Origin of the sequence: Falsirhodobacter sp. 1013, from assembly GCF_051195255.1 — a bacterium.
Taxonomy (GTDB): domain Bacteria; phylum Pseudomonadota; class Alphaproteobacteria; order Rhodobacterales; family Rhodobacteraceae; genus Falsirhodobacter.
Window position 1 is genome coordinate 1 of sequence record NZ_JBNJLK010000014.1, and the last position, 54,357, is coordinate 54,357.

General features: G+C 65.8%; 50 protein-coding genes, 1 tRNA gene and 2 pseudogenes. 16 read left to right on the forward strand and 37 right to left on the reverse strand.

All coding sequences use genetic code 11. The annotated features are described in order from the left end of the window. Positions 1-58: 58 nt before the first annotated feature. Positions 59-369: pseudogene (locus ACSHZY_RS15175) on the reverse strand (hypothetical protein); the annotation flags it as partial. Between the two features lie 195 nt (positions 370-564). Here ACSHZY_RS15175 and ACSHZY_RS15180 point away from each other — a divergent pair. Next, positions 565-1,755 carry an MFS transporter gene (locus ACSHZY_RS15180; protein WP_435170535.1) on the forward strand — a complete coding sequence of 397 codons (1,191 nt, stop codon included), beginning with the start codon at positions 565-567 and terminating at the stop codon, positions 1,753-1,755. A gap of 3 nt (positions 1,756-1,758) precedes the next feature. On the opposite strand, the gene ACSHZY_RS15185 is transcribed toward ACSHZY_RS15180, so the two are convergent. Genes ACSHZY_RS15185 through ACSHZY_RS15220 form a run of 8 tightly spaced genes read right to left on the reverse strand, consistent with a single transcriptional unit; the run spans position 1,759 to position 9,833 of the window. Next, entirely contained in the window at positions 1,759-2,907 is a 1,149-nt protein-coding gene (locus ACSHZY_RS15185) for an alpha-hydroxy acid oxidase (protein WP_435170537.1), read from the reverse strand. Further along, the gene (locus ACSHZY_RS15190) at positions 2,898-4,202 is read right to left on the reverse strand and encodes an FGGY-family carbohydrate kinase (protein ID WP_435170539.1); all 1,305 of its coding nucleotides are present in this window, start codon (positions 4,200-4,202) and stop codon (positions 2,898-2,900) included. Before ACSHZY_RS15190 ends, ACSHZY_RS15185 begins: the two co-directional genes overlap by 10 nt. After that, positions 4,199-4,510, reverse strand: coding sequence for an L-rhamnose mutarotase (locus ACSHZY_RS15195; RefSeq protein ID WP_435170541.1), 312 nt, complete (start codon positions 4,508-4,510; stop codon positions 4,199-4,201). Before ACSHZY_RS15195 ends, ACSHZY_RS15190 begins: the two co-directional genes overlap by 4 nt. Next, on the reverse strand, positions 4,498-5,484 hold the full coding sequence (locus tag ACSHZY_RS15200; RefSeq protein ID WP_435170543.1) for an ABC transporter permease: 987 nt from the start codon (positions 5,482-5,484) through the stop codon (positions 4,498-4,500). Before ACSHZY_RS15200 ends, ACSHZY_RS15195 begins: the two co-directional genes overlap by 13 nt. Then, positions 5,481-6,458, reverse strand: coding sequence for an ABC transporter permease (locus ACSHZY_RS15205; protein ID WP_435170545.1), 978 nt, complete (start codon positions 6,456-6,458; stop codon positions 5,481-5,483). Before ACSHZY_RS15205 ends, ACSHZY_RS15200 begins: the two co-directional genes overlap by 4 nt. After that, positions 6,455-7,966 carry a sugar ABC transporter ATP-binding protein gene (locus ACSHZY_RS15210; RefSeq protein ID WP_435170547.1) on the reverse strand — a complete coding sequence of 504 codons (1,512 nt, stop codon included), beginning with the start codon at positions 7,964-7,966 and terminating at the stop codon, positions 6,455-6,457. Before ACSHZY_RS15210 ends, ACSHZY_RS15205 begins: the two co-directional genes overlap by 4 nt. Before the next feature lie 45 nt (positions 7,967-8,011). Further along, complete coding sequence (gene rhaS, locus ACSHZY_RS15215) at positions 8,012-8,992, reverse strand: rhamnose ABC transporter substrate-binding protein (protein WP_435170549.1); 981 nt, start codon at positions 8,990-8,992, stop codon at positions 8,012-8,014. A gap of 40 nt (positions 8,993-9,032) precedes the next feature. Then, positions 9,033-9,833 (reverse strand): DeoR/GlpR family DNA-binding transcription regulator, encoded by an 801-nt coding sequence (locus ACSHZY_RS15220; protein WP_435170551.1) that lies wholly within the window; start codon positions 9,831-9,833, stop codon positions 9,033-9,035. A 157-nt stretch (positions 9,834-9,990) separates the two neighbouring features. Here ACSHZY_RS15220 and ACSHZY_RS15225 point away from each other — a divergent pair, with 157 nt between their 5' ends. Both ACSHZY_RS15225 and rhaI read left to right on the forward strand, forming a co-directional pair. Further along, a complete protein-coding gene (locus ACSHZY_RS15225) occupies positions 9,991-12,078 on the forward strand; it encodes a bifunctional rhamnulose-1-phosphate aldolase/short-chain dehydrogenase (RefSeq protein WP_435170553.1) in 2,088 nt (695 codons plus the stop codon). Between the two features lie 5 nt (positions 12,079-12,083). Then, complete coding sequence (gene rhaI / locus ACSHZY_RS15230) at positions 12,084-13,343, forward strand: L-rhamnose catabolism isomerase (protein WP_435170625.1); 1,260 nt, start codon at positions 12,084-12,086, stop codon at positions 13,341-13,343. Positions 13,344-13,348: 5 nt separating this feature from the next. Here rhaI and ligD read toward each other — a convergent pair whose 3' ends face one another. The 3 genes from ligD to carB are packed head-to-tail and all read right to left on the reverse strand — an operon-like array spanning position 13,349 to position 20,001. Next, positions 13,349-15,769: a DNA ligase D gene (gene ligD / locus ACSHZY_RS15235; protein ID WP_435170555.1), complete on the reverse strand. Its 2,421-nt coding sequence runs from the start codon at positions 15,767-15,769 to the stop codon at positions 13,349-13,351. Continuing rightward, positions 15,769-16,620, reverse strand: coding sequence for a Ku protein (locus ACSHZY_RS15240; RefSeq protein WP_435170557.1), 852 nt, complete (start codon positions 16,618-16,620; stop codon positions 15,769-15,771). The genes ligD and ACSHZY_RS15240 overlap by 1 nt, the downstream gene beginning before the upstream one ends. 51 nt (positions 16,621-16,671) lie before the next feature. Then, positions 16,672-20,001 (reverse strand): carbamoyl-phosphate synthase large subunit, encoded by a 3,330-nt coding sequence (carB, locus tag ACSHZY_RS15245; protein WP_435170559.1) that lies wholly within the window; start codon positions 19,999-20,001, stop codon positions 16,672-16,674. A gap of 191 nt (positions 20,002-20,192) precedes the next feature. Between carB and ACSHZY_RS15250 the strand changes: the two genes are divergently transcribed. Further along, entirely contained in the window at positions 20,193-20,852 is a 660-nt protein-coding gene (locus tag ACSHZY_RS15250; RefSeq protein WP_435170561.1) for a CPBP family intramembrane glutamic endopeptidase, read from the forward strand. A 12-nt stretch (positions 20,853-20,864) separates the two neighbouring features. Here ACSHZY_RS15250 and ppk2 read toward each other — a convergent pair whose 3' ends face one another. Continuing rightward, positions 20,865-21,773 carry a polyphosphate kinase 2 gene (gene ppk2 / locus ACSHZY_RS15255; RefSeq protein ID WP_435170563.1) on the reverse strand — a complete coding sequence of 303 codons (909 nt, stop codon included), beginning with the start codon at positions 21,771-21,773 and terminating at the stop codon, positions 20,865-20,867. 126 nt (positions 21,774-21,899) lie between these two features. Between ppk2 and aspS the strand changes: the two genes are divergently transcribed. After that, complete coding sequence (aspS, locus tag ACSHZY_RS15260; protein ID WP_435170565.1) at positions 21,900-23,675, forward strand: aspartate--tRNA ligase; 1,776 nt, start codon at positions 21,900-21,902, stop codon at positions 23,673-23,675. A 36-nt stretch (positions 23,676-23,711) separates the two neighbouring features. On the opposite strand, the gene ACSHZY_RS15265 is transcribed toward aspS, so the two are convergent. From ACSHZY_RS15265 to ACSHZY_RS15280, 4 genes are read right to left on the reverse strand one after another with little or no spacing between them, the layout of a single operon-like run. Next, positions 23,712-24,395, reverse strand: a complete 684-nt coding sequence (locus ACSHZY_RS15265; protein WP_435170627.1) for an EI24 domain-containing protein — start codon at positions 24,393-24,395, stop codon at positions 23,712-23,714. Then, on the reverse strand, positions 24,395-24,970 hold the full coding sequence (locus ACSHZY_RS15270) for a nitroreductase family protein (protein WP_435170567.1): 576 nt from the start codon (positions 24,968-24,970) through the stop codon (positions 24,395-24,397). The genes ACSHZY_RS15265 and ACSHZY_RS15270 overlap by 1 nt, the downstream gene beginning before the upstream one ends. Positions 24,971-25,024: 54 nt before the next feature. Next, a complete protein-coding gene (locus tag ACSHZY_RS15275) occupies positions 25,025-25,642 on the reverse strand; it encodes a hypothetical protein (protein WP_435170569.1) in 618 nt (205 codons plus the stop codon). A 37-nt stretch (positions 25,643-25,679) separates the two neighbouring features. Next, positions 25,680-25,916 carry a hypothetical protein gene (locus ACSHZY_RS15280; RefSeq protein ID WP_435170571.1) on the reverse strand — a complete coding sequence of 79 codons (237 nt, stop codon included), beginning with the start codon at positions 25,914-25,916 and terminating at the stop codon, positions 25,680-25,682. Between the two features lie 113 nt (positions 25,917-26,029). Between ACSHZY_RS15280 and ACSHZY_RS15285 the strand changes: the two genes are divergently transcribed. Then, positions 26,030-26,755, forward strand: a complete 726-nt coding sequence (locus tag ACSHZY_RS15285) for a M48 family metallopeptidase (RefSeq protein WP_435170573.1) — start codon at positions 26,030-26,032, stop codon at positions 26,753-26,755. Here ACSHZY_RS15285 and ACSHZY_RS15290 read toward each other — a convergent pair. Genes ACSHZY_RS15290 through ACSHZY_RS15330 form a run of 9 tightly spaced genes read right to left on the reverse strand, consistent with a single transcriptional unit; the run spans position 26,752 to position 35,121 of the window. Then, complete coding sequence (locus ACSHZY_RS15290) at positions 26,752-28,443, reverse strand: ABC transporter permease (protein ID WP_435170575.1); 1,692 nt, start codon at positions 28,441-28,443, stop codon at positions 26,752-26,754. The genes ACSHZY_RS15285 and ACSHZY_RS15290 overlap by 4 nt on opposite strands. After that, positions 28,433-29,416, reverse strand: coding sequence for an ABC transporter substrate-binding protein (locus ACSHZY_RS15295; RefSeq protein ID WP_435170577.1), 984 nt, complete (start codon positions 29,414-29,416; stop codon positions 28,433-28,435). Before ACSHZY_RS15295 ends, ACSHZY_RS15290 begins: the two co-directional genes overlap by 11 nt. 12 nt (positions 29,417-29,428) lie before the next feature. After that, positions 29,429-30,010: a histidine phosphatase family protein gene (locus tag ACSHZY_RS15300; RefSeq protein WP_435170579.1), complete on the reverse strand. Its 582-nt coding sequence runs from the start codon at positions 30,008-30,010 to the stop codon at positions 29,429-29,431. Beyond that, positions 30,007-31,077, reverse strand: coding sequence for an ABC transporter ATP-binding protein (locus ACSHZY_RS15305; RefSeq protein ID WP_435170581.1), 1,071 nt, complete (start codon positions 31,075-31,077; stop codon positions 30,007-30,009). The genes ACSHZY_RS15300 and ACSHZY_RS15305 overlap by 4 nt, the downstream gene beginning before the upstream one ends. A gap of 40 nt (positions 31,078-31,117) precedes the next feature. After that, on the reverse strand, positions 31,118-32,278 hold the full coding sequence (locus ACSHZY_RS15310) for a molybdopterin molybdotransferase MoeA (protein WP_435170582.1): 1,161 nt from the start codon (positions 32,276-32,278) through the stop codon (positions 31,118-31,120). Beyond that, the gene (moaC, locus tag ACSHZY_RS15315) at positions 32,275-32,745 is read right to left on the reverse strand and encodes a cyclic pyranopterin monophosphate synthase MoaC (protein WP_435170584.1); all 471 of its coding nucleotides are present in this window, start codon (positions 32,743-32,745) and stop codon (positions 32,275-32,277) included. Before moaC ends, ACSHZY_RS15310 begins: the two co-directional genes overlap by 4 nt. Further along, the gene (gene trpC / locus ACSHZY_RS15320; RefSeq protein WP_435170586.1) at positions 32,742-33,521 is read right to left on the reverse strand and encodes an indole-3-glycerol phosphate synthase TrpC; all 780 of its coding nucleotides are present in this window, start codon (positions 33,519-33,521) and stop codon (positions 32,742-32,744) included. The genes moaC and trpC overlap by 4 nt, the downstream gene beginning before the upstream one ends. Next, complete coding sequence (gene trpD / locus ACSHZY_RS15325) at positions 33,518-34,537, reverse strand: anthranilate phosphoribosyltransferase (RefSeq protein ID WP_435170588.1); 1,020 nt, start codon at positions 34,535-34,537, stop codon at positions 33,518-33,520. Before trpD ends, trpC begins: the two co-directional genes overlap by 4 nt. Continuing rightward, positions 34,534-35,121 (reverse strand): anthranilate synthase component II, encoded by a 588-nt coding sequence (locus tag ACSHZY_RS15330; protein ID WP_435170590.1) that lies wholly within the window; start codon positions 35,119-35,121, stop codon positions 34,534-34,536. The genes trpD and ACSHZY_RS15330 overlap by 4 nt, the downstream gene beginning before the upstream one ends. 95 nt (positions 35,122-35,216) lie before the next feature. Here ACSHZY_RS15330 and ACSHZY_RS15335 point away from each other — a divergent pair, with 95 nt between their 5' ends. Further along, positions 35,217-35,408 carry a hypothetical protein gene (locus tag ACSHZY_RS15335; protein ID WP_435170592.1) on the forward strand — a complete coding sequence of 64 codons (192 nt, stop codon included), beginning with the start codon at positions 35,217-35,219 and terminating at the stop codon, positions 35,406-35,408. Here ACSHZY_RS15335 and trpE read toward each other — a convergent pair. The 6 genes from trpE to fabI all read right to left on the reverse strand — a co-directional run bounded on the left by trpE (position 35,405) and on the right by fabI (position 41,954). After that, on the reverse strand, positions 35,405-36,910 hold the full coding sequence (gene trpE, locus ACSHZY_RS15340; protein ID WP_435170629.1) for an anthranilate synthase component I: 1,506 nt from the start codon (positions 36,908-36,910) through the stop codon (positions 35,405-35,407). The two genes, ACSHZY_RS15335 and trpE, sit on opposite strands and share 4 nt — an antisense overlap. After that, entirely contained in the window at positions 36,910-38,760 is a 1,851-nt protein-coding gene (locus ACSHZY_RS15345; protein ID WP_435170593.1) for a peptidyl-prolyl cis-trans isomerase, read from the reverse strand. The genes trpE and ACSHZY_RS15345 overlap by 1 nt, the downstream gene beginning before the upstream one ends. A gap of 62 nt (positions 38,761-38,822) precedes the next feature. Beyond that, positions 38,823-39,989 (reverse strand): aminotransferase, encoded by a 1,167-nt coding sequence (locus ACSHZY_RS15350; RefSeq protein WP_435170595.1) that lies wholly within the window; start codon positions 39,987-39,989, stop codon positions 38,823-38,825. Next, a complete protein-coding gene (gene gpt, locus ACSHZY_RS15355; protein WP_435170597.1) occupies positions 39,989-40,498 on the reverse strand; it encodes a xanthine phosphoribosyltransferase in 510 nt (169 codons plus the stop codon). The genes ACSHZY_RS15350 and gpt overlap by 1 nt, the downstream gene beginning before the upstream one ends. A gap of 10 nt (positions 40,499-40,508) precedes the next feature. Continuing rightward, positions 40,509-41,114: a LysE family translocator gene (locus tag ACSHZY_RS15360; RefSeq protein ID WP_435170599.1), complete on the reverse strand. Its 606-nt coding sequence runs from the start codon at positions 41,112-41,114 to the stop codon at positions 40,509-40,511. Between the two features lie 27 nt (positions 41,115-41,141). After that, positions 41,142-41,954 (reverse strand): enoyl-ACP reductase FabI, encoded by an 813-nt coding sequence (fabI, locus tag ACSHZY_RS15365; protein WP_435170601.1) that lies wholly within the window; start codon positions 41,952-41,954, stop codon positions 41,142-41,144. A 129-nt stretch (positions 41,955-42,083) separates the two neighbouring features. Between fabI and pdxH the strand changes: the two genes are divergently transcribed. The 6 genes from pdxH to ACSHZY_RS15395 all read left to right on the forward strand — a co-directional run bounded on the left by pdxH (position 42,084) and on the right by ACSHZY_RS15395 (position 46,668). Beyond that, the gene (pdxH, locus tag ACSHZY_RS15370) at positions 42,084-42,692 is read left to right on the forward strand and encodes a pyridoxamine 5'-phosphate oxidase (RefSeq protein WP_435170603.1); all 609 of its coding nucleotides are present in this window, start codon (positions 42,084-42,086) and stop codon (positions 42,690-42,692) included. A 135-nt stretch (positions 42,693-42,827) separates the two neighbouring features. Beyond that, positions 42,828-43,334: a cold-shock protein gene (locus ACSHZY_RS15375; RefSeq protein WP_435170631.1), complete on the forward strand. Its 507-nt coding sequence runs from the start codon at positions 42,828-42,830 to the stop codon at positions 43,332-43,334. Then, positions 43,331-43,792: a DUF192 domain-containing protein gene (locus ACSHZY_RS15380; protein ID WP_435170605.1), complete on the forward strand. Its 462-nt coding sequence runs from the start codon at positions 43,331-43,333 to the stop codon at positions 43,790-43,792. Before ACSHZY_RS15375 ends, ACSHZY_RS15380 begins: the two co-directional genes overlap by 4 nt. Before the next feature lie 44 nt (positions 43,793-43,836). After that, positions 43,837-43,913 (forward strand) — tRNA-Pro (locus ACSHZY_RS15385). 933 nt (positions 43,914-44,846) lie between these two features. After that, positions 44,847-46,055 carry a sensor histidine kinase gene (locus ACSHZY_RS15390; RefSeq protein WP_435170607.1) on the forward strand — a complete coding sequence of 403 codons (1,209 nt, stop codon included), beginning with the start codon at positions 44,847-44,849 and terminating at the stop codon, positions 46,053-46,055. Positions 46,056-46,413: 358 nt separating this feature from the next. Then, entirely contained in the window at positions 46,414-46,668 is a 255-nt protein-coding gene (locus tag ACSHZY_RS15395) for a DUF982 domain-containing protein (protein WP_435170609.1), read from the forward strand. 328 nt (positions 46,669-46,996) lie between these two features. Here the strand turns inward: ACSHZY_RS15395 and ACSHZY_RS15400 are convergent, their stop codons facing one another. Then, positions 46,997-47,416, reverse strand: coding sequence for a PACE efflux transporter (locus ACSHZY_RS15400; protein WP_435170611.1), 420 nt, complete (start codon positions 47,414-47,416; stop codon positions 46,997-46,999). A 139-nt stretch (positions 47,417-47,555) separates the two neighbouring features. Next, positions 47,556-49,520, reverse strand: coding sequence for a BCCT family transporter (locus ACSHZY_RS15405; RefSeq protein ID WP_435170613.1), 1,965 nt, complete (start codon positions 49,518-49,520; stop codon positions 47,556-47,558). A gap of 181 nt (positions 49,521-49,701) precedes the next feature. Between ACSHZY_RS15405 and ACSHZY_RS15410 the strand changes: the two genes are divergently transcribed. Both ACSHZY_RS15410 and ACSHZY_RS15415 read left to right on the forward strand, forming a co-directional pair. Continuing rightward, positions 49,702-49,887: a twin-arginine translocase TatA/TatE family subunit gene (locus ACSHZY_RS15410; RefSeq protein WP_435170615.1), complete on the forward strand. Its 186-nt coding sequence runs from the start codon at positions 49,702-49,704 to the stop codon at positions 49,885-49,887. A 738-nt stretch (positions 49,888-50,625) separates the two neighbouring features. Further along, positions 50,626-50,841: a hypothetical protein gene (locus ACSHZY_RS15415; protein WP_435170617.1), complete on the forward strand. Its 216-nt coding sequence runs from the start codon at positions 50,626-50,628 to the stop codon at positions 50,839-50,841. A gap of 151 nt (positions 50,842-50,992) precedes the next feature. Here ACSHZY_RS15415 and ACSHZY_RS15420 read toward each other — a convergent pair whose 3' ends face one another. Continuing rightward, the gene (locus ACSHZY_RS15420) at positions 50,993-51,466 is read right to left on the reverse strand and encodes a PRC-barrel domain-containing protein (protein WP_435170619.1); all 474 of its coding nucleotides are present in this window, start codon (positions 51,464-51,466) and stop codon (positions 50,993-50,995) included. A 258-nt stretch (positions 51,467-51,724) separates the two neighbouring features. Between ACSHZY_RS15420 and ACSHZY_RS15425 the strand changes: the two genes are divergently transcribed. After that, complete coding sequence (locus ACSHZY_RS15425; RefSeq protein WP_435170621.1) at positions 51,725-52,201, forward strand: NUDIX hydrolase; 477 nt, start codon at positions 51,725-51,727, stop codon at positions 52,199-52,201. A gap of 13 nt (positions 52,202-52,214) precedes the next feature. On the opposite strand, the gene ACSHZY_RS15430 is transcribed toward ACSHZY_RS15425, so the two are convergent. Both ACSHZY_RS15430 and ACSHZY_RS15435 read right to left on the reverse strand, forming a co-directional pair. Further along, the gene (locus ACSHZY_RS15430; RefSeq protein ID WP_435170623.1) at positions 52,215-53,831 is read right to left on the reverse strand and encodes an FAD/NAD(P)-binding protein; all 1,617 of its coding nucleotides are present in this window, start codon (positions 53,829-53,831) and stop codon (positions 52,215-52,217) included. 242 nt (positions 53,832-54,073) lie between these two features. Next, a pseudogene (locus ACSHZY_RS15435) lies at positions 54,074-54,357 on the reverse strand (transposase); the annotation flags it as partial.

The window sequence follows — 54,357 nt, forward strand, 5'->3', positions numbered from 1 at the left end:
TGCGCAACTGGAGACGCAAATCGTTGTAAATCCTTCGGGTTTTCTTGATGTTCACCTACCAACCTTCCCGTCGCAGCCACACGTGGACGCGCCGGTATCCGTAGCGCACCCGCGTTTGGCAGATCTGCCTGATCCTCAGCTCCAAAGCGGCCTGCCCGGTTTGGCGGGATTTATAATGGTCGCTCGATGGGTCGAAGCGCAGGGGCCCACATGCCCGGCGGATCGACACACCCCAGTCCACCAACATCCCATCGACCAGTTCCCGTGCCCGGGCAGGGTGAGCCAGCCGGCGCCACCGGCTGAAGCCTGCTGTCGTACGAGCTTTCGGCGGATGACGTCCTGCAGCATCTTCCGTGGCATTCGCTGATCGCGCCGCGCGCCCACGTTCTGAATAGCCCGGTGCCGGAAATCTGCGCATGGCTGGTGGACAGCTTGGCCGCCGATCTGCAAGCCATTCCGCCGGAAGGCGCGGAAGGGAACGGCTGAACGCCCTGCGGGTCGCTTGATGCACATCCGCGACAATGGCATGAACGGATGTGCCAGCCCCATGTTGCCCATGCCCCCATGAACGAGATGCCCGTGACCGAGAGCCCGATCCTGAAGCGCAACCTTGCCGTTCTTGTCACCGCCCAGTCGCTGGGGGCGGCCAGCGGGCCGATCGTGATCTCCCTCGGGGGGCTGGTCGGGCAGCAATTGTCGTCGAACCCCGCGCTCGCCACACTGCCGGTCAGCGTCTACAACCTTGGGCTGGCGCTGGGCACGCTTCCAGCGGCGGCAATCATGCGGCGGTTCGGGCGGCGGTCCGGGTATCTGCTGGGGGCGGTCATCGGTATCGCCTCGGGGCTGATCGCGGCGGGGGCGATCTGGATGGGGCTGTTCGCGCTGTTCTGCGTCGGCACATTCGCGGCGGGAATGTATTCGTCCTATGTGCAGACCTATCGTTTCGCGGCGGCCGACGGGCGCAGCGGGGCTGCGCGGGGCAAGGCGATTTCCTGGGTCATGGTGGGCGGGCTGATCGCGGCGGTGATCGGGCCGCAGCTGGTGATCCTGACGCGGGACTCCGTCCCCGGCGTCGCCTATGCCGGCAGCTTCCTGAGCCAGGCCGTGCTGGCGCTGATCGCGCTGCCGGTGCTGGCCTTGCTGCATGCGCCGCGTCCCGTTGCAAGCACCACGGCCAGCGCCGGCGGTCGCAGCGTCGGGCAGCTTCTGGCCTCGCCGCCTTTCGCGCTGGCGCTGGCGGCGGGGGTCGTGTCCTACGGCCTCATGGCGTTCGTGATGACGGCGGCGCCGATGGCGATGGTGGTCCACGGGCATTCGGTGGATCACGCCGCCCACGGGATCCAGTGGCACGTGCTGGCGATGTTCGCGCCCAGCCTGTTCACGGGCAAGCTGATCGCCCGCTTCGGGAAGGAGCGGGTGACGGCGGCCGGCCTTGTCATCATCGCCCTCTCGGGCGCGGTGGCGCTGGCGGGGCTGGACGTGTCGCACTTCTACATCTCGTTGATCCTGCTGGGACTGGGCTGGAACTTCGGCTTCATCGGCGCGACGGCCATGGTCGCCGACGCCCATGCCGAGGAGGAGCGCGGCCGCGCCCAGGGCCTGAACGACTTCGTCGTGTTCGGCACGGTGGCGGCCGGTTCGTTCTTTTCCGGGGCGCTGCTGCAAGCGTCGGGATGGCAGGCGATCAACACGCTGATCTTCCCGGGCGTGGCCCTTGTGCTGGCGCCCCTGATCTGGCGGATGGCGCGCCGCTGACGATCAGGTGCGGTGGCGCAGCATCGACCGGTTCAGGTCGGACACGCGCGTGCAGCCCATCAGGCGCATGCCCCGCACCAGTTCGGCCTTCATCTGCGTCAGCGCGCGTTCGATGCCCGGCTGACCGGCGGCGGCCAGGGGGAACAGGTAGTAGCGGCCAAGACCCACCGCCTTCGCCCCCAGCGCCAGCGCCTTCAGCACATGGGTGCCGCGCGTGACGCCGCCGTCCATCATCACGTCCATCCGGTCGCCCACGGCCTGCACGATCTCGTCCAGCTGGTCGAAGCCGGTGCGGCTGCCGTCCAACTGGCGCCCCCCGTGGTTCGACAGCACGATGCCGGCGCAGCCGATCTCGGCGGCGCGGCGGGCGTCCTCCACGCTCATCACGCCCTTCAGGCAGAAGGGTCCGTTCCATTCCGCCACCATTGAGGCCACGTCGTCCCAGCTCATCGACGGGTCCAGCATCTCGGTGAAATAGCGGCCGATGGTCAGGGTGTCGCCCTTCATGTCGACATGCGCGTCCAGCTGCGGAAGCGAGAACTTTTCATGCGTGACGTAGTTGAGGCCCCAGGCAGGCTTCATCACGAACTGCGCCAGCCCTGCGGCGGTCAGGCGGAACGGGATGGAGAACCCGGTGCGCAGGTCGCGTTCGCGGTTGCCGCCGGTGATGCTGTCCACGGTCAGCATCATCACCTTGATCCCGGACTCCTTCGCGCGCGCCATCATGGCCGAATTCAGCGCGCGGTCCTTGTGGAAATAGAACTGATAGACTTGCGGGTTCGCGTGCTTCCTTGCCAGCTCCTCCATCGACACGGTGCCGAGGGAGGAGACGCCGAACATCGTGCCGAACCGTTCCGCCGCCGCAGCCGTCGCGCGTTCCCCCTGATGGTGGAACAGGCGTTGCAGCGCGGTGGGCGACAGATAGACGGGCAGGCCGATGGTCTGGCCCATGACGGTGGTGGACAGGTCCACATCCGCCACGCCGCGCAGGACGTTCGGCACCAGATCCACCGCCTCGAAGCTGGCGGTGTTGCGGCGCAGCGTCACCTCGTCATCCGCGCCGCCGGCGATGTAGTTGTAGATGGGCGAGGGCAGGCGGCGGCGCGCCAGTTCCTGGAAATCGTGGAAGTTGTGGCAATGGTTCAGGCGCATGCGGTGTCCTTCCTTCGGTGCCAGCGCGCCGCATGGTCGCGCAGGGCGGGAGCGTTGTCCACCGCGACGGGGCGCGTGGCGGGCGGGGTCGTACGGTCGGCGAACAACAGCGCCGCCCCGATGCTGGTGCCGGTGGCGGAGGTGGCGATCTCCACCTCTCCATGCACAGCGGCCAGCATGGACAGGTAGTCGCGGTTGCGCGCGAAGGGGCCTTCCACGATGGCCGGACCCCGCGCGCCGATCCGGTCCAGACAGGTCTTCGTCATCAGCGCGAGATAGTGGCCGAGGGCGACCATGCGCTGCCCCTGCGTCGCGGGTTGCCGCGTCCACTCCTGCGGGGACAGCATCACGGTGCCGTCGCGCAGCACGGTGGCGCTGTCGGCGCTGGTCGTGGCCGGGTCGCCGCCATTGCGCACCACCTCGTATTCGCGCCCGCCCATGAAGCGGGCGGAAGGAACGGGGCGGCCCAGAGCGTTCACATTCACCAGCACGTCCTGCGTCGGGTCCAGATCCACCTTCGCCCCGTCCACCGCCATCGCGACCACCCATGTTCCGGTGGACACGACAGAAAACGCCCCCGTCCGCCCCAGCACATGCGGCAGAAGCGAGGCGTTGCTGTCATGGATGCCGCAGGCCACCGGCACGCAAGGCAGGCCCAGCCCGTCGCGCACGAGGCCCAGCGTGTCCGACGACCGGCGTGCCGGCGCGAGCTTGCCCGTCAGGCCCAGCCGGTCGACCAGGGAAGAGAACCGCCCCTCCCACGGGTTCCACAGATCGGTGTGGCATCCAAGCGAGGTGACATCCGTCGCCATCACCCCCGTCAGCCGCCACGCCCAGTATTGCGGATAGGTCAGGACATGGGCCGTGCGGGCCGCCACCTCGGGATCGCGCAGCAGCCAGTGCAGTTGCGCGCCAAGGTTCAGCCCGCAGGGCAGGCGGGGGCTGCCCGTTTCCGCGAAGGGCGGGCGGAGCGCGTCATAGCCGCTGTCGGGCAGCTCATGTTCGTAATCCAGCATCGGCGCCGCCAGATTGCGCCCGGCGTCCAGCAGCACCGCCGCCGCGCCATGTGTCGTGACCGATATGGCGTCGATCCCGTGATCGCGGTGGAACGCGGCCAGACCGTCGCGGAAGAAGGCCCAGTGCCCCTCCAGATCGAAATGCGGATAAGGCGGGCCGGGCCGGACGGTGTTGGGGCGGGTGACGACCGCGATCTCGTTCAGGGTTCCGGCGTTGACCAGCGCGAGTTTCGCGTTGGTCTTGCCCACGTCGATGACGGCAATGTGGCGCAGGGTCATGGCAGGTGGAACACCGGGATCAGGGGAACCTCCACCGGGCGGTTGTCGGGATGGGTATCCATGATGTCGGCCATGTGCGCCCACCACCGCTTCATCACGGGATGATCGGGCAAGGCGTCGGTGCCACCGGGACGCCGCCACATCACCCCGAACAGCGCGCGCGTCTCGGGGTCATAGTGGATGGAATAATCCTGCACCCCGGCCTCTTTCAGAAGGGCCGAAAGCTCGGGCCAGATCGCGTCGTGGCGTCGCCGGTATTCGTCCAGCTGGCCGGGATGAAGGGTCATGCGGAAGGCTACTTTTTCCATGCGCGGGCCTTTTGCCAGATGCGGGGCAGGGCGATCACGCCGATCAGCAGGGCACCGATGACGATGGACATCACGATGCCCGGCACGTTCAGCAGCCCCAGCCCGAAGGTGACCAGCCCCATGACCAGTGCGGCGATCACGACCCCGGGGATCGATCCCGAACCGCCGAGGATGCTGACGCCGCCAAGGACGACCATCGTGACGACCTCCAGCTCCATCCCCGCGCCGATGGAGGGGCGGGTGGAGCCGAGGCGCGAGGTCAGACAGACCGAAGCCAGCCCGGACATGAGGCCCGTGAGCAGGAACAGGATGAACTTCACCCGCGCCACCCGCACGCCAGAGAACATTGCCGCGGTGGCGTTGTTGCCCGTGGCATAGATCGCGCGGCCGAAATTCGTCTTGTGCAGGACGATGCCATAGATCAGCGCCAGCGCCGCGAAGATCGCCAGTTCCACCGTGATGACCCAGACGACATAGCCCTGACCGAACCAGCCAAAGCCGGGGGGATAGCCGGTGAAGGCCTGATCGCCCAACACGATGTAGCTGATGCCGCGAAACAAGCTCATCGTGCCGATGGTCACGACGATGGAGGGCAGTCCGAACCGCGTGACCAACAGGCCGTTGAACGCGCCGCAGACTAGTCCGGTGCCAAGGCCGGCGAGAACGATCACCGGCGCGTCGAAGCCCGCCTGCATCACCAGGCCCATCGCGGTCGAAGATAGCGCCACGATGGAGGCGACGGACAGGTCGATCTCCCCCGCGATGATCAGAAGGGCCATCGCGAAGGCGATCATCGCCTTTTCGGTGAAGTTGAACGACGCGTCCGACAGGTTCCACGCGTCGAGGAAATAGGGCGAGGCGAAGCTGTTCAGGGTGAAGATCGCGATGGCGACCAGCAGAAGCAGGCTTTCCCAGCTTTTCAGCGCCCGCGCGGCGGGGCTGGTGAGGCGGTCGGGGATGACACGTGCGGTCATTGGCGCACCTCGGCGAATTTGAGGATGATGCGGCCCTTCTTGCGGTCGGCGCGCGAATTGGCGGCCACGGCCACGATGATCGCCGCGCCCGAAATGGCCATCTGCCAGAAGGGCGACACGCCCGCGACGGGCAGGGCGTTCTTGATGACGCCGAGGAACAGCGCCCCCAGCACCGCGCCGCCGACGCTGCCGATGCCGCCCGCGATGGAGATGCCGCCGATCACGCAGGCGGCCACCACGTCCAGTTCGAACCCGCCGGCGATGTCGGTGTAGGCCACGGCGTAGCGGGCGACCCAGAGGTATCCCGTCAGCCCCGCCAGCGCGCCCGACAGCGTGAAGGCCAGGAACTGCGTGCGGCCCACGTCGATGCCGGTATAAACGGCGGCGTGCGGGTTGCCCCCCACGGCGAAGAAGGCGCGGCCCGTCGTCGTGCGCGACAGAAGAAGCGCCAGTGCGGCGATGACGAGGATGGCGATCCAGCCCAGCACCGGCAGGCCCGCGATCAGGATGCGGGGGAAACCGGTGAAGGCGGGGCTCATCTCGAACGCGTTGATCCACTCGCCGCCCGACAAAAGGAAGATGGACCCGCGGAAGATGGTCATCGTGCCCAGCGTGACGACGATGGAGGGGATGGCCAGCTTCCACACCAGAAGGCCGTTGATCGCGCCCAGCGCCGCGCCCATCGCCACGGCCAGAACCAGCGTGACCACGATCGGCAGTCCCGGCATCGCGGTGTTCAGCATGGCGCAGACCATCCCCGTCAGCGCCAGGTTCGCGGCCACCGACAGGTCGATGCAGCGCGTCAGGATCACGACCATCTGGCCCAGCGCCAGGATCATCAGCGGCGCGGTGTCGGCGAACACGCCCAGAAGGTTACGAGGTGCTACGAAGCCCGGAAAGCGCGTGGCGATCAGCACCAGCAGCGCAAGGATGGCGGCGAACAGGATCGCCTCGCGCGATTTGAACAGCGTCATGCCGCAACCCTCCCGATGCCCGCGGCGTGGCGGACCAGCGTTTCCGGGGTCAGGTCGTCGCCCTCCACCTCGGCGGCCATGCGACCTTCGCGCATCACGATCACGCGGTCGGACATGCCCAGGATCTCGGGGATTTCGGAACTCACCATGATGACGGACAACCCTTCCGCCGCCAGTTCCGCCATGAAGGCGTGGACGGCGGCCTTGGACCCGATGTCGATGCCCTTGGTCGGTTCATCAAGGATGATGACGCGGGGGCGCAGGGCCAGCCACTTGGCGATGACCACCTTCTGCTGGTTGCCGCCTGACAGCGTGCCCACGTGCGCGTCCAACGAGGCCGCCCGCAGGTCCAGCCGCTGGGTGTAGGTGCGGGCCAGCGCAAACTCCTCCGCCATGCGGGTGAAGCCCGCGCGCGAGGTGCGGTGCAGCGAAGGCAGGGTGACGTTCTGGAAGATCGGCATGGCGAGGATCGCGCCCTGCTTGCCGCGATCCTCGGGGACATAGACGATCCCTGCGTCGATCGCCTGCGCGGGGGAGCGGATGACGCGCACCTTGCCGTCGATCCGCACGGCCCCGCGCGACGGGCGGGTGATGCCGATCAGCGACTGCATGAACTCGGACCGACCGGCCCCGACAAGACCGTAGAAGCCCAGGATCTCTCCCTGATGCAGCGTGAAGTTGATGTCCTCGAACTCGGTCGGGTGGCAATAGCCGACGACGCGCAGCACTTCCGGTCCCGTGTTGGTTGTGCGCTTGGGGAAGATGTGGTCGACGTTGCGACCGACCATCATGCGCACCAGCGCGGCCTCGTCCACGTCGCCCATCCGGCCTGCGCCGACGAACTGCCCGTCCCGGAACACGGTGTAGCGGTCGGCGATGCGGAAGATCTCGTCGAACTTGTGGCTGATGAACAGGATCGCCTTCCCTTGCGCTTTCAGCTGGTCGACAAGGGTGTAAAGCTCCTCGATCTCGGTCTGGGACAAGGCTGCGGTGGGTTCGTCCATGATCACGACGCGCGCGTCGATGGACAGGGCGCGCGCGATCGCCACGAGGTGGCGCGAAGCGATGGACAGGTCCTTCAGCCGCACGGCGGGATCGATCTTCGCGCCGATGCCGTCCAGAATGGCGCGGGCGCGTTCGGTCATCGCGTGCCGGTCGATCAGGCCGAAGCGGGCGCGGGGGGCGTGTCCCAGAAAGATGTTCTCGGCCACCGACAACTCGTCGAACAGCACGGTTTCCTGGTGGATCGCGGTGATGCCCGCATCGGCCGCCGCCTGCGCGGTGGGAAAGTGCACGGGCTCGCCGTCCACGCGCACGCTGCCGCCGTCGGGCTGATAGATCCCGGTCAGGATCTTCACGACCGTGGACTTGCCGGCCCCGTTTTCCCCGATCAGGGCGGTCACTTCGCCGGCGTGCAGGTCCAGCTGCACACCGTCCAGCGCCTTCACGCCGGGAAACGTCTTCGTCACGCCGTCCAACGCCAGAACGGCGCCTGTGTCTCGTGTCATGGGATACCTCGGGAAGGTCGGGGGCGGGGTGCCGCCCCCGGCGCGTCAGAACACGCTCTTGAACTCGTCGATGTTCGAGGAGTCGTAGGTGAAGGGCTCGCTCATCGGGGCGGAGTTGGTGTCGTCCAGCGTCACCTCGCCCATGCGGCCGATCGGGATGGTGGCGCCGGGCTCGGCCTCCACGTCCTTCTTGGCGAGGTGATAGGCGATCATCGTGGCGGAATAGCCCAGATCGACCGGGTTCCAGATCGCGAAGCTCTTGGACGCGCCGGATTCAATCGCCCCGGCCATTTCCGACGGCAGCCCAAGGCCCGTGACGTTCACCTGGCCGATCTTGCCCGCGTCCGACACCGCCTGCGCCGCGGCCACGATCCCGACCGAGGTGGGCGCGATGATCGCGTCCAGATCCGGATAGGATTGCATAAGGCCCTGCGCCTCACGGTAGGACTTGTCGGCCAGGTCGTCGCCATACACGGTCGCGACCACCTTGATGTTCGGGTAGTCGCCCATGTGCTGTTTCATCGCCTCGATCCAGAGGTTCTGGTTCGTGGAGGTGGAGGTGGCCGACAGAAGCGCCACCTCGCCGCCGTCGGGCAGGTGATCGGCGGCCAGCTTGATGATCGTCTGGCCCACCAGGTCGTCCGAGGACGGCGCAAGGTGCATCATCCGCCCTTCGGGGGCGACGCCCGAATCCCACGAGATCACGGCGATGCCGCGCTGCATGGCGCGTTTCAGCACCGGCACCAGCGCGTCGGGATCGTTGGCGGAAATGGCTATGGCGTCCACGCGCTGGGCGATCAGGGCGTTCACGACCTCGATCTGGCCCTCGGCTGTGGTGGTGGTGGGGCCGGTATAGATGATCTCCACCCCGCCCAACTCCTTGGCGGCTTCCTGCGCGCCGCGGTCCGCGGCCTCGAAGAAGCCGTTGCCCAGCGATTTCGCGACTATCGCGATGCGCATGTCCTGCGCCGATGCGCCGGTCGCGGCCAGGATGGCCACCGTCGCCAGCAGTGTCTTCAACGTCATGAGAACTCCTCCCCTGTCTCAATCCGCCCGAATGATGCGTCTAGGACGCCGCTTCCTCCCTCGTGGCGCTCGGGCGCGCCACGACCAGCGTCACACCCGCCGCCTCCAGCATGGAGGCTGCGCGGTCGGTGATTCCGTCATCGGTGATCAGCGTGTCGATCCGGTCCAGCGGGCACAGCACAAGGCTGGACCGCGCGTCGAACTTGGTGGAATCGACCAGCAGCACCAGTTCGTCCGCTTGTCCGATCAGCTTCTGTTCGGCCTGGATCAGCAGCGGATCGGCCTCCATCACGCCCAAGGGGCCGATGCCCTGCGCGCCCATGAACATGCGCCGCGCATAGAAGTTGCGCGTCACGTCATTCTCGAAGGGCGACAGGATGATGTTCTGTTCGGGATAGACGACACCGCCCGGCAGCAGGACGGTGTTCTTGGAATGCTTCAGCAGATGTTCCGCGATGGGGAACGAGTTGGTGAAGACCTGGCAGCGCCGCGTGGCCAGCGGGTGCACCATCTGGAACGTCGTCGTGCCGCCGTTGATGATGATCGGCTCGCCATCCTCGCACAGCTCCACCGCCGCGCGGGCGATGGCGCGCTTTTGTTCGATGCGCAGCGTTTCGTTCAGCGCGAAGGGACGACCCGCCAGATGCGGGAAGCGGTTCGGGTGGATCGCTTCGGCCCCGCCACGCACGCGGCGCAGCTTTTTCTGGACGTGCAGGGCCGCGATGTCGCGGCGGATCGTCGCCTCCGATGCGCCGGTCAGGGCGCAGAGATCCGCCACCGTCACCACCGGGCGGTCCTGAACCCCCGAGAGTATGATCCTGTGGCGTTCCTTTTCATGCATCGGCGTCCTCCTGTTCCGGCCACACTGCCAGATGCCCGATCATTGTCAATCACGTTCCGTCATCATTCGTCATTTATGATCGGACATGACCAAAAATGATTGACAATGCGCGAAGCCGCCCACACCTTCGCCCCATATCGATCGGGAGGAGATCACCATGACCACCGCATCCTCGCGTCTGCCCTCGCTTTGGGACGACGCGAAAGCCGCCGGCATGACCGAGGCGGAAAAGCTGCTTTATCGCTCCAACCTTCTCGGCTCCGACAAGCGGGTGACGAACTACGGCGGGGGCAACACCTCGGCCAAGGCGATGGAGACCGATCCGCTGACGGGTGAGCAGGTGGAGGTGCTGTGGGTCAAGGGATCGGGCGGGGATGTGGGGTCCATCCGGATGGACGGATTCGCCACGCTGTACATGGACAAGCTGCGCGCCTTGAAGGGCAAGTACCGGGGCGTGGAGCATGAGGACGAGATGGTGGGCTATCTGCCCTTCTGCACGTTCAACCTGAATCCGCGCGCGGCCTCCATCGACACTCCGCTGCACGCCTATGTGCCGCGTCGTCATGTGGACCACATGCACCCCGACGCGATCATCGCGATCGCCGCCTCCGCAAACTCGCGCGCGTTGACGCAGGAGGTCTTCGGCGACGACATCGGCTGGCTGCCGTGGAAGAAGCCGGGCTACGAGCTGGGCCTGTGGCTGGAGGAGTTCTGCCAAAAGAACCCGGACGCCAAGGGCGTGGTGCTGGAATCGCATGGGCTCTTTACCTGGGACGATGACGCCAAGGCCTGCTACGAGCTGACGCTGGAGATCATCAACAAGGCCATCGCCTGGTTCGAGGGCAAGACGGCGGGCGTTCCGGCCTTTGGTGGCGCGGCGCGGGAGGCGCTGGATGCGGAGGCGCGTCGTGCGGTGGCGGCACGACTGATGCCCGCGATCCGCGGCATGGTGTCGGGCCAACAGCACATGGTCGGCCATTTCGACGACAGCGACGCCGTCCTGCAATTCGTGAACGCGAAGAACATGCGCGATCTGGCGGCGCTGGGCACGTCTTGCCCCGACCACTTCCTGCGCACCAAGATTCGCCCGCTGGTGGTGGAGTTCGACGGCGACATCGACGCCACACTGCGCGATCTGCCCGCACAGGTCGCGGCCTATCGCGACGATTACGCCGCCTATTATAACCGCTGCAGGCATTCCGACAGCCCTGCGCTGCGCGATCCGAACGCGGTCGTTTATCTGGTGCCGGGCGTCGGCATGATCACCTTCGCAAAGGATCGCGCCACGGCCCGCATCTCGGCCGAGTTCTATGTGAACGCGATCAACGTGATGCGCGACGCCTCCGCCGTGTCGGAATACCGGGGACTGCCCGAACAGGAAGCCTTCGACATCGAATACTGGCTGCTGGAGGAGGCGAAGCTTCAGCGCATGCCGAAGCCGAGATCACTGGCGGGTCGCGTGGCGCTGGTCACCGGCGGGGCGGGCGGCATCGGTTCGGCCACGGCCGAACGCTATCTGGCGGAAGGGGCCTGCGTGATGCTGGCCGACATCAACGAGGCCGCTCTCGCTTCGGTCTCGCAGAACCTGTCGTCACGGCATGGCAAGGACGTTGTGCGCACCGTGAAGATGAATGTCACGGAAGAAGATGCGGTCGCCGCCGCCTATGCCCACACGGCGGTGGAGTTCGGGGGTGTGGACATCTTGGTGTCCAATGCAGGCATCGCGTCCTCGGCTCCGGTGGAGGACACGACGCTGGAGCTGTGGAACAAGAACATGGCCATCCTGTCCACCGGTTACTTCCTTGTGTCTCGCGAGGCGTTCCGGCTGATGCGCGCGCAGGGGATCGGCGGGGCGGTGGTGTTCGTCGCCTCGAAGAACGGCCTGGCGGCTTCGCCCAATGCCAGCGCCTATTGCACGGCCAAGGCATCCGAGATTCACCTCGCCCGCTGCCTCGCGCTGGAGGGGGCCGAGGCTGGCATCCGCGTCAATGTGGTGAACCCGGACGCCGTGCTGCGCGGGTCGAAGATCTGGGAAGGGGAATGGCTCGACCAGCGCGCCTCTACCTACAAGACCGACAAGGAGGGGCTGGAGGAGATGTATCGCAACCGGTCGATGCTGAAGCGTTCGGTCCTACCCGAGGATATTGCCGAAGCCGCCTACTTCTTCGCGTCCGAGAAAAGCGCCAAGTCGACGGGGAACATCCTCAACGTCGATGCCGGCAACGTGCAAGCTTTCACGCGGTGATGACCATGATCGACAACACCCTCATCGAGGCGGAAAACGCAAAGCACGACGTCGATCTGCGCGCCGATTACGATGCGCTGGGCCAGAAGCTGGCGCGTCAGGGCGTGGACATCGACGCGCTGACCCGGAAGGCGCAGGGCTTCGCCGTCGCCGTGCCCAGCTGGGGCACCGGCACCGGCGGCACCCGTTTCGCCCGTTTTCCGGGGCTGGGTGAGCCCGCCAACATCTTCGACAAGCTGGACGATTGCGGCGTGATCCACCAGCTGACGGCCGCCACCCCGTCGGTCAGTCTGCACATCCCGTGGGACAAGGCGGCCCCCACCGATCTTCTGGCCAAGGCCGAGGAGGTGGGCGTGTCCTTCGACGCCATGAACTCCAACACCTTTCAGGACACGGGGGCGCTGTCCTACAAGTTCGGGTCATTGTCGCACACCGACGCGGCCACGCGGCAGCAGGCGATCGAGCACAACATCGAATGCATCGAGATCGGGCGCGCCCTCGGATCGAAGGCGCTGACGGTCTGGATCGGCGACGGGTCGAACTTTCCCGGCCAGACCAACATGGCCCGTCAGTTCGAACGCTACCTGTCCTCGATGAAGGAGGTCTACAAGGCGCTGCCGGACGATTGGCGCCTCTTCTCGGAACACAAGATCTATGAACCGGCCTTCTATTCGACCGTGGTGCAGGACTGGGGCACCAGCCTGCTGACCGCGCAGGAGTTGGGCGACAAGGCGATGTGCCTCGTCGATCTGGGCCACCACGCCCCGAACGTGAACATCGAGATGATCGTTTCGCGCCTGATCCATGCGGGCAAGCTGGGCGGCTTCCACTTCAACGACAGCAAGTATGGCGACGACGATCTGGATGCCGGCACGATCGAACCCTACCGCCTGTTCCTTGTCTTCAACGAGCTGGTGGACGCGGACCCGCTGAACCTCGCGCACATGATCGACCAGTCGCACAACGTGACGGACCCGATCGAAAGCCTGATGATCTCGGCGATGGAGATCCAGCGTGCCTTCGTGCAGGCGAGCCTTGTGGATCGCGCGGCGTTGGCGGGGTATCAGGAGGCGAACGACGCGCTGATGGCCTCGGCCACGCTCCGGGTCGCCTTCCGCACAGATGTGGAACCGATCCTGCGCATGGCCCGCCGGAACGCGAGGGCGGCGATCGATCCGGTGCAGACGTATCGCGCCTCGGGCTACCGTGCCGCAGTCTCGGCCAAGCGGCCCGTATCAATTGGCGGGGGCGGCGGGATCGTCTGATCCCCTCAGCCCTGCCGGGCGGCCAGCTTTTCCAGAAGCGCGTTCGACAGGGTCTGCGGTTCGGGCACGGCGATCATCTCGCGCTTCAGCGCCTGGGCCATGGTGAAGCCGTTGGCCCGGCGCAGGGTCTTCAACTCTTCCCACGTCACGGGCACGGCCACCGGCGCGCCTTCGCGGGCGCGGACCGAGAAGGGCGCCACCGCCGTCGCCCCGCGTTCGTTGCGCAGCCAGTCGATGAAGATCCGCCCCTCGCGTTTGGCCTTGGACATGGTGGCGACGAAACGTTTCGGCTCCTGCTCCGTCATCAGCGTGGCGACGAGTTGGGAGAAGAGCTTTGCCGTGTCCCAGCTGGCGCTGCGGCGCAGGGGCACGATCACGTGGACGCCCTTGCCGCCCGACACCATGGCCCAGGATTCCAGTCCCAGTTCCGACAGCCAGTCCCGCAGGTCCAGCGCCGCGCGGCGCACCTGCGGGAAGCCCAGCCCTTCATCCGGGTCCAGATCGAAGATCAGCCGTTCCGGCCGGTCCAGCCGATCCTCGCGCGCGGCCCAGGGGTGGAATTCGACCGCGCCCATCTGGACGGCGCCGACCAGCCCCGCCGCATCGTGCACCGTCAGGTATTGCGCGGTTTTGCCGTCGGATTCCGTGACGGGGACGCTGCCGATGGCGTCCGGGAAGCCCTTTCCGGCGTGCTTCTGGAAGAACCGCTCACCTCCCAGCCCCTCGGGCAACCGCACGAGGGAGGTGGGACGTCCCGCCAGCATCGGCAGCATCCGGTCCGCCACACCTTCGTAATAGCGGGCAAGGTCCAGCTTCGTCACCTTGGGCTTCGGAAACATCACCCGGTGGGGGTGGCTGATGCCGATGCTGGCGACCTTCGGGCGGTCGGACTGTTCCATGTACACCTCGGTCGGGGGATCCATCGCCACGTCGGCGGGCGCCTTGTCTTCGCGAAGTTCTACGAAGCGCGCGTGGCGCAACTGGCCGTCCGCCGTCAGCTCGGCATAGGCGATCTCCGCCACCAGCGTAGGCTCCACCCAGCGGGCCGTGCGCATGCCGGGCGGCACCTTCGGCAAAGGCGTCGTCCTGCGGGCCAGCGCTTCCATCTTCTGCGCCAGATCGTCCTGCGCGGCCTCGTTGAAGCCGGTGCCGACCTTGCCGCGATAGGTCAGCGTGCCCGCCTCCATCGTCGCCATCAGAAGCGAGGCGAACCGGCGATTTCGCTTGTCCGAAGGCTGCCAGCCGCAAATCAGGAACTCCGCCTGGCGGGCGCATTTCGCCTTCTGCCAGACGGGGGAACGGCCGCCCTGATAGCCCGCATCGCGCAGCTTCGAGATGAGGCCCTCGCCCCCCGCCTCGCACACCGTGGCCAGCGCGTCGGCCGCGTTGCCGTCAATGGCGGGAGACAGGCGCACCGGGCCGCGCGGGGGAAGGGTGGCCAGAAGATACTCCAGCGCGGCGCGGCGGTCGGTCAGCGGCCGGTCGGCCAGATCCTCGCCGTCACGCTCCAGCAGGTCGAAGGCGTAGAACAGGAACGGCCCGCCCGCCTTGATCGCCGCCTGAAGCGCGGAAAAGCCCTGAAGCCCGGCACCGGCCACAATCTCCCCGTCGATCAGGGCGGTGTCGCAGGGGATCTCGGACAAGGGCGGCAGAAGTTCGGCGAAACGGTCGGACCAGTCCTGACCGCTGCGGGTGCGGATCACCGGGCCATCCTTGCCGATGGCGATCTGCGCGCGGTAACCGTCCAGCTTCACCTCGTGCAGCCAATCCGCGCCCTCGGGCGGGGCGTCGACCAGTTGCGCCAGTTGCGGCGACCGGAACGCCGGGACGGGGCCTCGGCGTGTGTTTTCCATCGGCTGCGGTTCCGCACCCGCCGCAATCTGCGCCAGCGTGCGGTGGGTCAGGACGCTGCGGTCGAACGCTTCGGCCAAGGGGGGCGTCGCGGTGGAGGCCGCCACGTCCTCCTCCTTGATCATCAGCCAGTTTTCGCGCTTTTCCCGACCCTTCATGCGCACCAGCGACCAGCCGCCCGTGCCGCGCCGCCCGTGCAGCGCGAAATGCAGATGGCCCGAGGCGAGCCCTTCCTCCACATCGTGAAAAGGCTGCCACCAGCCCAGATCCCACAGCATCACGGTGCCCGCGCCGTATTCGCCCTTGGGTATGGTGCCCTCGAAGGTCAGATAGTCGAAGGGATGATCCTCGGTCCGGACAGCCAGCCGCTTGTCCTTGGGATTGGCCGAAGGCCCCCGCGTGACGGCCCAAGACAACAGGACGCCGTTCCATTCCAGCCGGAGGTCCCAGTGCAGCCGGGTCGCGTCGTGCATCTGAACGGAATAGCGCAGGGCCGGGCCTCCGCCGCTGCCCCCCTGCGGTTCGGAGGTGCGGCTGAAATCGCGCTTTTCGCGATAGGTCCGCAGCGCGTCCATCAGGCCGACTTGCGTGGCTTCGCCGCAGGCTTGGCGCGGGCGCTGGTCTTCTTCTTCGGCGCGTCGTCGGATTTCAGGCTCTGGCGCAGCGCTTCCATCAAGTCGACCACGTTGCCGCCCTTGGGCGCGGCCTTGTCACCCGCCGCGGCGCGCGGGGTCTTGCTGTTCTTGCGCTTGGCCTCGATCAGGTCGCGCAGGGCGGCGTCGTAATGGTCGGTGAAGACCTTAGCGTCGAACGGCGCCGTCTTGCGGTCGATCAACTGGGTCGCGACGGCCAGCAGCTCCTTGTCGGCGGGCTCATCCTCGATCGAGGAGAACAGGGGATGGGCGGACTTGATCTCGTCCGCGTAATACAGCGTTTCCATCAACAACCCGTCGCCGCAGGGGCGGATGGCGCACAGATATTCGCGCCCGCGCATCGTCAGCTGACCCAGACCCACCTTGCCCGCCTTGCGCAACGCGTCGCGCACCACGCGGTAGGCGTCCTCCGCCAGATCGTCGGTCGGCACCACGTAATAGGGCTTGTCGTAATACAGGGGAGAGATTTCGGCGCTGTCGACGAACTGCACCAGTTCGAACGTCTTCTTCGTTTCCAGCCGGATCGCATCGATCTCTTCCGGCTTCAGAAGCAGGTATTCGTCATCCCCGAGTTCATAGCCCTTGAGGATGTCGTCCGTCTTGACGCGCCCGACGCCGGGCACCGTCTTTTCGTAATTCACCCGCTTACCCGTCGGTCCGTGGATCTGGCGGAACGACACGCGCGCCCCCGACTGGGTGGCGCTGTGCACCTCCACCCCGATGGAGACGAGCGAGATGCGAAGCTGGCCTTTCCAGACCGGACGCGAGGCCATGGCAAACCCTCCCTTTCGGCGGCAACGCGCCCGAAAGGGAGGGGTTCCCGATCAGCCCTGAAGCGTGCGGACGCCGATGCCTTCGTCGCGCGCCTGCATGGCGGCCACGGCGGCGATGGAACCGGCCGCGGTCGTGAAGTAGGGGATCTTGCCATACAGCGCGACCGAACGGATGTCGCGGCTGTCGGCCACGGATTGCGCGCCTTCGGTCGTGTTCAGCACCAGCGCGACGTCACCGTTCTTCAGCCGGTCCACGATGTTCGGGCGGCCTTCATAGACCTTGTTCACCAGTGTCGAGTTGATGCCCTGCGCGGTCAGCCAAGTGGCCGTGCCCTTGGTCGCCAGGATCTCGAAGCCCAGTGCGATCAGGCCGCGCGCGGCCTCGGCCAGCGCTTCGGTCTTGTCGGCGTCCTTCACGGACAGGAACACGCGGCCTTCTTCGGGCAGATGCACGCCCGCGCCCATCTGCGCCTTCAGGAAGGCCAGCGGGAAGGTGCGGTCCCAGCCCATGACTTCACCGGTCGAGCGCATTTCCGGCCCCAGCAGCGTGTCCACGCCCGGGAAGCGCGCGAAGGGCAGCACCGATTCCTTGACCGAGAACCAGGGTGTGATCGGATCGGCCAGCGTCATCGCATCCGCCAGCGGCAGCGCGGTGTCCGGGCCGACGCCCGCCGGGTAGGGCGCGCGCAGGGGGAAGGCGTCCAGCTTTTCCCCGGCCATCAGGCGCGCGGCGATCGACGCGATGGCGCTGTCGGTGGCCTTGGCCACGAAGGGCACGGTGCGCGACGCGCGCGGGTTCACCTCCAGCACGTAGATGGTGCCGTCCTTGATGGCGAACTGCACGTTCATCAGGCCGACCACGTTCAGCGCGCGGGCCATGTCGACGGATTGGCGCTTCAGCTCCTCGATCACCTCGGCGCTCAGCGAATGGGGCGGCAGGCAGCAGGCACTGTCGCCCGAATGGACGCCCGCTTCCTCGATATGCTCCATGATGCCGGCGACGTGGACGTTCTGGCCGTCCGACAGGCAGTCCACATCCACCTCGATCGCGCCGGACAGGTAGCTGTCCAGCAGCACCGGGCTTTTGCCCGACACCGTCACGGCGCTGGTGATGTAGCGTTTCAGCTGGTCCATGTCGCGCACGATTTCCATCGCGCGGCCGCCAAGGACATAGGACGGACGGATGACCAGCGGGAAGCCCACACGCTCCGCAATCTCCAGCGCCTGCGCGTCGGACGAGGCGATGCCGTTCACCGGCTGCTTCAGGTCCAGATCGTTCAAGAGTTGCTGGAACCGCTCGCGGTCCTCGGCCAGGTCGATGGCGTCGGGCGTGGTGCCAAGGATCGGGATGCCCTCGTCCTTCAGGGCCTGCGCCAGTTTCAGCGGCGTCTGTCCGCCCAGCTGCACGATCACGCCGTGCAGGGTGCCGTTTTCCTGTTCGACCCGCAGGATCTCCAGAACGTGTTCCAGCGTCAGCGGTTCGAAATACAGCCGGTCCGAGGTGTCGTAGTCGGTCGACACCGTTTCCGGGTTGCAGTTCACCATGATGGTTTCATACCCGGCCTCGGTCAGCGCAAAGCAGGCGTGGCAGCAGCAATAGTCGAACTCGATCCCCTGGCCGATCCGGTTCGGACCGCCGCCCAGGATGACGACCTTCTTCGCGTTCGACGGCCGCGCCTCGTCCTCGACCTCGCCCATGACGGGCGTCTCGTAGGTCGAGTACATGTACGGGGTCTGCGCCTCGAACTCAGCCGCGCAGGTGTCGATGCGCTTGAAGACGGCGGTGACGCCCAAGTTGCGGCGCGCCTTGCGGACGGCGCTTTCGGCCTGCGCGGTCAGGCTGGCCAGACGGGCGTCGGTGAAGCCGTACATCTTCAGGCGGCGCAGGCCTTCGGCGGTCGTGGGCAGGCCGTTCGCGATGATCTTGGCTTCTTCCTCTATGATCTCGCGGATACGGGCAAGGAACCACGGATCGAAGGAGGTCGCGGCCTGGATCTCGTCATTCGACAGGCCGTGGCGCATGGCCTGCGCGATCAGGCGGATGCGGTCCGGCGTCTGGGCGCTGATGGCCTTGATGATGGCGACCTTTTCGGGCGCGCCTTCGATGGCGATCTCGTCAAAGCCCGAAAGGCCGGTCTCCAACGAGGCCAAAGCCTTCTGCATGGATTCGTGGAAGGTGCGGCCGATGGCCATGACCTCGCCCACTGATTTCATGGCGGTGGTCAGGTCGGGCTTCGATCCGGGGAACTTCTCGAAGGCAAAGCGCGGGATCTTGGTCACGACATAGTCGATCGACGGCTCGAAGCTGGCCGGCGTCACCTTGGTGATGTCGTTGTCCAGCTCGTCCAGCGTGTAGCCGACGGCCAGCTTCGCCGCGATCTTGGCGATCGGGAAGCCCGTGGCCTTCGAGGCCAGGGCGGACGACCGCGACACGCGCGGGTTCATCTCGATCACGACCATGCGGCCGTCGGCCGGGTTGATCGCCCACTGCACGTTCGATCCGCCGGTTTCCACGCCGATCTCGCGCAAGACGGCGATCGATCCGTTCCGCATCGCCTGGTATTCGCGGTCCGTCAGGGTCAGGGCCGGGGCCACAGTGATGCTGTCGCCGGTGTGCACACCCATCGGGTCCACGTTCTCGATCGCGCAGACGATGATGGCGTTGTCCTTGCGGTCGCGGACGACCTCCATCTCGAACTCTTTCCAGCCCAGCAGCGATTCATCGACCAGGATCTGCGCCATGGGCGACGCGTCGAGGCCCGACCGGCAGATGCGCTCGTAATCGTCGCGGTTGTAGGCGACGCCGCCGCCCGTGCCGCCCAGCGTGAAGGCGGGGCGGATGATGGCGGGAAGGCCGATGTCCTCGATCGCGGCCATGGCCTGCGCCACGCCGGCGTTGATGTCGTACTTGCCGTTCGGCAGTTTCGGGGCGGCGACGATGGTGGCCTTGGGGTTCTCGATCCCCAGACGGTCCATCGCCTCGCGGAACAGCTTGCGGTCCTCGGCCATCTCGATGGCGGCGCGGTTGGCGCCGATCAGCTGCACGTTGAACTTGTCCAGCACGCCCATGTCGGCCAGGGCGAGCGCGGTGTTCAGGCCGGTCTGCCCGCCCATCGTGGGCAGAAGGGCGTCGGGCCGTTCGGCCTCGATGATCTTGGCCACGACCTCGGGGGTGATCGGCTCGATATAGGTCGCATCCGCCAGCTGCGGATCGGTCATGATCGTCGCCGGGTTGGAGTTCACGAGGATGACGCGGTAGCCTTCCTCGCGCAGGGCCTTGCAGGCCTGTGCGCCGGAATAATCGAACTCGCACGCCTGACCGATGACGATGGGGCCTGCGCCGATGATCATGATGGATTTGATATCGGTTCTTTTCGGCATGTCTGGCCCCATATGGCTGCACCCGAAGCCCATGCGGACGCGGTGGATTCGGGGCAGGGTTTTCGCAAATTGACGCGGTTTATCGTGAAGCGGCCCGCTGGCGCAACCCTGAACCGGACCGGGCGGGAACTTCAATGGGAAAGCGCCGTTGACGACCCGATCCCGCACCCCATCCCGTTCAAGGACGCCCGATGTCTGAACCTGCCAAGACCGGCGCCCGGACGCGCCGCCTGCGGATGGAATTTGCCCTGTTCTACATCGTGACGCCGGTCCTCGCCGCCTGCCTCCTGCCGTCCGGGGGGCTGCTGGCCGGACTGTTCTTGTTCATGCTGGTCGGGCTTGGTCTTCTGTGGGCCACCCCCGGCTTTCGGTGGAGGGAGCTGTTCCGCGGCTGGCGGGCAATCCGCTGGGAAGCCGTGGCGGGGCTGGCGGCCCTGACCTTCGCGGCCAGCCTTGCGGTGATGCAGGTCATGGCCCCGCAGGCGATGTTCTCTCTGCTGGCGCATCCCGAACGGCTGCTGCTGATCGCCGTCCTCTATCCGCTCCTGTCCGCGCTGCCGCAGGAGGTGGTGTTCCGCGCACTATATTTCCGGCGCTATCGCGGCCTCGTGCCGAAAGGTCCGCGCGGCGTGGTGCTGAACGCCGCGCTGTTCGCGCTGGCCCACCTGATGTACTGGAGCGTGATCGTCGTCGTCATGACCTTTGTCGGCGGACTGACCTTCGCCTGGGCTCATTCCGTCCGCCGCAGCTTTCTCATGGCCTGGGTCATGCACAGCGTGGCCGGCGTGATCGTGTTCATCGCGGGGCTAGGCATCTATTTCTTCGCCGGAAATGTGATGCGCCCGTTCTAGGGCGCACCGGGGTCAGTATTTCGCCGGCACGTAAAGTTCCGGCGGAAGGACCTTGCGTTCATAGTCCGGATTGAAGACCCGCTCCGGCAGCGTGATCTCCTCGTGGGGGACGTCCTCATAGGGGAACAGCGTCAGAAGGTGGTCGATGCAGTTCAGGCGGGCGCGCTTCTTGTCGTTGCCCTCCACGATGTACCACGGTGCCTCGGGGATGTTGGTGCGCGCGAACATCTGTTCCTTGGCGATGGTGTACTGTTCCCAGCGGACGCGGGATTGCAGGTCCATCGGCGACAGCTTCCACTGCTTCATCGGATCGTGGATCCGCATCAGGAAGCGCATCTGCTGTTCCTCGTCGGTGATGGAGAACCAGTATTTCACCACCTTGATGCCGGACCGGACCAGCATCCGCTCGAACTCCGGCACGTCCTCGAAGAACTGCTCCACCTCGTCCTCGGACGCGAAGCCCATCACGCGTTCCACACCGGCGCGGTTGTACCAGCTGCGGTCGAACAGCACGATCTCTCCTCCGGCCGGCAGGTGGGGGACGTAGCGCTGGAAGTACCACTGCGTCTTTTCGCGGTCGGACGGGGCCGGCAGGGCGACGGTGCGCACCACGCGGGGGTTCAGGCGCTGGGTGATGCGCTTGATGACGCCGCCCTTGCCGGCGGAATCGCGCCCTTCGAAGATGACGACGACCTTTTCCTTGGTGTGCTGCACCCAGGATTGCAGGCGGATCAGTTCGGATTGCAGGTGGATCAGGTTGCGGAAGTAGTCCATCCGCTCCATCCCCGGGGGGTGCGCCTTCTTGTAGATCTTCGCGATTTCCTCGGACAGCCGGGCGTCTTCCAGCTCCAGCTCGTAATCCTCGGCCAAGGTGTCGGCCAGTTCGGCTTCCAGCCAGTCGCGGGCAGAGGTGTCGTCCATGTGCACTATCTCCTGAAGGTCGGAGCCTTTGAACATAGAAGTGTGACAGCGCCTTGACGACTTGACACCACGGCGCAGGCGGTGTTCCTCCGACCCGAACCAAAGCCTCGTGGAAAGGGGAGCGTGATGCACGCCTATCGCAGCCATACCTGTGCCGATCTGAACACCGCGAATGTCGGCAACGATGTCCGCCTGTCGGGCTGGGTGCACCGCGTGCGCGACCACGGGGGCGTCCTGTTCATCGATCTGCGCGACCATTACGGCATCACGCAGGTGATCTGCGACAGCGACAGCGCCGCCTTCGCCGACCTGGAAAAGGTCCGTGCCGAATGGGTGATCCGCATCGAAGGCACCGTGAAGGGCCGCGACGCCTCGCTGGTAAACCCCAAGCTGCCGACCGGAGAGATCGAGGTCTATGCCCGCGCCGTCACCGTGCTGGGCGAAGCGGCCGAACTGCCGATGCCGGTCTTCGGCGACGTGGACTACCCCGAGGAAACGCGCCTCACCTACCGCTTCCTGGATCTGCGGCGTGAAAAGCTGCACCGCAACATGATGATGCGGTCGAACGTGGTGCGGTCCATCCGCAACCGCATGTGGGATCAGGGCTTCAACGAGTTCCAGACGCCGATCATCACCGCCTCCTCTCCCGAAGGGGCGCGCGACTTCCTGGTGCCGAGCCGTCTGCATCCGGGCAAGTTCTATGCGCTGCCGCAGGCGCCGCAGCAGTTCAAGCAGCTGATCATGGTGGCGGGCTTCGACCGCTACTTCCAGATCGCGCCCTGCTTCCGGGACGAGGATCCGCGCGCCGACCGCAGCCCCACCGACTTCTACCAGCTGGACATCGAGATGTCCTTCGTGGAGCAGGAGGACGTGTTCAACGCCGTCCAGCCCGTCATCCAAGGCCTGTTCGAGGAATTCGCGCCCGCGAAGACGGTCTATGCCGACTGGCCCAAGATCGCCTATCGCGACGCGCTGGCCTGGTACGGCTCTGACAAGCCAGACCTGCGCAACCCGATCAAGATGCAGGACGTGTCCGAGCATTTCCGCGGTTCCGGCTTTGCGATCTTCGCCAAGCTGCTGGAGCAGGAGGGGACCGAGATCCGCGCCATTCCGGCACCGACGGGCGGCAGCCGCAAGTTCTGCGACCGGATGAACGCCTTCGCGCAAAGCCAAGGCCTGCCGGGCATGGGCTACATCTTCTGGCGCAAGGCCGAGGACGGATCCATGGAAGCCGCCGGTCCGCTCGCCAAGAACATCGGGCCGGAGCGGACGGAAGCCGTTCGTGTCCAGCTGGGTCTGGGCGAGGGTGACGCGGCCTTCTTCCTTGGCGGCAAGCCCGACGCGTTCGAAGCGGTCGCGGGACGCGCCCGCAACGTCATCGGCGAGGAACTGGGCCTGACGGAAAAGGACTGCTTCAAGTTCGCCTGGATCGTCGACTTCCCGATGTACGAGAAGACGGACGATGGCAAGATCGACTTCAGCCACAACCCCTTCTCCATGCCGCAGGGCGGGATGGAGGCGCTGATGGGCGACCCGCTGAAGGTCCACGCCTACCAGTACGACCTGGCCTGCAACGGGTACGAGCTGATCTCGGGCGGGATCCGCAACCACAAGCCGGAGATCATGTTCAAGGCGTTCGAACTGGCCGGCTATCCGAATTCCGAAGTGGAAAAGCGGTTCGGCGGCATGGTCAAGGCGTTCAAGTACGGCGCACCTCCCCACGGCGGCTGCGCGGCGGGCATCGACCGGATCGTGATGCTGCTGGCGGACGAGCCGAACATCCGCGAGGTCATCATGTTCCCGATGAACCAGCGGGCCGAGGACATGCTGATGAACGCGCCGTCCGAGGCCACCAACGAACAGCTTCGGGAGCTGAGCCTGCGGGTCATCCCCAAGGAATGAGCAGAAAGGCCGCCGGTGACACGGCGGCCTTTCCTTTCAGCGGTTCAGGCGCTGGAAGATGTGCGTGAAGGTCGCCACCCCCAGAACCGGCATGATCAGGTTCAGGACGGGAACGGCCAATGGCGCCGCAAGAAGGGCCCCGGCCAGCCAGGCCAGGCCAAGATGCTTTCGGTGCAGCACCTTGGCCTCGGCCCGGCCCACGCGGCGCATCGCGACCAGCGTGAAGTATTCCCGGCCCAGCAGGTAGCCGTTCACCGTGATGAACAGGACCGGCGCCAGCGGACCGGCGAAGACATAGGCCGCCAGCATCAGCACGTTCGCCACCATCAGCAGAAGGAAGGCGGTCGCCGCCTCGCCCAACTGCTCGGACCACGGCATGGGGCGGGCGGGGGGCAGGGCGGGGTAATGCTTGTCCTCCACCGCCGCGGCGACGTCCTCCAGGAAGAAGCCCATGACAGCCGACGCGACGGGGATCATCAGGAAGATCGACGCCACCAGCATCACGGCCAGCCCGCCCGCGCCGGCCACCCAGTCCAGACCGCCGATCGGACCGATCCAGGGCAGGGTCACGCTGTCGGGCACTAGCCATTCCAGCCCCCAAAGCACCACCACGGTCAGCGCGATCAGCATCAGGATGGTCAGCCCCACGCCGCGCAGCAGCACGCGGCGGAAGCGGCGGTCCAGAACCTGGCCCAGGGCCTTGAAGAACGCGGTCAGGATCATGCGTCGATCCACGTCGTAATGGCGTCGATGTCGGGGCGGGCGCGGTCGGGCGGAATGGCGGTTTCGGTGCCGATATGGACGATGCCGGCGATCCATTCCTCGGGCGCAAGGCCCATCCCTTCGGCAAAGCCTGCGTCGTGCGACACCCAGCCGGTGACCCAGCCCGCGCCCCAGCCTGCGGCCAGCGCGGCGTTCACCAGCGACAGGCACACCGCGCCGGCCGACAAGGTTTGCTCCATCGGCGGGATCTTGTCCGAGGTTTTGGGGCTGGCGATGACCACGACGGCAAGGTTGCCCAGATCAAACTGCCCCCGGCCCTTGGCCCGCTTCTCCTCGTCCAGATCCAGCGCCGTGGCGCGGGCGTCGGCCAGCGCGGCCAGCTTCGGCATGGCCGCAGGTTCGATCACGAGGAACCGCCACGGCACCAGCATCCCGTGATCGGGCGTACGGGCGGCGATCTCCAGCAGCGGGCGCAGGTCGTCGCGGCTGGGGACGGGTCCGGTCAGCGATTTCGGCGGGCGGGAACGGCGGGTCCGCAGAAACTCGAACGCGGCGGTGTTTGGGGTGGGCATGGCACTCTCCTTCGGTCGCCCGAAGGATTGGGACGCAAGCTGGCCGGGGTCAAGTCACTCGCTGCACAGATAAACGGCGCCGCCCACGGCCACCACGCTTACCGCGGCCGCCGCAAGGCCGATGGGCGTGGCCAGAGCCGCTCCTGCGGTGGTGGAGGCGCCGGCGATCGTCTGCTGCACCGCGGCCCCCGCGCCCGACAGAACCACCGCGCCCCCCGGTCGCGTCACGGTCTGCACGCCCTCGCCCACGGTCTCGGTCCCCTTCGGCGCGTCGGCAAGGCCGGCGACTTCTTTCGAGGTCTGGACGGAGGTGTTCACCCGTTCGCAGAAGGTGCGGCGCGGCGCGCGGCAGCGCAGATAGGCGTCGCGCGCGCCTTCGGCGTAACCCGCATAGGTGTTGGCGGCGTTGTCCCATTGCAGGCAGAAGGCTTGCCGCTGATCGTCCGTCAGGTCCGGCGTCAGGTGCCGCAGGGTGACATAGGACGGGCAGTCCAGCTTGCCCCAGCCGCCCAGCCACGCCTCGCGCCGCGACTTGTTCGCGCCGACCTGTTCGTCATCCGGCTCGAAGAACAGGTTGATCAGCTGCCCCTTGACCGAGGTCGTGCAGCTTTGCGCCTCGGCCATGGCCGAGGCGGGGAACAGGAACAGAAGGACGGCCAGCGATCGGATCATGAAGGTGGTTCTATCGCAAGCGGCCCGACCCGGCAAATCAAGTCTTGGGGGTCAGGCGGTAGCTGCCTTCCGGCAGGTTCAGCGCGGCGGCCAGATCCTGGATCTGCGCCATCGACAGGGTGATGCGGCACACCTCGTGGGTGTTGCGGTCCACCTGTTCCACGGTAATCTGGTCGTCGAAGGCGTGAAGGATCACGTCCTCCTGCAGATCGGGCCGCCCCTCGTCGATGAGGGTGACGATCGTGGCGTCGAAATCGTGTTCGATGGTAAACATGGCCCAAGGTTAGGCGGCCGTTCGCCGCCACGCCACAGAAATATCCCCGAAGACAGATTTTCTTGTCCGGCAGGTTGCTTATATTGCCCTTCGCGAAAACGGAGGAGAAGTCGATGAAGCGAGTGGCGTGTGTGATGGCCACCCTGACGCTGGCCGCGTGCGAGCCGGTGCCGATGGCCATGCCGATGCCGGAAGGGCCGGCACCGGTGTTGCAGCAGCCGGACGTGGCCGCGCCCAAATTGTCGCCCGCCGCCGCGCGCGCGGCCTTTTCCCAAGCGCAGGCCCGGGTGGAGCCGGTGGCCGAGCGCCTTTGCCGCGAACGGACGCGGGGCGTGGATTGCGACTTCCAGATCTCCATCGACACGACGCAGGGGGACTTGGCCAACGCCTATCAATCCCGCGACGAACAGGGGCGGCCCATCATCCGGTTCACCACGGCGCTGGTGAACGACGCGCGCAACGTAGACGAACTGGCCTTCGTGATGGGGCACGAAACCGCGCACCACATCCTTGGCCATATCGACCAGCAGTCCCAGACCGCGACGGCGGGCGCGCTTCTGGGGGGGATCGCGGCCTCGCTCGGCGGGTTCAACCCGGATGCCTTCACCGATCTTGGGGCGGGGCTGGGCAGCCGCATCTATTCCAAGGACCACGAATTGCAGGCGGATTCGCTGGGGGCGGAGATCGCGATCGACGCGGGCTATGACCCCGTGCGCGGGATCGGCTTCTTCCAGCGGCTTCCCGATCCGGGCGACCGCTTCTTGGGCACGCACCCGGCGAACGGCGACCGCATCGCGGTGGTGCAGCGGACGGCGGCGCGGATGGGCTACCGGTCCTAGCGCCAGGGCAGGGCGTCGGGGGCGTGGCGGCCGAAACGGTCCGCCACCACCACCAGCGCGAAGACCAGCACCAGCGACAGCGCCGAAAGGGCTGCGGCGGAGGTGGAGTTCCCTTCGTATTGGAGCGAGAAGATCATCACGCCCACCGTTTCCGCCCCCGAGGACCAGAGGAGGGAGGACAGCGTGAGTTCGTTGATCGCCGTCATCACCACCAGCACGGCCCCCGCCAGCGCGGCAGGCGTGACCATTGGCGCGAAGATCAGCGCGATCCGCGCCCAGGTCGGGGCGTTGAAGATGCGGGCCGCCTCGTCCAAGGCCGGTTCGGCCTGCGTGGCGGTGGCCGCGACGGGCCGCAGCACCAGCGGCAGGAAGCGCGCCAGATAGGCGACCAGCAGGATCATCGGCGTGCCATAGATGGACCCGATCCCCGGCAAGGGCGGCAGGAATACAAGGATCATCGCCAAGGCCAGCACCGTGCCCGGCACGATGAAAGGCAAATCGGCAAGCAGGTCCATCACCCGCATCGACCGCAGCTTCGCCACATGGGACAGCCAGACGAACGGCACGGCCACCAGCACGGATATGGCGGCCGCGGCAAAGGACAGCCACAGCGAGTTCACCAGCGCGCGGCGGATGGTGCCGTTGGCCAGCGTTTCCCCGAAGTTGTTCAGCGTGATGGTCGAGAAGGTCAGGTCCACCCCCAGCGCGGGCGACAGGGCAGTGCCCAGCAGCGCCAGGATCGGCAGGATCATCGTGACGCCCAACATCAGCCAAAGTGCCCCCTCGATCGGAAGACGGGCGCGGCCGGCGTCAAAGCGGGCGAAGCTGCGACCGCCGGGCACGGGAACGGCCAGCCGCATCACGACCGCCCGCAGGGCCAGCGCCACCCCGGCCATGGCCACAAGGATCAGCGCCAGAACCGCCACCTGTCCCATGACGGAAGGGCCGAAGCCGTTCAGCCGCTGATAGATCAGCGTCGTCAGCATGGAATAGCGGCCGGGGATGCCCAGCAGGGCCGGCACCCCGAAATTGCCGATGGCGGCGGCAAAGGCCAGCGTGCCGCCGGCGGCGATGGCGGGCAAGCACAAGGGCAGGATCACCCGCAGCAGGATGGAGGCGTTGCGCGCGCCGGCGATGCGGGCCGCCTCCACAAGGTCGTTCGGGATCGCGGTCAATGCGGCGCGGGTGGCGATAAAAACCAGCGGCATATGCTCGATCCCCATCAGAAGCGCGATGCCGCCGCCGGAATAAAGCGGGTTCGCGCCTTCGGGCGCCAGCCCCAGCGGGCCGAGGATGGGGGAGGAGCTGCCCAGCAGCTCGATCCACGCCAGCGCCATGATCTGCGAGGGCACGAGGAGCGGCGACAGGATCAGGAAGGTCATCGCCACCCGCGCGCGCAGGTTCAGCCCGCCGATCAGCAGCGCCAGCGCCACGCCCGAGATCACGGAGATCAGGACCGAGCCGCCCCCCGCCGCCAGCGTGTTCCAGAAGGCGCGGGCGGTGGCGCGGCTGTCCAGCGTGTCGCGCATCAGGCCAAGGATCTGCCCTTCGTCGCCCGGCGCGAAGGCGGTCAGGAACAGGCGGGCCAGCGGCCACAGGCCGATCACCCCGACATAGACAATGACAAGGGCGGCCAGCATGTGCTGGCCACCCCGCAGGATCGGACGTGGTCCGGTGTCAGCCGCCAAAGAGATCGGAAAACTCCTGCTTCAGTTGCTGGTCGTCCTTCAGGATGACGGCCGGATCGGCCTTCATGATGGTCAGCGTCGCGGGGGCGGGATAGCCTTCGGGCGGCGTCACGCCGTCCAGGATCGGGAAATAGCCCTGTTCGACCGATTGTTCCTGCGCCGCGCGGCCCAGTTGCCAGTCCACGAAGACCTTCGCCGCCTCGATGTTGTCGCTGTCCTTCAGGATCGCGACCGGCTGGGTGATGGTCGACACGCCGTCCTTTGGGAACACGAAGTCCACGGGCGATCCGTCCTTTTTCGCGTTCATCGCCATGTATTCGACGATCATGCCATAAGACTTCTCGCCCCGCGCGACGGCTTCCAGAACGGTGCCGTTGCCTTGGCCCGCGACGGCGCCGTTGTCGGCCAGCGTCTCGTAATAGCCCCACCCCAGATCGTCCTGCTGCACCATCGTGCCGACATGGACCACCGCCGCGCCGGAATAGAGCGGGGAGGGCATGATCGTCTGGGCCGCCACCTCGGGCGCTTCCAGATCGTGCCAGCTGGTGGGGGGCGTCGTCACCTTGTCGGTGTTGTAGATGATGCCCGTGGTCAGCAGCTTGGTGCCGAAGAAGGTGTGGTCGGGATCGACCAGTTCGGCCGGAATACCCTCGGTCGCGGCATCGTCATAGGCGAACAGGCGGTCGTCGTTCTTCATCTGCGTCATCGCCACCGCATCCGCAATCAGCATCACGTCGGCGGGGGTGGAGCCTGCGGCGAATTCGGCCTGCAGCTTCGACATCAGCTCGGTCGTGCCGGAGCGGAAGACCTCTACCGTGATCTCGGGGTGGTCCTTGTTGAAGGCCTTCACCACCGCATCCATCTGGTCGGTCGGCTGCGAGGTGTAGACCGTGATCGTGCCCGTGCCTTGGGCAAAGGCGGCGCCGGTCAGCGCCGTCGCGCCCAGAAGACCGAGGATAAGAGTGCGGAGCATCATGCTGTCCTGTTACAGAAGGGTTTCGCGCGCTTCTACGGCGTCAGTGCGACCGTTTGGTGACAACATCCGGTTTTCCCAGACGCCGTTCGTCTTCTCCCAGCGCGACACCTCGCCATTGGCGGGGCGGCGGAAGGGGGCGGTGGACAGCAGGGCGTGCATCTCTCTCGCTGTGCCGGAATGGGCGACGATCAGGACCGGGAAGGGGCCGGTGATCGCAGCCATGGCCCTGTGGATGCGGGCGCGGAAGGTGTCCGGTCCCTCGCCCCCTTCGGGTGTCGCCTCGCGGATCAGGACGCTGCGGGGCTGCCCCTCCCACTCGCCCCAGTTCCGTTCCTGAAGATCGGGCAGAAGCTGCACGGGCAGGCCCTTCATCCGCGCAACGGGCGCCGCCGTATCCTGCGCACGCCGCAGAGGGGAGCACCAGATGGAGGCGATCTCCACCCCTCGCAGAACCTCCGCCGCCGCTTGCGCCTGTGCGTGACCCTGCGGGGTGAGCGGCAGGTCGGTCGCCCCGCCGATGGTGCCAGCCGCGTTCGAAGCCGTCTGGCCGTGGCGCAGGAACAGGAAGGACCGGATCAGGAGGGGGATCATGCGGGCAGCGCTTCGGCCGTGCGGGGCAGGGGATCGCCTTCGCGCGGCAGCAGCCAGGCCGAACGGATGGCCAGCGCCACCTGCGTCCCGACCGGCACGGCCTGATCATGGGCCACGTCCAGCGGCGTGTCGCCCAGATCGTCCGGCAGGACCGACAGCATGTGCATCCCGTTTTCCATCCGCCGGCCCACGACGCGGCCCGTGATCGCACCGTCATCCGCCAGTGCCAGATCGCGCGGGCGCAGGCACAGCCAGGCCGGCCCGTGATCGACCATGCCCGGCAGGCGCAGGCGGGCGCGGGGCAGGCGGGTCAGCCCGTCGGCCACATCCACGGCCAGCGTGCGGCCATGGCCGACGAAGCGCGCGACCATCGGTGTTGCCGGGCGGTCAAACAGCGCGTCCGGCGTGTCCATCTGCTCCATCCTCCCCGCGTTCATCACGCCGACATGGGTGGCGACGGCCATCGCCTCGTTCTGGTCATGGGTGACGAAGACGAAGGTGGCGCCGGTTTCGGCATGGATGCGACGAAACTCCGCCAGCATGGACTGGCGCAGGTGGGCATCAAGGTTCGCCAGCGGTTCGTCCAGCAGGATCAGCGCCGGGCGCACGGCAAGCGACCGCGCCAGCGCCACGCGTTGCCGTTGCCCGCCCGACAATTCATGCGGCTTGCGGGCGGCGAGATGGCCAAGGCCCACGACCGCCAGCGCCTCCTGCACGCGGCGGTCGCGTTCGGCCGCCGGAAGGCGCTGCATCTTCAAACCGAAGGCCACGTTTCCCGCCACCGTCATGTGTGGCCACAGCGCATAGGACTGGAACACCATCCCAAGGCCACGCGCGCCCGGATCGACAAAGGTGCTTCCATCGGCCACCGTGCGTCCGCCGATGGCGATGCGGCCGGCGCTGGGCCGCTCCAACCCCGCCAGCAGGCGCAGCAGGGACGTCTTGCCGCAGCCCGACGGCCCCAGCAGCGCAAAGAACGCGCCCGAGGGGATGGCAAGGGACACCGCATCCACCGCCGTGGTGGCCCCAAAGCGGAGCGAGACGTCTTCCAGATCAATCTTGGCCATGGGCGGCCTTTACCCTGTTTGGGTGACGGTCCTGTGACGGTCAGATGGGAAGATAGTCCACCGGTGCGCCCGCGTCCCGCGCCGGGTCGTCGATCGGGCGGATCAGAAGGGCGTTCGCTTCGGTCAGGCGCAGAAGAAGCGAGGAATCCTGTTCGGCGAAGGGTGTCAGCACGCCGTCCCGCACCACGGCCCGCATGTAATGCGCGCGCGGACCGTTAGCGGGCACAGGCTCGGCCAGCACGGCGCGGCTGGGGGCCACCTCGGCCACCTGTCCGGTCATGGCGCGCAGCATGGGCAGCAGGAACAGATGCGCGCAGACATAGGCCGACACCGGGTTGCCCGGCAGGCCCAGCATCGGCATGTCGCGCAGGCGGCCGGCCATCAGCGGTTTGCCGGGGCGCATGGCGATCTTGTGGAAGGACAGGTCCAGACCCAGTTCCGCCGCGACTGCGCCGACCAGATCATGGTCCCCGACCGAAGCGCCGCCGATGGTCACCACAAGATCCGCCCCTTCGGCCAGCGCGAAGGTCGCGCGCAGGCTGTCGCGGTCGTCGCGCGCGATGGGCAGGACGCGGCCGATGCCGCCCTCCGCCTCGATCAGGGCCTTCAGGGAAAACGAGTTCGCCGAAGGGATCTGGTCGTCCCGCATCGGGGTGCCGGGCATCGCCAGTTCATCCCCCGTGGACAGGATGGCGACGACGGGGCGGCGGAAGACCTCCACCTCGGCCACGTCCATGGCGGCCAGAAGGCCAAGATCGGCCGGGCGCAGGCGGCGGGGGTCGAAGGTCTGCCCCGCGCGGAAATCCTGACCGCGCCGGCGGATGTTGTCCTTGGCGGAGGCTTCGGTGATCGTGATCCGGTCGCCGTCACGTGCCGTGTTTTCCTGGATGACGACATGGCTGGCGCTGTCCGGGACGGGGGCGCCGGTGGAAATGCGAATCGCCTCGCCCACTTGAAGGCGTCCGGCAAAGCTTCGGCCGGCCTGCGACTCCCCGACAAGGCGCAGCACGTCGCCCACTTGCGGGAGGGCGGCCACCGCGTACCCGTCCATCGAAGACGCGTCGAACGGCGGCTGATCGCGCCGCGCGGCCACCTCGGCCACCATGCTGCGTCCGGCCGCCTGCGCCAGCGGCACGCGTTCGGTGGGCAGCGGCGCGGCCAGATCCAGAACCAGCTTCAACGCCTCGGAAACGGAGATCATGCCTCGTACCGCCCGCTTTTGCCGCCGTCCTTCAGGGTCACGCGCAGACCGCCGATCTCCATCGACTTCTCGGCCGCCTTCAGCATGTCATAAACGGTCAGCGCGGCGGTGGACACGGCGGTCAGCGCCTCCATCTCCACCCCTGTCTGGCCGGTGGTCTTGACGGTGGCGGTGATGCGCACGCCCGGCAGGGCAGGGTCCGTGGTCAGGTCCAGCGAAACTTTGGTGATGGGCAGGGGATGGCACAGCGGGATCAGTTCCGCCGTCTTCTTGGCGCCCATGATGCCGGCCAGCCGCGCCACGGCCAGCACGTCGCCCTTCTTGGCCGTGCCCTGTTCCACCAGCGCTAGCGTCGCCGCTTCCATGCGCACAAAGCCCTCGGCCGTCGCGATCCGCGACGTCACCGCCTTGTCCGAGACGTCGACCATGTGGGCGTCGCCCTTGCCGTCGAAATGCGTCAGCATCACGCCTCCATCAACGCGCGGGTGGCGGCGCTCACGTCCGCCTGCCGCATCAGGCTTTCGCCGATCAGGAAGGCCTTCGCACCGACCTGCGCCATGCTGGCCATGTCGGCCGGGGTGAAGATGCCGCTTTCGCAGACGATCATGCGGCCTTCAGGGATGCGCGGCGCAAGCTGCCGCGTCGTGTCCAGCGTCACCTCGAACGTTTTGAGGTTGCGGTTGTTGATCCCGATCATAGGCGACGTCAGGCGCAGCGCGCGGTCCAGTTCGGCGGCGTCATGCACTTCGATCAGCGCGTCCATGCCCCAGTGGGTGGCGGCGGCTTCCAGCTCCTGTGCCTGGGTGTCGGACACGGAGGCCATGATGATCAGGATGCAGTCGGCCTTCAGCGCCCGCGCCTCGGCCACCTGATAGGTGTCGTAAAGGAAATCCTTGCGCAGGCAGGGCAGGCCGACCGCGTCATGCGCGGCGGTCAGGAACGTGTCGTCACCCTGGAAGCTGGGCCCGTCGGTCAGGACGGACAGGCAATGCGCGCCACCGGCCTCGTAGGCCTTGGCCAGCGCGGGCGGGTCGAAGTCCGGTCGGATCAGGCCCTTGGAGGGGCTGGCCTTCTTGATCTCGGCGATCAGGGCGTGGCGCGGGGCGCTGGCCAAAGCGCGATGAAAGCCGCGCGGCGCGGGGGCGGTTTTGGCGGCGGCCTCCACCTCGGCCAGCGGACGCGCGGCCTTGCAGGCAGCGATGTGATCCAGTTTGTAGGCCTTGATGCGGTCCAGAACGTTCATGCGGTGCCCTTGTTCGTCAGGCGGACCAGCGCCGCCACCTTGGATTTCGCCGCGCCGCTGTCGAGGCTTTCGCGGGCCAGTTCAACGCCTTCGGGCAGTGTCTTCACCCGGTCCGCGACGATCAGCGCCGCGGCGGAGTTCAGCAGCACCGCGTCGCGATAGGCGCCCGCCTCCCCGTCCAGCAGGCGGCGCAGGGCCTGCGCGTTCTCCTCGGGCGTGCCGCCGACGATCGCTTCGAACGGATGGGCGGGAAGGCCCGCATCCTCGGCCGCCACCTCGAATTCACGGATCGCGCCGTTTTCCAGCGCCGCGACCTTCGACGGGGCCGAGATCGCGAGTTCATCCGTTCCGTCGCCGCCATGGACCAGCCACGCCTTTTCGGAGCCCAGAAGCTGCAGCACCTCGGCCATCGGGCGGATCAGGTCGGCGCTGTAGGCCCCCGTCAGTTGCCGCGTGACGCCCGCCGGGTTGGTCAGGGGGCCGAGGATGTTGAACAGCGTCCGCGTCCCCAGTTCGATCCGGACGGGCATGACGTGGCGGGTGGCCGGGTGGTGCATGGGGGCCATCATGAAGCCGATCCCAGCCTCGTCCAGGCACTCCTCCACCACCTCGGCGCCGACCATCACGTTCAGGCCAAGGGCCGTCAGCGCGTCCGAAGCGCCGGATTTCGACGACAGGTTGCGGTTGCCGTGCTTGGCCACCGGCACGCCCGCGCCCGCCACGACAAAGGCCGTGGCGGTGGAGATGTTCAGCGTGCCCTTGCCGTCGCCCCCCGTGCCCACGATGTCCATCGTCCCTTTGGGCGCGCGGACCGGCACGCATTTGGCCCGCATCGCGGCGGCGGCGGCAGCGTATTCCTCCACCGTCTCGCCCCGCGTGCGCAGCGCCATCAGGAAGCCACCCATCTGGGCGGGCGTGGCCTGTCCTTCGAACAGGGCGGCAAAGGCGGCGTCCGCCTCCTCGCGCGTCAGTGGACGGGTGGCGGCGGTGCCGATCAGCGGTTTCAGAACGCTCATGCCGTCAGCGGCACCCTTGCGCCTTCCAGGAAGTTGCGCATCATCCGGTGCCCGTGTTCGGAGGCGATGCTTTCGGGGTGGAACTGCACCCCCTCGATCGGCAGGTCGCGGTGCTTCAGGCCCATGATCGTGCCGTCTTCCAGCCAGGCTGTCACCTCCAGGCAATCGGGAAGGCTGTCGCGCTCCACGATCAGGGAATGGTAGCGCGTCGCCTGAAAGGGGTTCGGCAGGCCGGTGAACATGCCTGTGTTTGCGTGATGCATGGTGCCCATCTTGCCATGCACGATCTCGTGGCAGCGGACGACCTTGCCGCCGAAGGCCTGCCCGATGGTCTGGTGGCCTAGGCAGACGCCCAGAAGGGGGATCCGGGTTTCGGCCGCCGCTTCGGTCAGCGCAAGGCAGATGCCGGCCTGCGCCGGATCGCAGGGGCCGGGCGACAGGACGATGGCGGACGGGTTCAGCGCCATCGCAGCCTGCACGTCCAGCGCGTCATTGCGTTTGACGACGACCTGCGCGCCCAGTTCCCCCAGATAATGCACGAGGTTGTAGGTGAAGCTGTCGTAGTTGTCGATGAGCAGGAGCATTTGGCGAGCCGTCATGATTTGGGGTGAACCGCATCCACGGTCGGGCTATAGATGGCCCCGGCGACCGGTGGGCGTCAAGGGCAACAGGGGGCGATATGGCCGGCAGGATATTTTCGGGCTTCATCTGCGGGGCGGTGCTGGGCGGGGTCGCGCTGGTGGCCTTGTCCGAAATGACGCCGCTGCCCTTCGGTCCCGGCCCGGTCGTGCCGATGGACACGCCCGCCCATGGCACGGTGCCGCAGGGCGAGCCGGAGCCCGCCCTGCCGGTGCCGCAAGCCGCGCCCTAGTTCCGGCCGCCGGAGAAGCGGCCCGCATCCTCGGCCGCGCGGCGCAGGGCCTGCGCCTTGTTGACCGTTTCCTGGAACTCGCTTTCCGGGTCGCTGTCGAAGACGATGCCGGCACCTGACTGGATGTGCAGCATCTGATCCTTCAGGACCGCCGTGCGCAGCGCGATGCAGAAGTCCATTTCTCCGTTGGCCGCGAAATAGCCGACACCGCCGCCATAGATGCCGCGCTTCACGGGCTCCAGCTCGTCGATGATCTCCATCGCGCGGACCTTGGGGGCGCCCGACACGGTGCCCGCAGGCAGGCCGGCCAGCAGGGCCGACAGCGCGTCCTCTCCCTCGGCCAGTTCGCCCACCACGTTCGACACGATGTGCATGACGTGGCTGTAGCGTTCGATGATGAACTTCTCGGTCGGCCTGACGGTGCCGATCCTTGACACGCGGCCCACGTCGTTGCGGCCCAGATCCAGCAGCATAAGGTGTTCGGCCAATTCCTTCGGATCGGCCAGAAGGTCGTCGGCCAAGGCCTGATCCTCGGCCGGGGTCTGGCCCCGCTTGCGGGTGCCGGCCACAGGGCGGATCGTCACCTCCCCGTCGCGCAGGCGGACAAGGATTTCGGGGCTGGCGCCGATGATCTGGAAATCGCCGTGGTTGAAGAAGAACATGAACGGCGACGGGTTGGTGCGCCGCAGGCTGCGATACAGCGCGAAGGGCGGCAGCGGGAAGGGCTGGCTGAACCGCTGCGACGGCACGACCTGAAAGATGTCACCCGCGCGGATGTAGTCCTTGGCCTTTTCCACCGCCGCCTTGAAGCCGTCCTGCGTGAAGTTCGAGGTCGCGTCCGGCAGGGGAGTCGCATCGCCAAGGGTGTGCGTGGCGGGCGGGGTGCGGTCCAGATCGCGCAGCACGTCCATCACGCGTTCGGCGGCCTGCGCATAAGCGGCCCGCGCCGACAGGCCCGACGCGGCCCAAGCGGGGGCAACCACCGTCACCTCCCCCTTCACGCCGTCCAGAACGGCCATGACCGACGGGCGCAGCAGGATCGCGTCCGGCACGCCGATCATGTCAGGGTTCACGTTCGGCAGATGCTCCACCAGCCGGATCATGTCATAGCCGAGGTAGCCGTACAGGCCCGCCGCGATTGCGGGCAGTTCGGCCGGCATGTCGATCCGGCTTTCGGCGATCAGGGCGCGCAGGCTGTCCAGCGGGGCCGCGTCCTCGGCCCGGAAGGCGTCGCGGTCGAACCGCGCCTCGCGGTTGAGGAACACCTGCTGCCCTTCGCAGCGCCAGATCAGGTCCGGCTTCATGCCGACGACGGAATAGCGGCCCCGGATCTCTCCTCCGGTGACGGATTCCAGCATGAACGTGTCGGCTCGCGCCTCGGTCAGCTTCAGCATGAGAGAGACGGGCGTGTCGAGATCGGCGGCCAAACGGGCGTAGACCACCTGGTTGCGGCCTTCGGCCCAGCCGGCCTCGAACGTGTCGAAGGAAGGAACGATCTGCATCATGGGATCTGCGCGTGCACGGCGTCGATGACCGCCTGGTTGATCTGGATACCGGCCGTATCGACGATGGTCTGGGTGAACATCTGCTGGGCGTCCTGCGCCAGCCCGCCTTCCATCTGCGCGGACAGCTGCGTCTTCAGCGCCACGGCGCCTTCATCGTCCTGCGACGGCGCGGTCACGCTGTCCACGCGCAGCACGCCCACCCATTCCGGGGTGTCGATGACCTGCGAGGCGTCTTCCTCCATCCCGAAGGCGGTCTGCACCACGGGGGCGGGGGCCGCGGTGGCGGTGCCTTCGCGAGTGATGTCGCCTGTCGCGGTCACGCTGCCGAAATCGGCAAGGTTCGCGCCGTTCTGGACGGCCGTGCGGATCTCCTCGGCACGGGCGACCAGCGCCTTGTGCAGCGCCTCGTCATGCCAGGCTTCCGTCACCTGGTCGCGCACCTCCTCGAACGGGCGGGGGGTGGCGGGGGTGACGCCGTCCAGGCGCAGGGCAATCAGGCCGCCGTCGTCCAGCTGCACGAGTTCCGGGAAGTCGCCTTCCTGCGCGGCTTCGGCCGCCTGACGGAAGGCGGGGTATCCGGCCAGCGGGTCCTCCGATTCCGCGCTGTAGTCCAATGTGCCGAGGGTAAAGTCCGGTTCCTTGCCCAGATCCTCCACCGTGCCGCCACCGGCCAGCACGTCTTCCAGCGCGTTGCGGCGGTCGGCGATGGCGCGCTTGGCGGCGTCGGCCTGGAATTCGGTCGCGAGGTCGTCGCGCGCTTCCTCGAACGGGACGTCATGGGCGGACAGGATGCCATTCATGCGGAACAGCGCCGGCCCGAACTGGCTATCGAACGGTCCCACGACGCCGGGTTCGGCCAGGGCGAAGACCGCCTCGCCGGCGGCGGCCAGATCTTCCTTGGCCACATCGCCCAGATCGGTGTCGGTCAGATCAAGACCCCGCTCCCTCACGATGTCCTCGAACGGGGTGCCCTGGTCGATGCGGGTCTTGGCGGACTCGGCAGCGGCGGCGTCGGGGAAGACCACGCGTTCGACCAGGCGGCGTTCGGGCTGAACGAATTCATCGATCCGCTGGTTGTAAAGATCGCGCAATGCGGCGTCGTCCACCGGCAGGTTCGGTGCGACGGTTTCCGGCAGCAGTGCGGCATAGGTGATCTTGCGGGTTTCGGGTGCCATGAACCGGTCGCCATGCGCGACGTAAAAGGCGCGCAGGTCCTCCTCGGTCGGTTGGGGCAAAGGCTGGGGCAGGTTGCCTTCGGCCACGGGCAGAAGGGACAGGCTGCGGCGTTCACCGATGTAGTTGTAAAGCGCGTCCGTCACCGCCTGCGGGGCCGCAAAGCCGCCCCCCACCGCGCCGACCAGAAGAGACCGGGCGACGCTTTCGCGGATGTTCGTTTCATACTCGGCCGGCGTCAGGCCGTTCTGCTTCAGCACCATTTCATAGGTGTCGCGATTGAACGTGCCGCCCGCGCCTTGGAAGGACGGGTTGCGGCGCACCTCGTCGGCCACCACCCGGTCGCCCACCGACAGGCCGATCCGGTCGGCCTCATCCTTCAGCGCGGCCGAGGAGATGAGCGACTGGCGCACCTGCGCGTCCAGCCCGAACTGCCGCGCCTGCGCCAGCGTGAAGGCTTGGCCCGTCTGCTGCGAAAGGCCCTGAAGCTGCTGGCGCAAGGCATTGGCATAGACGTTCGCGTCGATGGTCTGGGTGCCGACCGTGGCAATGTTCTGCCCCGTGGCGCCGAAATTCGTGACGCCAAAGCCGCCAAGGCCCAGGATCAGCATTGCCATCAGCAGCCACAGCACGACGGACATCGCCTTGTTGCCGCGTTTCTTGCCTTCCGCCATGCGTGGTCCCCCTCAGGATCTGGTCCGCGCCTTCCTACGGGGTTGCGGCGAACGGGGCAAGATCAGAGGGTAAAGCGACGCAGACGCGTGAAGAATTCGGCGATGCCGGCCGTGTCGATGTTGGCGAAAGCGATGCGCATCTCGTCGCCGCCCCCGTCCGGGCGGAACATGGTGCCCGGCAGCATCAGAAGGCCCGCCTCGCGCACCAACCTTTGGCACAGGTCGGGCGAGGGGAGGTCGAACGGGTGGCGGACATAGGTGAAATAGGCGCCGCAACCCAGAAGCTCCCACCCCTCGGTCCCGGCAAAGCCTTCCATCATGGCGGTACGGCGGGTCAGGATGCCTTCGCGTTCGCTTGCCACCCAGGGCATCAGGTTCCGCAACCCCCACAGCGCCCCGATCTGCCCCATCTGCGAGGCGGAGATCGACACGCAATCGAGGAACTTCTCCACCTCAACCATGCGGGGGGTGCCGGTCACCAGCGCGCCCACGCGGTGCCCCGTCAGCCGGAACGCCTTGGAGAAGGAGTAGAGGTGGATCACGTCGCGGTGCCAGTCGGGATCGAGGAACAGGTCGTGCGGCGCGCCGTTCCGCGAATCGAAGTCGCGATAGGTTTCGTCCAGGATCAGGACCAGCCCGTGGCGTCGGGCAACCGCATGGAACGCCGCGACCAGCCCGCCCGGATATTCCGCCCCGGAGGGGTTGTTGGGCGTAACGAGCACGATGGCCTTCGTGCGCGGCGTGATCAGCGCGGCGGCCTGTTCCGGATCGGGCAGCAGGCCCGTGCCGCAGGGCAGCGGCACCGCGCGGATGTCGTTCATCCGAAGCCACATGGCGTGGTTGAAATACCAAGGCGTCGGAAGGATGACCTCATCCCCCGCGGCGGCCAGCGTGGCGATGGCGGCGGTGAAGGCCTGATTGCACCCTTGGGTGATGGCGACCTGAGCGGGTTCGACGGTTCCGCCATAGTGACGGTTCATCGTGCTGGCGAGTTCCGCGCGCAGTTCGGCGTTGCCCAGCACCGGGCCGTAAAGATGCGCCTGCGGCTGGTTCAGCGCGGCGTCAGCCATGGCCTGACGTAGGGCAAGGGGCGGCGGATCGACCGGCGCGGCCTGGCTGACATTGATCAGCGGCCGGTCGGGCGGGAAGTGAACCCCGTCCAGCCAGCGGCGCGCTTCCATGACGGGGGGCGCAAAGGTCGCGACAAGGGCGGGGTTCAGGGGCGCCATCAGTCGGTGCCGCGATAGGGCTGCACGTATTGCAGCGCCATGTCCCAAGGGAAGAAGATCCAGGTGTCCTGGCTTACCTCGGTGATGTAGGTGTCGACCTGCGGGCGGCCGGACGGCTTGGCGTAGACGGTCGCGAAATGCGCCTTGGGATACAGCTTGCGGACCAGTTCCAGCGTCTTGCCGCTGTCCACGAGGTCGTCCACGATCAGGATGCCGGTGCCATCGCCCATCAGGTCGGCCTGCGGGGCCTTCGTGACCACGGCTTCGCCGCGCGACTGGTGGTTGTAGCTTTTGACGCTGATCGTGTCGACGATGCGCACGTCCAGTTCGCGGCTGACGATCATGGCGGGAACAAGGCCACCGCGCGTGATGCCGACCACGGCACGCCAGGCGCCGTCATCCGGGCCGCGCCCGTCCAGACGCCAGGCCAGCGCGCGGCTGTCGCGGTGGATCTGGTCCCAGCTGATGTGGAAGCCCTTTTCGTGGGGCAGGCGGTTATCGGGGGACATGGAACCCTCCTTACAATGCGATGCGGACGCCCAGCAGGGCGAACAGCCCCCCGAACGCCCGGTCCAGAACGGATTTCAGGCGAATATACCCGCGCCGGATCCGGTCAAGCGAGAAAAGACGCGCGACCAGCATGTTCCAGCCGGCCTCGTTCACGAAGACGGTCAGAAGCAGCGCCGCGATGACGGGGCCGGGGGCGTGGGGCGGCACGAGGCCGACGAACACGGCGCCGAAGAAGATGGCGGGCTTTGGATTGGCCAATTGGGTCGTGATGCCCAGCCGCAGGGCCGACAGGAGGCCGCGCGGGGGGAGGGCGTCCATCACCAGCGGGTCGTCCGCATGGCGCCACATCTTCCACGCCGTCCAGATCAGGAAACCGGCGCCGATCAGCTTGAACGCGCCGAACAGGGCCGGCGCGGCGGCGAACAGAAGCGACAGACCGAACAGTGCCGCCGCCGCCCAGACGACCGCGCCGAGGCCAAGGCCGACCGACAGGAACAGGCCCGTGCGCAACCCCTCGACCGCGCCGGTGCGCGCGGCCATCAGAACGGCGGGGCCGGGGCTGGCCGCCGCAGCCAGATGCACGGCCCAGACCGCCAGAAAGGCGGCCAATGTCATGACAGCCCCCTCCTGCCGGTCATGGGCTCAGTCCTTCTTCGCGGTCTCGATGTCCGGCGCATCGACGGCCTTCATGCCGACGACGTGGTAGCCGGCATCGACATGCAGGCATTCTCCCGTCACGCCCGAAGCGAGGTCCGACAGCAGGTACAGCGCGGACTTGCCCACCTCTTCCTGAGTGACGTTGCGGCGGAGGGGGGAGTTCAGTTCGTTCCACTTCATGATGTAGCGGAAATCGCCGATGCCCGATGCGGCCAGCGTCTTGATCGGGCCGGCCGAGATGGAGTTGACGCGGATGCCGTCCTTGCCCAGATCCTCGGCGATGTACTTGACCGAGGTTTCCAGCGCGGATTTCGCGATGCCCATCACGTTGTAATGCGGCATCACCTTTTCGGCGCCGTAATAGGTCAGCGTCAGCAGGCTGCCGCCGTTCGGCATGATGGCCGCCGCGCGCCGCGCGATCGCGGTGAAGCTGTAGACGGAGATGTTCATCGTCATGGCGAAGTTCGCGGGCGACGTGTCGACATAGCGGCCGCGCAGCTCGTTCTTGTCGGAGAAGCCGATGGCGTGCACGACGAAGTCGATTGTGCCCCACTTTTCCTTCAGCGTATCGAAGAGCGCGTCCATCGACTCCTCGCTTGCGACATCGCATTCGACCATGATGTCGCTGCCGATCGTGGCCAGAAGCGGCTGGACCCGTTTCTTCAACGCCTCGCCCTGGTAGGAGAACGCGAGTTCCGCGCCCTGGTCGGCACAGGCCTTGGCAATGCCCCAGGCGATGGACTTGTCGTTTGCCAGGCCCATGATCAGGCCCCGTTTTCCAGCCAGCAATCCGTTCATCCGGCTTCCCTCGCCACATTATTCATTATCTGGCGGGTTTAGGACATGTGTCAGGCTGCTTCAAGTCGCCGCTCTTGCGTTTTGTCCCACATCCCCTAGGGTTCGACGCGAACGACACAGGATCTTTCCATGGACATACCGGCGGGACATTTCGCGGGCACCGATCCCTTCGCCATCGCCCGCCGCTGGCTGGCCGAGGCCGAGGCGACGGAGCCGAACGATCCCAACGCCATCGCGCTGGCGACGGTCGATGCCGATGGAATGCCGGATGTCCGCATGGTGCTGCTGAAGGAGATCGAGGCGGAGGCCTTCGTTTTCTATACGAATTACGACAGCGCGAAGGGGATGCAGATCGCGCAGTCGGGCAAGGCCGCCTTTGTGCTGCACTGGAAATCCCTGCGCCGCCAGATTCGCGTCCGCGGGACCGTCACGCGCGAGGAGGGGCCGCAGGCCGACGCCTATTACAACTCCCGTTCGCTGCAAAGCCGGCTGGGGGCCTGGGCCTCGCAGCAAAGCCGTCCGCTGGAAAGCCGGGCGTTCCTGATGGGGGAGGTGACGAAAGTGACGGCACGTCATCTTGCAAATCCTCCGCGGCCGCCATTTTGGGGTGGATTCCGAATCGCGCCGACGCAGATTGAATTCTGGGCGGATGGCGCTTTCCGCCTGCATGACCGCTTTCAATGGCTTCGTGATCCCTTGCAGCCGGGCGGCTGGTCGACCCGCCGTCTGAATCCCTGACCCACAAAAGCACACAGGGAGTGTCATTATGCCTTGCAACGGACCGCCGATGCTTACAAAAGACCTAGAATAACAAAAGGACGGAGCTTAGCGACTGTGCCTCATACACTGGATGATCTGGAAAATGGCGGTACGGTGGTGGCGACTGGGCGGGTCAAATGGTTTGACCCTGTGCGCGGTTTCGGTTTCGTTGTCGTAGAGTCGCTTCCTCGTGACATCCTTTTGCACGCGAACGTGCTGCGCAATTTCGGACAAAGCACCGTCGCCGACGGCGCCCTGATCGAGGTGTGCATCCAGAAGACAGAACGGGGCGTGCAGGCGATCGAGGTTCTTTCCGTCGAAGCCGCATTGCCGATCGTCGCCCGCGCCGAAGGCGAGCCGGCCCTGGACGCCGAGGCGCTGGAGGCCCTGCCCATGGAGCCAGCGCGAATCAAGTGGTTCGACCGCGCCAAGGGCTTTGGCTTCGCGAACATCTTCGGCAGTCTTGAAGACATCTTCCTGCATGTGGACGTGCTGCGCGCGGCGGGCCTGGCGGGCGTCGCTCCGGGCGAGGCGGTCGCCCTGAAGACCGTGACCGGCAAGCGGGGCCCGATGGCCGTCCAGATCCTTTCTTGGGACGCTGCCGCGCGGACGCAGCCATGAAGTGGCTCGCGGCGCTGTGCCTGCTGGCGATGCCGGTTCAGGCCATGGCCGCCTGCCGCGCCGATCAGGTGGAATTCCGAAACACCGGCGGCGTTACGCGCTTTTCCGTGGAGGTGGCGGATGACGCGGCGGAGCGCGCCCAAGGCCTGATGTACCGGGAGCATATGGCCGCAGCCTCCGGGATGCTTTTCGTGTACGAGCGTCCGCAGCCGGCCAGTTTCTGGATGCGCAACACGTTTATCCCTTTGGACATGATCTTCATGGATGAAACAGGGACGGTGCGGCATGTCCACGCGAATGCCCGTCCGAAAGACGACACACCCATCCATGGCGGCGATTCCGTGCTGGCGGTGCTGGAGATCAACGGCGGGCTGGCGAGACGTCTGGGGATCGCCGAAGGCAGCGTCATGCGGTCTTCCCATCTGGATCAGGCAAAGGCGGCCTGGACCTGCGAATGACGGCTTTTCTTTCCTGACATCCCGTTATAGGAACGGCCCAGGTTCGGGGCGTAGCGCAGCCTGGTAGCGCGACGGTTTTGGGTACCGTAGGTCGTAGGTTCGAATCCTATCGCCCCGACCAGCATTGGCTTGAACCGGTTCACGCCTTGGTTGTGCTTCGGCGCCTCTGGGACGGCGGGAATCCGTTCGTGCTTCAGGACGAGGCCGAACCTTGGCCGATCACGTTCCCTGCATTATTTGGCCACCGGTTGCGTGGGCCGCGATTCAATCACAAGCCTGTGGGGCCTGCCTCTCGACGTCATGAATCTTCCGAGCTCGGCGCATGCCTTGGGGGTTCTACGTCTTTCCTTGAGGGAGTTCTCGCCATACGGAATGCGGTTTGGCACGAAGGAATCCTGTGACTTGTCGCTGACAAGACCTGCGCATGGCCAAATCTGCGGCTTCGGTCAGAACCAAAGTTGCTGCACACCGCATTCAAAGAAAAAGAGGAGCTAGACGGTTACTCGTGGTAAAATAGGGTTGGAGCCACCGCCTAGCTCCACACCCGCCAGCCGTCACATAAGGAGCTAATCGTTACTCGGGTGACGGGTTACGTTCTAAATATACCATCCACCCACGGTGTCAATCGCGTCTAAGTTGATAATTAACTATTTATTAAGTTTGAGGCAGTATAGGCGGCACCGGTTGTCCAGAGGCTGTCGTTCGGGCAGACTGAAGGCGGGCATGGATGTTTTTTAGACGCTCCCGTGACATCTCATGATGCAATTGAACGTTGATTGCCCGCTCCCGCGATTCGGAACAGACGTCCAGATCAGGCCGCCGGTTTTCTCCTTCGGGAAACTTGTGCAGTGATCCGCCCGCTCAGCCTTCGGGCGAAGGACAGTGGCCTCGCGGCTCCGATCGACCATAGACGCGTCGGAGTACGAGAAGTGCACAATGATCGGCGATCTCGTCGTGTATTCTTCCTTGGCGAATGGACACAGGATGGTTTAGGACACGTCGGTCCGAACCTGTCGTAATCGGACCCCACCCTCCTTTAAGGCTGCACAAGACGATGCCTTCTGACATCCCAGACACCCGGCCGCAGGATGCTGCGGTCGTGGAACCGGAGCTTGGCGCGCGGGTCGAGGACGAGCTTGCCTGGCGTTTGCGGCAACAGGAAATCCTGTCCGCCTTCGGCTTGTTCGCATTGCGGTGCCGGGAGCGTCCTGATCTGCTTGGCGAAGCGACGCGCGCCTGTGCCGACGGGATGAACGTGGATCTGTGCAAGTACCTGGAACGGGACAGGGAGGATCCGTCCCGATTGCTTGTATGTGCGGGGGTGGGCTGGAAGGACGGCGTCGTGGGCGTGGCGACGCTTGGCGGGGATATGGACAGTCCGGCCGGCTATGCGTTCCACACGCGCCAGCCGGTGATCTCCAACCACCTTGACAAGGAGACCCGCTTCCGGACGCCTGCGCTGATGGTCGAGCATGGCGTGCGCCGGGCCCTAAACGTTCCGGTGCGCGATGGAGCCGAGCCCTATGGCGTGCTGGAAGTGGACAGCACGCGGGATGGCAAGTTCAGTCACGACGACATCGCTTTCGTGCAGGCGATGGGCAACACGGTGGCCGTCGCGCTGGAGCGTTTGCGCACTGCGGAGGAGCTGGAACGCGCCGTCGACCGTGAACGGCTGCTGGCGCACGAGATGAAGCACCGCATCAAGAACCTGTTCAGCGTAGTGTCGGGCGTGATCTCCATGTCGGAACGCGAAGCGCGCCGCTCGGGCGAGCCGGACAATGCGCTTGCCATGGCACGTGAGCGTATCGGCGCGCTGGAGCGGGCCGCCGATATCGGTTTGCATCATCCCGACGATGATCGGCTGGTCGTCAGGAACCTGAACCCGATCGCGCTGACGCGGTCGGTGCTTTCGCCCTACGGCGATCGGGTCATTGTGGATGGGGATGCGGGGATCTTGGAGGGCAGCTTCTCCACCCCGCTTGCGCTCGTGCTGCATGAACTGGCCACCAACTCGATCAAGTATGGCGCGTTCAGCTCCGGTCAGGGCGTCATCACCGTGCGGTGGAGCAGGACGGAAAGCCAGATGACGATGACCTGGACGGAACGTGGGGGACCCGCGGTATCCTCGGTTCCCGAACATGCGGGTTTCGGCACGATGCTGGTGTCAGGGATCATTTCCGCCTCGGGCGGGGCGATGGTGACGGATTGGCTGCCGACAGGACTGCGGGTGACCGTCGAGCTGCCGCTGACGTCAAGTCTGTAAGTCGGTTCTCTGCACGAGCTACGGCATGCTCACGGCGGGCTATGCATTCCGTGGGTCGACCCGTCAGGAACAGGTTCCAACCGGCCAAGTTCGCCGATAGGTCGCGGTCGGTTCCGGCATCGAATCCTGACCTTCCACCGAACACCGGATCATGTTGGTACCCCCTCACATTTCTCATGTGTTCTATTCATGTTCCTGTATTGTACCTGAATAACTAGGATCTTGTTCCGGTTATCCCGTGGTTCCGCCACACCACGCATGTGTTTTTGGACAGGTTACCCGAGACACCAAAGTTTACCGATGGACATCCCTCCGAAATCGATTTCATAAAACTTATACGAAGTTGCAGGAGGCGAGAGTGTCGCATCTTTGGGTTGTTCCCGTCATGTTCGAGAACCCAGTGACTGGAGCGCACCACATCATCCGCGCAAGCGGGCACGCGCTGATCTTCCTGACCGATCAATGGCCCTGGCATAAGGCGGCCGCCTACCACGAGGCCGTCGACATCTGCATGTCGGCCTTCGAAAACGACCAGTGTCATGAACATGCGCGCGACGCGACCTTGGCGGCTCTTATCAGCGCCGGGCTGATCGCGCCCGAGTGCTGCGGATAGGTTTAGGGCGAGTGATCGGTGGTGGACGAACTGCCACCGCGAGCAGGAGGGCGGTGCGCAACCCGCGCCCATGCAACACTCGTCACCCGGCTGAACCACCTTCAGCCTGAGGAAGAATCATGCTTTGGTCCAGAGAATTTCCTTATCGTCGGCGGCGGGAGGCGAGGCACGAAAAGCCCGGAAGGGTGGAGCCCGCGCCATGGCACGGGCTCCGTCATTGACGTCTGTAAAACTCGTTACCCTTGCAGGATAGGCTGGGAAGGTTAACGCCTCGTAGCCGCCTTCGTGCCGTCACGCGGGGTGCACTGTGCGCATGGCTGCACTGGTTTCAAACGTTTTTCGGCAGGGGGAAGACCTTGTCATAGGTCCAGTTGAAGACAAAGGCATAGACCAGGTAGAACAGGACGAAGGCCACATCCATCACCAGCGCCTGCCACAGCCCGATCCCCAGATAAAGGGCGATGAAGGGCAGGGTGAACAGCAGAAGCCCGCCTTCGAACAGCAGGGTGTGAAGAACGCGCACGGGCAAGGTTTTGTGCACGGTGCCGGCCCAACGCTTCATCAGGCGGTCGAACATCAGGTTGTAAAGGAAGTTCCAAAGCGTGGCGACGGTGGCCGACACGACGGCCACCACCCCCAGATCCGCGGCGTGCACCCCGAACCCCATCGCGCCAAGTGGCACGACAAGAAGGATGCCGATGATCTCGAAGCTGAGGGCGTGGCGAATGCGGTCGCGAGTGGTGCGCATGATCTGTCCCATCTGAATGCCGGGCCGTCCCGGAATGCTGCCCGATGGGGGAGGTCGTCCTCGCAGGGCTTCATATAGGAAGGGCCTTGCGCTTGTCCATGCCGGGGGTCCGGGCGCGGCGGGCGCGCCCGGGACAGGATCAGGCCTTCAGGGCCACGAAGTGCAGGAAGCGGTCGTAATGGGCCACAACGTCAGCGATGATCTCCTCTTTGGAATACCCGAAGATGTCATAGCCGCGGCTGCCTTGCGCAAGGAACACCTCGGCCCGGTAATAGCGGTTGCGGGGCTGCTCGTTCCCGCCGGTGTCGGTCAGGGCGAAGGCCGGGATCGGCTGGCTGATCGGCTGCACGCCATAGGTGAAGCCGCTGCTGCCATCCCCAAGATCCACCCGCAGGGCGACGCCTGTGTCGTCCCGCGTCACCTCGGCCGCATGGCCACGCGCGCTCAACTCGGCCTGCACCGCGTCCAGTGCCTGGGCCACAGGGCCGTTCAGGAAGCTTTCCACCTGTTGGCGGCGCGGATGGCTGACGATGGCGGCCAGGCGCCGGCGCCACATCGCGCCCTCGTTCACGACCAGCGGCGCGCTGGGCAGGGCGGCGCTGGCGGTCAGCGCCACTTCGTCCGAAAGGCCCTTCCAGATGCCGACGCACATGAACAGCATCACCACCGACAAGGGCGCGGCCGCGATGACCGCCGCCATCTGCACCGCCGCAAGCCCGCCCGCCAGAAGCAGGCAGCCTGCGACCGCCCCGCAGACGATCGCCCAGAAGACGCGCAGCCACAAGGCCGGCTCCTCCACGTCCCGGCGGGAGGTGATCATGGCGATGACCAGCGCCCCCGCGTCGGAGGCCGTCACGAAGTAGATGGCGACTAGCATCCCGGCCAGCCAGGCCAGCACGTTCGACGCGGGAAGGTATTCGAACACGGTGAACAGCGCGATCGGCATGTTTTCGGACACGGTGCGCGCGATGTCGCCCCCCGCCACGTTCAGGTCCAGCCAGATGGCGAGGTCGCCGAAGATGGTGAACCAGATCGCGGTGAAGCCCGCCGGCGCGAACAGCACGCCCAGCAGGAACTGCCGGATCGTCCGCCCGCGCGAGATGCGGGCGATGAACAGGCCCACGAAGGGTGACCAGGAAATCCACCAGCCCCAATAGAACAGCGTCCAGGAGGCGACCCAGTCCGTCGGCTCGTATGCATAGATGTGGAAGGTGCGCGACACGAAGCTGTTGATGTACAGGCCGATGTTTTCCACGAAGGCCCGCAGCAGGAACTGCGTCGGCCCCAGGATCAGGATCAGGCCCATCAGCACGAAGGACAGGACGAGGATGAACTCCGACAGCCGGCGGATGCCGTTGTCGAGTCCGGTCGCCACGGTCAGCGTGGCAAGGATCGTGACGATCACGATCAGGACCAGCTGCACGTTTACCGATTGCGGCAGGCCCAGAAGATAGGTGCCCGTCGCGTTCAGTTGCGCCACCCCAAGGCCCAGGGACGTCGCAAGACCCGCGAGCGTGCCGACCACCGCGAAGATGTCGATCATGTCGCCCATCCAGCCGTTCACGCGGTCGCCCAGCAGCGGGCGGAAGGCAGACCGGATGACCAGCGGTTCGTTCCGGCGGAAGCCGAAATAGGCCAGCGCCAGACCGACGACCGCATAGATCGCCCATGCATGCACGCCCCAGTGGAAGAAGGTGATCGCCATCGCATCCCGCGCCGCCGCAGGCGTTCCCGCCGCCGCGTCTGGCGGGGACGAGAAGTGCATGATGGGTTCGGCGACGCCATAGAAGACGATGCCGATGCCCATCCCACCGGAAAACAGCATCGCGATCCATGTGCCAAGGCTGTAGTCCGGAACGGATTCGTCCGGACCCAGCTTCACCTTGCCCAGCGGGCTGATCGCGAGGATCAGCAGGAACACCACGAAGCCGCCAACGGCGAGCATGTAGTACCAGCCCACCTCCCGGACGATCCAGTCATTGGCGGCCTGAAACCAGGCGGCGGCGGTTTCGGGGGCGGCACAGGCAAGGATGATCAAGCCCAGCGACACGATGGCGGAGCCGAAAAACGGCAGAGGAGCGACGTCCCTCAGGAGTCTTTGCAAAACGTGATCCTTTGTTTGTTACGTGCTGTTTCATAGGGCGAAAGGCACGAAATGGCCACCCGAAGAGGCACGGCGCGGCTTGTTCACATCTTCCGGCGCAGCGGCGCGCAGACGAAATCCTGTCTGGAGGAAGCGGGAAGCCGGGCGTAATCTTCCCCATCCGCGGGAAAAGGAAGTCGAGATGTCCGGTGCAATGAGTCTGAGCCACATGCTGGTCGTGGGGGTCGTCGTGCTGATGCTGTTCGGTCGGGGCAAGGTGGCAGGCATGATGGGCGAAGTCGGTCGAGGGCTGAGTGCTTTCAAGGCCGGCATCCGTGATGGAGACGCCGAACCCCGGCCGGTCGCACTCCCCAAGGACGATCAGTAGCAACCGCGAAGCCTGACACGCCGGGATGAGCGGCCGGGCGACATCAGCTTCAGCCTGAAGCCCGCGTTTTGGGCAATGACGAACACGGCGGAGCCAAGGCTGGAGCCGACGGGGTGCGCCTCCACCTGTTCCGGAGCGGAGGCTTCCACAGGCTGAACAGCTCTTGAAATCGCAAAACGTTTTTTTCCGCACCGGGCGGCCCCAGTGTCGCGAGCCCAGATCGGTACAACGAACTGCTCTCACGCGTTCCGGCGGGATTGAGGTGCTTGATCCATCCCCTGAATACGGGTGCAGGAGGTCGTGTTTGCCAGTGGGGTGGTCCGTCGCCTGATCCACCACGACCATCGCGCTGCTCAGGCATTGTCGTTGCGGATGGCGTCGCAGTCGATGAGGATCCCGCCGCATTATGCAGCTGTCCGCGCCGTAGGGAGATGACGAGCCTTTCCATAGCTTCTTTATCGGACGCTGTTTTCTCTATGCTACCTGGACCAGATGGCAGGTTCAGCCGATGCGGGTGTGGAGTGTCCGTGACGTGGCGACCTCAAGATGCGCGGGTAGAACGAGCACACGACGTCGATTTTCATGCGTGGGAGACCGGTACAACGACCTATGGCAGGATAAGAACGAGGCGTGTTTCCAAACCTCATGTCCCCCTTCCGACAGCTGTTGGCAGTGGCAGTGCGTCCGCGGGTTCCGGGCCTGCGCTAAGCTCAAAGGCTTCCGTCGCGCTGCCATCTCGTGAACCTTAACGTCCTTGGGCTTTATGACGATCTGCGCAATGAAGCCAAAGCTGTTGGCATTGTCAGAAGAGGCCATCCGCCCATGAGCATTCATAAAACAACCGCTGGCACCATGCCCAAGCTGTCCGTGACGCCGATGATCGATTGGTCTCGCCAAAGAGAATCAGTATGCAAACGTCATGAAGTCATGACCGATCAGTTCGGACTCGAATGATTTTTGTAGTACGTGTCGCCCCGTCCGGCCCTTATTTCTGATGGTCTTTTGTTGAGTACAGCGACTTCTGCCACCGGATATGACAGCCTCTGCCTGATCATATGAAAAAGGCGCGGCGGATGCCGCGCCTCTCCAACAGCGTGATAACGGGTTACTGAGCTTCAGGCCAATCGAACTCGGGTGCGTTTTCAAGCGACGCGCGATCGGACTTCAGAACCGTGAAGTAATCATTCGGGGAGTCTCCATCCTTGATGACCACCAAGTCGTCCATCGACACCGCGACCGTCTTCTCTCCCATGCCCAAGAAGCCACCGATGTCCGTCAGCACAGCCTTGACCTGCCCGTCTTCACCGATGACCAGATCGCTGATCTCACCAACATCATCCCACTCCTGATCGACTTCCGTCATCTCGGCGTTGGCGTCGACATCGGTTTCGGAGACGTACAGGCGCTTGCCGATGAACGTTTCAGCCGACTTGTCACCGGTCATGGAGGTGTAGTTGTAGCCCATTGCGGACGTATCGGAGGTTGCGGTCGTTGTTGCGGCCGGTTGCGTCGCGGTCTGGGCAACAACGGGGGACGCGAGCATGGCGACGATGGCGGTGGATGCGAGCAGTTTGATCATTGGTGTCTCCTAAAGCTTAAGCCGACGTGAGCCGGTCGCGGAGACAACACGCTGTTTTACCAAAGGTTCCATGCTGCATTCGACCAGCCCGGAGCCTTGGGTCCCCAAGCCTGACCCTCAGGCGAACGTCTAGAGCCACAGCGGTTTGGCAGATCTACAGAATTCCTTTCTTGAAGCCGGGTTGATACGTAACAACACGAGGGCAACACAGGTCTTCGATAGGCTAATTCAAAGATCGTCGTTTGATTGGATGAAAGCATGTCCGATTTCTTTGCAAAGACTGCCAGTTTCTTCAGCGCCGCCACCGGCAGGTTCTTCCGAGAGCCAGACCGGAAGCCGCTGTCCCAATGCGGCGCACTGTGCTGGCGGCAGAATGACCTTCGTAAGGAAGTGCTGCTGATCACCAGCCGCGAGGCGGGTCGCTGGATCATTCCGAAAGGGTGGCCCATGAAAGGCAAGACGCTGGTGCAAGCGGCGGAGCAGGAGGCATGGGAGGAGGCGGGCGTCAGGGGGACGGCGAACCTTGGCTCGATGGGCTGCTACCGATACGTGAAGCGTTCGGGCAGCCCCTCGGCCGCAGAGGTGGACGTGACGGTCTTCGCCCTGCAGGTGTTCGAAGAACGCAATGACTTCCCTGAACATGGACAGCGCAACAAATTGTGGACAACCCCAGAGGATGCCGCCCGCCTTGTCGAAAATCGCGGCTTGAGTGTTCTGATCGCGTCCTTCGCCTGAGCTTCTATTGGAGCTACGCCGCCATCCAGACCGTTGGGCGCCGACGATATCGTGGTCTCACCTCGACCGCGCCGATGGCTCTGCCGATTTCCGCCGCAGCGGTGATTCCTTGTACGAAGGGTCGATCGTGCATCAGATACGGGATTGCCCCCATCGCGATGCGCCCCAGGCGGATCCCCGGAGCGATGAGGGAATAGTCATCCGCGATTACCGGCACATCGCATCCGGCATCGAGCAGCAGATCCCGAAGCGTGGGAAAGGGTAGATCTTTGCTGGTCATGGCACGCTGCCCTCGGGCGTCGATGAAGACGTCAAACACGTGCGTCTCCCCATTCGCGACGATCTTCGTGCCGAGATCATTCGTATCCCGATCATAATCCCGACCAAGGGCACAAAGGTTCAGCACGCCCGCATCCCGCAACGCCAGAAGCCGTCTGATGGATTCGGACGGCACGGCCGCGTAGTTGTCGATGAACACACGCTTCAACCCAGCATCGAAGCGTTCGCGGTCGTGTGTCGAGAAGTTGGGGAGCAGGGCTTCCATCTTCTCGTGCATGCGCAGGATGGCGTAACGCCAGCGGACCACGCGCCTGTCGATCTTGTTGCGTTCGACCTCGGCCAGATTGAAGGCGGCCCAGCGAAACGGATCGCGTTTCAAGCGGTCCGAGAAATAGGCATCCGCGATGCTGTCGGCGGTGGCGGAAGCCAGTCCAGATCCCTCGGCCCAAGCGGGGTCCTCGGCCAGGATCTCCGCGACGAAAAGCCCGAACACCCGGTCGAGCAATCCATCCTCTCCAGCATCCGACGCCACCTCCAGCGCCGCGTCGGTCATCACGCGCAAAGGCTCATAGGGGATGGGGCAATAGAAGTCGGCCTCGGGGAGGATGCCGGTGCGCGACATGAGCGTGATCTTCAGGTCCCCGCTCTCGTCTGCGAGACGGAAAAGGAGATGGCCGTCAGTGTCACGCGCAAAGGTTCCGTGTTGCGCCGCGACCGCCATCGCCGCGTCGATTGAACTGAGCGAGGTGCCCATGACCCCGATCCGCACCGGCGGAATGTCCGCGTCGAACAGGCCCGTCCAGGGGCTGGGATAGTAGCTGCGAGCTGTCTCCTCCTCTTCGGGCCAGACATGCCCCGTCGCGAGGATCAGGCGGTCGAAGACCTCCGGCCGCTCCGCCGCGACATCCGCCACCCTGACGCCGTCATCCCCCGGCAGGATGTCGACGATCTCCGTTTCCTCGTGGATATGGACAACGTGGCCGCGGGCTTCGGCCTCCCGCAGCAGTTCGATGAACTGCGCGCGGAAATACTGCCCGAGCAACAGGCGCGGCGTGAACTGACGATCGTCGAGCGTGTCTGGATCGACCCCGAAGCCGCGCAGGACGGCCTTCGGCAGCGTGGTCATCCATCCCAAGTAGCTTTGCGGCAGATCCGGAATCTCGATGCTGGCAATGTTGGCGAGCATGGATTTGCGGCAGGCGGCGGAACTGTAGGGCATACCGATGCCGACCTGCGGCCCGGACTCAAACAGGGAAATCGTGAGGGGATCGGAATGTTCGATCAGGCGCTGGAAGGTGTAGATGCCTGTCGGACCAGTGCCGACGATTGCGATGTGACCTGACATGTTCATCTCGGAAGTTTACTGCATCCGAAGGTGACGCCAAGCGCTGGAAAAACAAGCTCGGCCACGAGGTTCCACGGAAATATCCTTCGCGCGCTTCAAGACCCAGGAATAAATGGTGACGGCGTCGATAAACTCGACGCTTGATGCAGATTGAATAACCGCTTTGTCCCGATTGTGTCTACAAACTCGGCGCGGATCCTGCGATGACGTCGCGCTGAGATCGGCCTGCGCGCTTCCGTCATGCCACGTGCGGGGCGACCGGGGACCAGTTTTGCCGGTGTGCGGAGGTTCTGGGTGGTTGCGGCGAGGTGGAACTTGTCCTTGGCGCCGTTTGGGCCGCGCAGGCGCAAGCGGCCGAGGCGCAGGATGCGCTTGAGGTGGGCGAAGAGCATCTCGACCTTCTTTCGCCGTCGCGTGCTCTCGAGGTAGGCACTGGTTCCGGCGAAGGCCCGGATCTTGTCGCGGACGGCCTCATGGCGGTGGCGGGAGATCGTGCGCGTGGCCTGGTTTGGCGTGCAGCGGGCCTTGAGGT

Bases quoted from the DNA above. Each gene is read 5' to 3' on its own strand.
- ACSHZY_RS15180 (WP_435170535.1), top strand. From the start codon at position 565: ATGAACGAGATGCCCGTGACCGAGAGCCCGATCCTGAAGCGCAACCTT.
- ACSHZY_RS15185 (WP_435170537.1), bottom strand. From the start codon at position 2,907: ATGCGCCTGAACCATTGCCACAACTTCCACGATTTCCAGGAACTGGCG.
- ACSHZY_RS15190 (WP_435170539.1), bottom strand. From the start codon at position 4,202: ATGACCCTGCGCCACATTGCCGTCATCGACGTGGGCAAGACCAACGCG.
- ACSHZY_RS15195 (WP_435170541.1), bottom strand. From the start codon at position 4,510: ATGGAAAAAGTAGCCTTCCGCATGACCCTTCATCCCGGCCAGCTGGAC.
- ACSHZY_RS15200 (WP_435170543.1), bottom strand. From the start codon at position 5,484: ATGACCGCACGTGTCATCCCCGACCGCCTCACCAGCCCCGCCGCGCGG.
- ACSHZY_RS15205 (WP_435170545.1), bottom strand. From the start codon at position 6,458: ATGACGCTGTTCAAATCGCGCGAGGCGATCCTGTTCGCCGCCATCCTT.
- ACSHZY_RS15210 (WP_435170547.1), bottom strand. From the start codon at position 7,966: ATGACACGAGACACAGGCGCCGTTCTGGCGTTGGACGGCGTGACGAAG.
- rhaS (WP_435170549.1), bottom strand. From the start codon at position 8,992: ATGACGTTGAAGACACTGCTGGCGACGGTGGCCATCCTGGCCGCGACC.
- ACSHZY_RS15220 (WP_435170551.1), bottom strand. From the start codon at position 9,833: ATGCATGAAAAGGAACGCCACAGGATCATACTCTCGGGGGTTCAGGAC.
- ACSHZY_RS15225 (WP_435170553.1), top strand. From the start codon at position 9,991: ATGACCACCGCATCCTCGCGTCTGCCCTCGCTTTGGGACGACGCGAAA.
- rhaI (WP_435170625.1), top strand. From the start codon at position 12,084: ATGATCGACAACACCCTCATCGAGGCGGAAAACGCAAAGCACGACGTC.
- ligD (WP_435170555.1), bottom strand. From the start codon at position 15,769: ATGGACGCGCTGCGGACCTATCGCGAAAAGCGCGATTTCAGCCGCACC.
- ACSHZY_RS15240 (WP_435170557.1), bottom strand. From the start codon at position 16,620: ATGGCCTCGCGTCCGGTCTGGAAAGGCCAGCTTCGCATCTCGCTCGTC.
- carB (WP_435170559.1), bottom strand. From the start codon at position 20,001: ATGCCGAAAAGAACCGATATCAAATCCATCATGATCATCGGCGCAGGC.
- ACSHZY_RS15250 (WP_435170561.1), top strand. From the start codon at position 20,193: ATGTCTGAACCTGCCAAGACCGGCGCCCGGACGCGCCGCCTGCGGATG.
- ppk2 (WP_435170563.1), bottom strand. From the start codon at position 21,773: ATGGACGACACCTCTGCCCGCGACTGGCTGGAAGCCGAACTGGCCGAC.
- aspS (WP_435170565.1), top strand. From the start codon at position 21,900: ATGCACGCCTATCGCAGCCATACCTGTGCCGATCTGAACACCGCGAAT.
- ACSHZY_RS15270 (WP_435170567.1), bottom strand. From the start codon at position 24,970: ATGCCCACCCCAAACACCGCCGCGTTCGAGTTTCTGCGGACCCGCCGT.
- ACSHZY_RS15275 (WP_435170569.1), bottom strand. From the start codon at position 25,642: ATGATCCGATCGCTGGCCGTCCTTCTGTTCCTGTTCCCCGCCTCGGCC.
- ACSHZY_RS15280 (WP_435170571.1), bottom strand. From the start codon at position 25,916: ATGTTTACCATCGAACACGATTTCGACGCCACGATCGTCACCCTCATC.
- ACSHZY_RS15285 (WP_435170573.1), top strand. From the start codon at position 26,030: ATGAAGCGAGTGGCGTGTGTGATGGCCACCCTGACGCTGGCCGCGTGC.
- ACSHZY_RS15295 (WP_435170577.1), bottom strand. From the start codon at position 29,416: ATGCTCCGCACTCTTATCCTCGGTCTTCTGGGCGCGACGGCGCTGACC.
- ACSHZY_RS15300 (WP_435170579.1), bottom strand. From the start codon at position 30,010: ATGATCCCCCTCCTGATCCGGTCCTTCCTGTTCCTGCGCCACGGCCAG.
- ACSHZY_RS15305 (WP_435170581.1), bottom strand. From the start codon at position 31,077: ATGGCCAAGATTGATCTGGAAGACGTCTCGCTCCGCTTTGGGGCCACC.
- ACSHZY_RS15310 (WP_435170582.1), bottom strand. From the start codon at position 32,278: ATGATCTCCGTTTCCGAGGCGTTGAAGCTGGTTCTGGATCTGGCCGCG.
- trpC (WP_435170586.1), bottom strand. From the start codon at position 33,521: ATGAACGTTCTGGACCGCATCAAGGCCTACAAACTGGATCACATCGCT.
- trpD (WP_435170588.1), bottom strand. From the start codon at position 34,537: ATGAGCGTTCTGAAACCGCTGATCGGCACCGCCGCCACCCGTCCACTG.
- ACSHZY_RS15330 (WP_435170590.1), bottom strand. From the start codon at position 35,121: ATGCTCCTGCTCATCGACAACTACGACAGCTTCACCTACAACCTCGTG.
- ACSHZY_RS15335 (WP_435170592.1), top strand. From the start codon at position 35,217: ATGGCCGGCAGGATATTTTCGGGCTTCATCTGCGGGGCGGTGCTGGGC.
- trpE (WP_435170629.1), bottom strand. From the start codon at position 36,910: ATGCAGATCGTTCCTTCCTTCGACACGTTCGAGGCCGGCTGGGCCGAA.
- ACSHZY_RS15345 (WP_435170593.1), bottom strand. From the start codon at position 38,760: ATGGCGGAAGGCAAGAAACGCGGCAACAAGGCGATGTCCGTCGTGCTG.
- ACSHZY_RS15350 (WP_435170595.1), bottom strand. From the start codon at position 39,989: ATGGCGCCCCTGAACCCCGCCCTTGTCGCGACCTTTGCGCCCCCCGTC.
- gpt (WP_435170597.1), bottom strand. From the start codon at position 40,498: ATGTCCCCCGATAACCGCCTGCCCCACGAAAAGGGCTTCCACATCAGC.
- ACSHZY_RS15360 (WP_435170599.1), bottom strand. From the start codon at position 41,114: ATGACATTGGCCGCCTTTCTGGCGGTCTGGGCCGTGCATCTGGCTGCG.
- fabI (WP_435170601.1), bottom strand. From the start codon at position 41,954: ATGAACGGATTGCTGGCTGGAAAACGGGGCCTGATCATGGGCCTGGCA.
- pdxH (WP_435170603.1), top strand. From the start codon at position 42,084: ATGGACATACCGGCGGGACATTTCGCGGGCACCGATCCCTTCGCCATC.
- ACSHZY_RS15380 (WP_435170605.1), top strand. From the start codon at position 43,331: ATGAAGTGGCTCGCGGCGCTGTGCCTGCTGGCGATGCCGGTTCAGGCC.
- ACSHZY_RS15390 (WP_435170607.1), top strand. From the start codon at position 44,847: ATGCCTTCTGACATCCCAGACACCCGGCCGCAGGATGCTGCGGTCGTG.
- ACSHZY_RS15400 (WP_435170611.1), bottom strand. From the start codon at position 47,416: ATGCGCACCACTCGCGACCGCATTCGCCACGCCCTCAGCTTCGAGATC.
- ACSHZY_RS15410 (WP_435170615.1), top strand. From the start codon at position 49,702: ATGTCCGGTGCAATGAGTCTGAGCCACATGCTGGTCGTGGGGGTCGTC.
- ACSHZY_RS15420 (WP_435170619.1), bottom strand. From the start codon at position 51,466: ATGATCAAACTGCTCGCATCCACCGCCATCGTCGCCATGCTCGCGTCC.
- ACSHZY_RS15425 (WP_435170621.1), top strand. From the start codon at position 51,725: ATGTCCGATTTCTTTGCAAAGACTGCCAGTTTCTTCAGCGCCGCCACC.
- ACSHZY_RS15430 (WP_435170623.1), bottom strand. From the start codon at position 53,831: ATGAACATGTCAGGTCACATCGCAATCGTCGGCACTGGTCCGACAGGC.